53 protein-coding genes and 5 pseudogenes are annotated in these 57,671 nt (G+C 63.7%); 25 read left to right on the top strand and 33 right to left on the bottom strand.

The features are described from left to right. Window positions 1-163 precede the first annotated feature (163 nt). Both AWC17_RS05880 and AWC17_RS05875 read left to right on the top strand, forming a co-directional pair. Window positions 164-601, top strand: coding sequence for a WhiB family transcriptional regulator (locus AWC17_RS05880; protein ID WP_052955344.1), 438 nt, complete (start codon window positions 164-166; stop codon window positions 599-601). A 10-nt stretch (window positions 602-611) separates the two neighbouring features. Continuing rightward, window positions 612-896: a hypothetical protein gene (locus AWC17_RS05875; RefSeq protein ID WP_047323878.1), complete on the top strand. Its 285-nt coding sequence runs from the start codon at window positions 612-614 to the stop codon at window positions 894-896. Between the two features lie 328 nt (window positions 897-1,224). Here AWC17_RS05875 and AWC17_RS05870 read toward each other — a convergent pair whose 3' ends face one another. From AWC17_RS05870 to AWC17_RS05845, 6 genes are all read right to left on the bottom strand, one after another. Further along, a complete protein-coding gene (locus AWC17_RS05870; RefSeq protein ID WP_047323879.1) occupies window positions 1,225-1,566 on the bottom strand; it encodes a hypothetical protein in 342 nt (113 codons plus the stop codon). Continuing rightward, entirely contained in the window at window positions 1,563-3,269 is a 1,707-nt protein-coding gene (locus AWC17_RS05865) for a PE family protein (protein WP_047323880.1), read from the bottom strand. Before AWC17_RS05865 ends, AWC17_RS05870 begins: the two co-directional genes overlap by 4 nt. A gap of 15 nt (window positions 3,270-3,284) precedes the next feature. After that, window positions 3,285-3,590: a type VII secretion target gene (locus tag AWC17_RS05860; RefSeq protein WP_047323881.1), complete on the bottom strand. Its 306-nt coding sequence runs from the start codon at window positions 3,588-3,590 to the stop codon at window positions 3,285-3,287. Between the two features lie 73 nt (window positions 3,591-3,663). After that, window positions 3,664-3,996: a hypothetical protein gene (locus tag AWC17_RS05855; protein ID WP_047323882.1), complete on the bottom strand. Its 333-nt coding sequence runs from the start codon at window positions 3,994-3,996 to the stop codon at window positions 3,664-3,666. Further along, window positions 3,997-5,574: a DUF4226 domain-containing protein gene (locus AWC17_RS05850; protein ID WP_052955345.1), complete on the bottom strand. Its 1,578-nt coding sequence runs from the start codon at window positions 5,572-5,574 to the stop codon at window positions 3,997-3,999. It abuts the gene before it with no gap. Between the two features lie 136 nt (window positions 5,575-5,710). Continuing rightward, entirely contained in the window at window positions 5,711-6,613 is a 903-nt protein-coding gene (locus AWC17_RS05845; RefSeq protein ID WP_052955346.1) for a DUF2637 domain-containing protein, read from the bottom strand. A 540-nt stretch (window positions 6,614-7,153) separates the two neighbouring features. Here AWC17_RS05845 and AWC17_RS05840 point away from each other — a divergent pair. Both AWC17_RS05840 and AWC17_RS05835 read left to right on the top strand, forming a co-directional pair. Next, the gene (locus AWC17_RS05840) at window positions 7,154-7,867 is read left to right on the top strand and encodes a WhiB family transcriptional regulator (protein WP_047323883.1); all 714 of its coding nucleotides are present in this window, start codon (window positions 7,154-7,156) and stop codon (window positions 7,865-7,867) included. Window positions 7,868-7,871: 4 nt separating this feature from the next. Continuing rightward, window positions 7,872-9,770 (top strand): hypothetical protein, encoded by a 1,899-nt coding sequence (locus AWC17_RS05835; RefSeq protein WP_047323884.1) that lies wholly within the window; start codon window positions 7,872-7,874, stop codon window positions 9,768-9,770. A 7-nt stretch (window positions 9,771-9,777) separates the two neighbouring features. On the opposite strand, the gene AWC17_RS05830 is transcribed toward AWC17_RS05835, so the two are convergent. The 3 genes from AWC17_RS05830 to AWC17_RS05820 all read right to left on the bottom strand — a co-directional run bounded on the left by AWC17_RS05830 (window position 9,778) and on the right by AWC17_RS05820 (window position 13,238). Next, window positions 9,778-10,401, bottom strand: a complete 624-nt coding sequence (locus tag AWC17_RS05830) for a hypothetical protein (RefSeq protein WP_231614260.1) — start codon at window positions 10,399-10,401, stop codon at window positions 9,778-9,780. Further along, window positions 10,392-11,360: a ParA family protein gene (locus AWC17_RS05825; RefSeq protein ID WP_047323885.1), complete on the bottom strand. Its 969-nt coding sequence runs from the start codon at window positions 11,358-11,360 to the stop codon at window positions 10,392-10,394. The genes AWC17_RS05830 and AWC17_RS05825 overlap by 10 nt, the downstream gene beginning before the upstream one ends. Window positions 11,361-12,647: 1,287 nt before the next feature. After that, the gene (locus AWC17_RS05820; protein ID WP_047323886.1) at window positions 12,648-13,238 is read right to left on the bottom strand and encodes a helix-turn-helix domain-containing protein; all 591 of its coding nucleotides are present in this window, start codon (window positions 13,236-13,238) and stop codon (window positions 12,648-12,650) included. Between the two features lie 320 nt (window positions 13,239-13,558). On the opposite strand from AWC17_RS05820, the gene AWC17_RS33785 reads away from it, so the two are divergent. Beyond that, window positions 13,559-13,681, top strand: coding sequence for a hypothetical protein (locus AWC17_RS33785; protein WP_257790680.1), 123 nt, complete (start codon window positions 13,559-13,561; stop codon window positions 13,679-13,681). A 66-nt stretch (window positions 13,682-13,747) separates the two neighbouring features. Here AWC17_RS33785 and AWC17_RS33040 read toward each other — a convergent pair whose 3' ends face one another. Then, window positions 13,748-14,944: a hypothetical protein gene (locus AWC17_RS33040; protein ID WP_192579515.1), complete on the bottom strand. Its 1,197-nt coding sequence runs from the start codon at window positions 14,942-14,944 to the stop codon at window positions 13,748-13,750. 354 nt (window positions 14,945-15,298) lie between these two features. On the opposite strand from AWC17_RS33040, the gene AWC17_RS05810 reads away from it, so the two are divergent. From AWC17_RS05810 to AWC17_RS05795, 4 genes are all read left to right on the top strand, one after another. Next, window positions 15,299-17,071: a hypothetical protein gene (locus AWC17_RS05810; RefSeq protein WP_156181224.1), complete on the top strand. Its 1,773-nt coding sequence runs from the start codon at window positions 15,299-15,301 to the stop codon at window positions 17,069-17,071. 467 nt (window positions 17,072-17,538) lie between these two features. Then, window positions 17,539-17,781 carry a hypothetical protein gene (locus AWC17_RS05805; RefSeq protein ID WP_052955347.1) on the top strand — a complete coding sequence of 81 codons (243 nt, stop codon included), beginning with the start codon at window positions 17,539-17,541 and terminating at the stop codon, window positions 17,779-17,781. 217 nt (window positions 17,782-17,998) lie between these two features. Beyond that, the gene (locus AWC17_RS05800; protein ID WP_141224518.1) at window positions 17,999-18,634 is read left to right on the top strand and encodes a hypothetical protein; all 636 of its coding nucleotides are present in this window, start codon (window positions 17,999-18,001) and stop codon (window positions 18,632-18,634) included. 115 nt (window positions 18,635-18,749) lie between these two features. After that, the gene (locus AWC17_RS05795) at window positions 18,750-18,986 is read left to right on the top strand and encodes a hypothetical protein (RefSeq protein WP_083179442.1); all 237 of its coding nucleotides are present in this window, start codon (window positions 18,750-18,752) and stop codon (window positions 18,984-18,986) included. Window positions 18,987-19,599: 613 nt separating this feature from the next. On the opposite strand, the gene AWC17_RS05790 is transcribed toward AWC17_RS05795, so the two are convergent. Beyond that, window positions 19,600-20,628 carry a hypothetical protein gene (locus AWC17_RS05790; RefSeq protein WP_047323891.1) on the bottom strand — a complete coding sequence of 343 codons (1,029 nt, stop codon included), beginning with the start codon at window positions 20,626-20,628 and terminating at the stop codon, window positions 19,600-19,602. Window positions 20,629-20,751: 123 nt separating this feature from the next. On the opposite strand from AWC17_RS05790, the gene AWC17_RS05785 reads away from it, so the two are divergent. Then, window positions 20,752-21,381: a uracil-DNA glycosylase gene (locus AWC17_RS05785; protein ID WP_047323892.1), complete on the top strand. Its 630-nt coding sequence runs from the start codon at window positions 20,752-20,754 to the stop codon at window positions 21,379-21,381. 55 nt (window positions 21,382-21,436) lie between these two features. Here AWC17_RS05785 and AWC17_RS05780 read toward each other — a convergent pair whose 3' ends face one another. The 3 genes from AWC17_RS05780 to AWC17_RS31935 all read right to left on the bottom strand — a co-directional run bounded on the left by AWC17_RS05780 (window position 21,437) and on the right by AWC17_RS31935 (window position 23,377). After that, window positions 21,437-22,336: a hypothetical protein gene (locus AWC17_RS05780; RefSeq protein ID WP_141224517.1), complete on the bottom strand. Its 900-nt coding sequence runs from the start codon at window positions 22,334-22,336 to the stop codon at window positions 21,437-21,439. Window positions 22,337-22,580: 244 nt separating this feature from the next. Then, the gene (locus AWC17_RS05775; protein WP_231614261.1) at window positions 22,581-23,069 is read right to left on the bottom strand and encodes a hypothetical protein; all 489 of its coding nucleotides are present in this window, start codon (window positions 23,067-23,069) and stop codon (window positions 22,581-22,583) included. Window positions 23,070-23,239: 170 nt separating this feature from the next. Beyond that, entirely contained in the window at window positions 23,240-23,377 is a 138-nt protein-coding gene (locus tag AWC17_RS31935; RefSeq protein WP_167380249.1) for a hypothetical protein, read from the bottom strand. A 198-nt stretch (window positions 23,378-23,575) separates the two neighbouring features. Here AWC17_RS31935 and AWC17_RS05770 point away from each other — a divergent pair, with 198 nt between their 5' ends. Continuing rightward, window positions 23,576-24,112, top strand: coding sequence for a hypothetical protein (locus AWC17_RS05770; protein ID WP_047323913.1), 537 nt, complete (start codon window positions 23,576-23,578; stop codon window positions 24,110-24,112). A gap of 197 nt (window positions 24,113-24,309) precedes the next feature. Here AWC17_RS05770 and AWC17_RS05765 read toward each other — a convergent pair whose 3' ends face one another. From AWC17_RS05765 to AWC17_RS05730, 7 genes are all read right to left on the bottom strand, one after another. After that, window positions 24,310-25,089: an SseB family protein gene (locus AWC17_RS05765; RefSeq protein ID WP_047323895.1), complete on the bottom strand. Its 780-nt coding sequence runs from the start codon at window positions 25,087-25,089 to the stop codon at window positions 24,310-24,312. 226 nt (window positions 25,090-25,315) lie between these two features. Beyond that, window positions 25,316-25,555 (bottom strand): hypothetical protein, encoded by a 240-nt coding sequence (locus tag AWC17_RS05760; protein WP_047323896.1) that lies wholly within the window; start codon window positions 25,553-25,555, stop codon window positions 25,316-25,318. 187 nt (window positions 25,556-25,742) lie between these two features. Next, entirely contained in the window at window positions 25,743-27,299 is a 1,557-nt protein-coding gene (locus AWC17_RS05755) for an AlbA family DNA-binding domain-containing protein (RefSeq protein ID WP_047323897.1), read from the bottom strand. Between the two features lie 255 nt (window positions 27,300-27,554). Continuing rightward, window positions 27,555-29,507, bottom strand: coding sequence for a hypothetical protein (locus AWC17_RS05750; protein ID WP_047323898.1), 1,953 nt, complete (start codon window positions 29,505-29,507; stop codon window positions 27,555-27,557). Window positions 29,508-29,953: 446 nt separating this feature from the next. Beyond that, on the bottom strand, window positions 29,954-30,466 hold the full coding sequence (locus tag AWC17_RS05745; RefSeq protein ID WP_047323914.1) for a hypothetical protein: 513 nt from the start codon (window positions 30,464-30,466) through the stop codon (window positions 29,954-29,956). Window positions 30,467-30,940: 474 nt separating this feature from the next. Continuing rightward, window positions 30,941-31,522 (bottom strand): hypothetical protein, encoded by a 582-nt coding sequence (locus tag AWC17_RS31930; protein ID WP_141224516.1) that lies wholly within the window; start codon window positions 31,520-31,522, stop codon window positions 30,941-30,943. A gap of 157 nt (window positions 31,523-31,679) precedes the next feature. Then, a complete protein-coding gene (locus AWC17_RS05730) occupies window positions 31,680-32,714 on the bottom strand; it encodes a tyrosine-type recombinase/integrase (protein WP_047323901.1) in 1,035 nt (344 codons plus the stop codon). Window positions 32,715-33,069: 355 nt separating this feature from the next. Between AWC17_RS05730 and AWC17_RS05725 the strand changes: the two genes are divergently transcribed. Beyond that, window positions 33,070-33,696: a TetR/AcrR family transcriptional regulator gene (locus tag AWC17_RS05725; protein ID WP_089150880.1), complete on the top strand. Its 627-nt coding sequence runs from the start codon at window positions 33,070-33,072 to the stop codon at window positions 33,694-33,696. A gap of 184 nt (window positions 33,697-33,880) precedes the next feature. After that, complete coding sequence (locus tag AWC17_RS05720) at window positions 33,881-34,090, top strand: hypothetical protein (RefSeq protein WP_047323903.1); 210 nt, start codon at window positions 33,881-33,883, stop codon at window positions 34,088-34,090. Between the two features lie 2 nt (window positions 34,091-34,092). Here the strand turns inward: AWC17_RS05720 and AWC17_RS32560 are convergent, their stop codons facing one another. The 3 genes from AWC17_RS32560 to AWC17_RS05710 form a co-directional block, all read right to left on the bottom strand. Further along, window positions 34,093-34,269: a hypothetical protein gene (locus tag AWC17_RS32560; protein ID WP_156181225.1), complete on the bottom strand. Its 177-nt coding sequence runs from the start codon at window positions 34,267-34,269 to the stop codon at window positions 34,093-34,095. Between the two features lie 397 nt (window positions 34,270-34,666). Next, window positions 34,667-35,401: a TetR/AcrR family transcriptional regulator gene (locus AWC17_RS05715; protein WP_047323904.1), complete on the bottom strand. Its 735-nt coding sequence runs from the start codon at window positions 35,399-35,401 to the stop codon at window positions 34,667-34,669. 14 nt (window positions 35,402-35,415) lie between these two features. Further along, the gene (locus tag AWC17_RS05710) at window positions 35,416-36,483 is read right to left on the bottom strand and encodes an IS110 family RNA-guided transposase (protein WP_192579516.1); all 1,068 of its coding nucleotides are present in this window, start codon (window positions 36,481-36,483) and stop codon (window positions 35,416-35,418) included. Window positions 36,484-37,369: 886 nt separating this feature from the next. On the opposite strand from AWC17_RS05710, the gene AWC17_RS05705 reads away from it, so the two are divergent. The 5 genes and pseudogenes from AWC17_RS05705 to AWC17_RS05680 all read left to right on the top strand — a co-directional run. Continuing rightward, a complete protein-coding gene (locus AWC17_RS05705) occupies window positions 37,370-38,671 on the top strand; it encodes an MCE family protein (RefSeq protein ID WP_047323916.1) in 1,302 nt (433 codons plus the stop codon). Window positions 38,672-39,048: 377 nt separating this feature from the next. After that, complete coding sequence (locus AWC17_RS05695; protein ID WP_083179448.1) at window positions 39,049-39,687, top strand: TetR/AcrR family transcriptional regulator; 639 nt, start codon at window positions 39,049-39,051, stop codon at window positions 39,685-39,687. Window positions 39,688-39,981: 294 nt separating this feature from the next. Continuing rightward, window positions 39,982-41,151 (top strand): IS3 family transposase, encoded by a 1,170-nt coding sequence (locus AWC17_RS05690; protein WP_082147712.1) that lies wholly within the window; start codon window positions 39,982-39,984, stop codon window positions 41,149-41,151. 83 nt (window positions 41,152-41,234) lie between these two features. Next, window positions 41,235-42,379 (top strand): IS3 family transposase gene (locus AWC17_RS05685; RefSeq protein ID WP_089152512.1). Its coding sequence is split into 2 segments (ribosomal slippage): window positions 41,235-41,502 and window positions 41,502-42,379, totalling 1,146 coding nucleotides; the frame shifts between segments, so codons are not numbered across the junction. A gap of 63 nt (window positions 42,380-42,442) precedes the next feature. Next, window positions 42,443-42,775, top strand: a pseudogene (locus tag AWC17_RS05680) (transposase); the annotation flags it as partial. Between the two features lie 190 nt (window positions 42,776-42,965). On the opposite strand, the gene AWC17_RS05675 reads toward AWC17_RS05680, so the two are convergent. After that, window positions 42,966-43,673, bottom strand: a complete 708-nt coding sequence (locus AWC17_RS05675) for an enoyl-CoA hydratase/isomerase family protein (protein ID WP_047324124.1) — start codon at window positions 43,671-43,673, stop codon at window positions 42,966-42,968. Between the two features lie 49 nt (window positions 43,674-43,722). Then, a complete protein-coding gene (locus AWC17_RS05670) occupies window positions 43,723-44,925 on the bottom strand; it encodes a cytochrome P450 (RefSeq protein ID WP_082147678.1) in 1,203 nt (400 codons plus the stop codon). Window positions 44,926-45,142: 217 nt separating this feature from the next. On the opposite strand from AWC17_RS05670, the gene AWC17_RS33350 reads away from it, so the two are divergent. Together AWC17_RS33350 and AWC17_RS05665 are read left to right on the top strand one after the other, a co-directional pair. Then, complete coding sequence (locus AWC17_RS33350) at window positions 45,143-45,550, top strand: Zn-ribbon domain-containing OB-fold protein (protein WP_047324137.1); 408 nt, start codon at window positions 45,143-45,145, stop codon at window positions 45,548-45,550. Next, the gene (locus AWC17_RS05665) at window positions 45,547-46,731 is read left to right on the top strand and encodes a thiolase family protein (protein WP_047324125.1); all 1,185 of its coding nucleotides are present in this window, start codon (window positions 45,547-45,549) and stop codon (window positions 46,729-46,731) included. Before AWC17_RS33350 ends, AWC17_RS05665 begins: the two co-directional genes overlap by 4 nt. Here AWC17_RS05665 and AWC17_RS05660 read toward each other — a convergent pair. Beyond that, window positions 46,699-47,391, bottom strand: coding sequence for a TetR/AcrR family transcriptional regulator (locus AWC17_RS05660; protein ID WP_052955363.1), 693 nt, complete (start codon window positions 47,389-47,391; stop codon window positions 46,699-46,701). The genes AWC17_RS05665 and AWC17_RS05660 overlap by 33 nt on opposite strands. 338 nt (window positions 47,392-47,729) lie before the next feature. Beyond that, window positions 47,730-48,935, bottom strand: a complete 1,206-nt coding sequence (locus tag AWC17_RS05655; protein WP_047324126.1) for a cytochrome P450 — start codon at window positions 48,933-48,935, stop codon at window positions 47,730-47,732. Between the two features lie 202 nt (window positions 48,936-49,137). Between AWC17_RS05655 and AWC17_RS05650 the strand changes: the two genes are divergently transcribed. Then, window positions 49,138-49,512 (top strand): limonene-1,2-epoxide hydrolase family protein, encoded by a 375-nt coding sequence (locus AWC17_RS05650; RefSeq protein WP_047324127.1) that lies wholly within the window; start codon window positions 49,138-49,140, stop codon window positions 49,510-49,512. 3 nt (window positions 49,513-49,515) lie between these two features. Here AWC17_RS05650 and AWC17_RS05645 read toward each other — a convergent pair whose 3' ends face one another. Further along, window positions 49,516-52,599, bottom strand: coding sequence for an MMPL/RND family transporter (locus AWC17_RS05645; RefSeq protein ID WP_082147679.1), 3,084 nt, complete (start codon window positions 52,597-52,599; stop codon window positions 49,516-49,518). Window positions 52,600-52,958: 359 nt separating this feature from the next. On the opposite strand from AWC17_RS05645, the pseudogene AWC17_RS34130 reads away from it, so the two are divergent. Together AWC17_RS34130 and AWC17_RS05640 are read left to right on the top strand one after the other, a co-directional pair. Then, a pseudogene (locus tag AWC17_RS34130) lies at window positions 52,959-53,174 on the top strand (TetR/AcrR family transcriptional regulator); the annotation flags it as partial. A 6-nt stretch (window positions 53,175-53,180) separates the two neighbouring features. Next, window positions 53,181-53,657 carry a hypothetical protein gene (locus tag AWC17_RS05640; RefSeq protein WP_231614275.1) on the top strand — a complete coding sequence of 159 codons (477 nt, stop codon included), beginning with the start codon at window positions 53,181-53,183 and terminating at the stop codon, window positions 53,655-53,657. A gap of 342 nt (window positions 53,658-53,999) precedes the next feature. Here the strand turns inward: AWC17_RS05640 and AWC17_RS33345 are convergent. Further along, window positions 54,000-54,380 (bottom strand): annotated as a pseudogene (locus AWC17_RS33345) (transposase); the annotation flags it as partial. Continuing rightward, window positions 54,381-54,936, bottom strand: a pseudogene (locus tag AWC17_RS05630) (transposase); the annotation flags it as partial. 138 nt (window positions 54,937-55,074) lie between these two features. On the opposite strand from AWC17_RS05630, the gene AWC17_RS05625 reads away from it, so the two are divergent. Beyond that, complete coding sequence (locus AWC17_RS05625; protein WP_082147681.1) at window positions 55,075-55,680, top strand: TetR/AcrR family transcriptional regulator; 606 nt, start codon at window positions 55,075-55,077, stop codon at window positions 55,678-55,680. Window positions 55,681-55,948: 268 nt separating this feature from the next. Further along, entirely contained in the window at window positions 55,949-56,131 is a 183-nt protein-coding gene (locus AWC17_RS05620) for a hypothetical protein (protein ID WP_047324130.1), read from the top strand. 15 nt (window positions 56,132-56,146) lie between these two features. On the opposite strand, the pseudogene AWC17_RS33340 reads toward AWC17_RS05620, so the two are convergent. Further along, window positions 56,147-56,478, bottom strand: a pseudogene (locus AWC17_RS33340) (IS481 family transposase); the annotation flags it as partial. Between the two features lie 558 nt (window positions 56,479-57,036). Continuing rightward, window positions 57,037-57,363: a hypothetical protein gene (locus AWC17_RS32555; protein WP_047324131.1), complete on the bottom strand. Its 327-nt coding sequence runs from the start codon at window positions 57,361-57,363 to the stop codon at window positions 57,037-57,039. Window positions 57,364-57,671: the final 308 nt, after the last annotated feature.

Genomic DNA, 57,671 nt, shown 5'->3' with positions numbered 1-57,671 from the left:
CCGTGTGCTGGTGCTCGCTGCGAGCGCACGTGCGGGTACCCATCCCAGAATTTTAGCGGTTAAACCGCTAAAACCGCTAAAAACTCTGTTAGATTATCGGTAATTCACGGGCGTACCGCCTCAGTGAAGAAGCCCAGCACCTACCAAGGGAAGGACGCCTCCAATGACGATCAACCTCGCCCCCGCCGCCGACACCCGCGCCAACGCCAGACCGTTTGCGTCCTTCCAGATGCGCGCTGATGTGCGCCTCTTCCAGACCAGCCAGCACGTGGCCTGCCAAGAAGACCCCGAGCTCTTCTTTGACCCGCGCGCCAAACACCGCGCCATCAAGCGCTGCGCCGAATGCCCCTTCCGCGGCCGTTGCGGCTACAACGCCGTGGCCACCGGAGCCACTCACGGAATCTGGGGCGGCATCATGCTGCCCGGCGCCCAACCCAAGGAACTCAAGCCGGTCTATGCGCGGCTGGCCGCCCAGTTCGAGCAGCGCCGCCAAGCCGAACTCGGTGACCTGCGAGTCGCCCCGCTGCCAGACCTCGACGACACCGACGACACCGACGATGTCGACGACGAACCGCTGATCTTTCACGCCGGCGCGGCATAGGAGGCATGTCATGAGCTCCGTCGTTGCAGAGCACCCCGTAGTCACCAGCGTCGATGACAACGGCACCGAACGCATCACAGTGTTGGACCACGACACGTCGGTGATTTGCGGAGCCTTCAAACCCGCCGGCCATCTCTATTGGCGGCTGTACCTGACCACGGCGGTGGCCAGCTCCGGGTGCACCGCCACCCAACTGCCGCCCGCGCATGTACTGGCAGCACGTCGCGAGGACGCCTGTCGATGGGTCGAACTGATCGCCCACCTCTACACCCACCCCGCCGCGGTCGACAGATAAACCCCGTAGCGACCGCGCCCGCGGCCCGCCGCTGCCCTTGCCCTAAGGACTACTAACTATGACTATTCGCGAAATTGCCTGCGAGACAGATGTGTTCGACGCCGACGGCACACCGCTATCCGGGCGCGTCGACAGACCACCTGAGAACACATTCGATTGCCTCGGCAGTGCCCCCATGATTCCAAGCTGTTTTCTCAGACGGCTGCCCGTCACCTAAGCCTGAAGACGTTGTGGCGTTGATACATCGGCTTTTTCGCATTGCCGGTATCGCCTGCTCGGCGCCCTCATTCACCAATTCTTCTGCGCGCCATGGTTTTTCCAACCGGAATCACCATTCGTCGCGCAGCACCTTGAGTTCATGCCAGGACGATTCCGGCCCCCAGTACCGGTCAATCGCGGCCTGAGCCACCTCACGCAGTCTTTGCGTGCCCTCGCTGAGCACTTCGGTGATCAAATCTTCCAGGCCCGTGTAGGTGTAATCGGCCAGCGCGGTCGGCGCGATGAACAGATCGCACAGATACCCGTCCCCGTCGAACGTCGGCATCACTACGTCGCTGATCGGGTCCTGTTCTCGCATGTTGTGCGCGGCGGCGTTGAGTTCGGCCACCAGCGCCCGCGTTACGCGCAGCCCCTGGTCGACGGCGGCGATTCGTTCCTGCGGTGTGCTCACGGGTTCTTCCGATCAGTGGGTTTAGCGCGGCCTTCTCGACGGTTCTTCACCGGCTCACTGTTGGCCGGCGCCACCACTTTCAACTTGCGTTCCTGGTAGAGCTGCTTGTTGTTCGGGCCGGCGCCCTCCCCGGTTCCCCGCATGGGCGGCATCATCGGACCCACTGCGCCCATCGCCGGTGCAGGCGCCTCCGCCGGTGTCGGCGCCGAGGGCGCAGAGGCGGGTGCGGCCGCCGGCGGTGCGGACGCCACCTCGGTAGGCGCGGCCAGTGGCATGTCTCCCCCACCCGCCGGCTCTGTGTCGCCTCCGCCGCCACCGGCGCCGAGATCCCCGGGAGAAGGTAGATCACCTGCCGGAGGCTCTGGGGATTGCGGCGACTGCTCCCCGCCGTGCTGCGGCTCACCGCCTTGCGGATGCTGACCCAAGCCACTCATCATCGGCCCGGCCGCCTGCTCCAAACCCTGCAGCGCCTTTTGCGGCGCTGCGGCCAGGCCACCGAGCAAGCCACCCAAGCCGCCGACCACGCCACCGATGATGCCGGGAACGACTTCCGAGGGCAGGCCCCCGGCCGTCTGCGGCAGCGCATCCGCCAGCGGATTAGCCGGGCCGCTGGGATCAACGGCCCCAGGCGGCCACGTCGGCCCGGCAGTCAGATTCTCACCGACACCTGGACCGCCCTGCACCGGCTGCAAGGGCGCGCCTTTGGGCGAGTGCTGCGGCTGCGGCGGCCCCACCGGGCCATCGCCGGGACCAGCAGGTGGAACAGCAGGGGGCACAGTCGAAGTGGGAGCATCCGGCGGCGGCACAGGCATCTTCGGGTTACTCGGTGCCGCTTCGGCAAAGGTATAGGTGCTAAACCCCGTCGTCGAAGCCTGATAGAGCTTGCTGACCTTGACCTGCGCCTTGACGACGGCCACCCGTTGGGCGCCACCGGTGCGCGCATTGGACTGCAGCGCCGCCTTGAGCTCGCGCTCCGCGTCAAGCACGTGGCGATACGGCGGGACATCGGTGAGCGCTTTGGAGAAGTTCTGCACATGAGCCTTGGCCTGATCAGCCAGGCCCTGCACATACTTGGCGTGACCCTGATACCAGGTTTGCAACGCGCGCATCCGGGTCGTGGCCGCATCGGCGGACTGGGCCTGCCAGCCGTTACCGGTGGTGCCGATCGCTTGGCCGAGTTTATCGGCGGCGTCGTCGAGCTGCTTAGCCTCCGAGCGCAGGCTGGTCTCCACGGCCTCCCACGTCTTTTTGCCCGTGCCGGCGCGACCGGTCTCGATCAAACGAGCGACGTCACGCGGGCTCGCCGGCACCTCACCGGCGGGCAGATCCGTGCCCAGCCCGCCCGTCACGAGATCCGCCGGCACCACATGACCCGGCGCGCCGGTGTACCCGGCCGGCACGGCCGCGGCCGCACCACCGCCGCGTCCCAGCGTCGCGGCCGAGCGCACTTCCTGCTCGTCGTAGGCCGAGGCGCTGGCATCCAGCTTCACCCCGAACTGGCGCGCCAACACATTGGCCATTGCCGTGTATTTGCGCGCCAAACTCACCTGGGCGGTGAAACGCGTGCTCGCGCCCACCGACACCATGTCGGCAGCGCTGGGCTGTACATGATTCGAGCCCGGCGTTGCGGCGCCACCAGCGGCCTCGGCCTGCCGGCCTGCCGCCCGCACGACCTCGGTATCGACGCGTACTGAATCCGCCACCAAGTAGCCTTCGAGTTACGTCTTCAAAATTTGCTGGCTGGCCTCTTCGGTCTGCTGGTAAGAAGAAATGCTCGACCGAATATGGCCAGCCACACCCTCGCAATACTGCCCCAGCGACCGGCCCGCCGCTGACCGCGCCTGCAGCGTCTCGTTCAACGCCTCACGAACTTCCCACCCAATGTCGCCGAAGCGTTGACCCATGCTTTCGGCGGTGCCGGGATCGACGGTCAGGCGCTCGCGCACCCGCGGCGCCTCTTGATCCCACCACTGCGCGTGCTGGTCCCACTCATCGAAATCCAGCTTCACGTCGTCGCCGGCCACCGCACACCTCCCATAGAACTTGGCTATTTGCTAAGCCTAACAACGGCTCAACGGCCTGCGCATCGGTCACGAATTAAAAATCGATGGTTCGCCGATATTCTTCGACGTCGGTCAAACTCGGCCAGCCCGGCGTGGTCGGCAGGGCAGCACCGCTGTCCTCAATGATGCGCATGCGCTGTTCGGCGCGTGCTCGCATCAACGCCAGCCGGTGCAGCCGCACAATCCGATCCGCCAGCATGTCAGCGGTCCACGATCGCATCACCTCGGGCTCGAGCTGGACCCGCAACCCCTGACCCTGCCAATCCAGCTCGACCATCAACGCGCCATCGGCGGACCATTCAGCGACAGTGGGAAGTACTTCCTGCTGCTCGTCGGTCACCGCGACTCCCGCATCGTTGGCCCACATCTAGCTACCGCTGGTGTTCGTGATCCCCGGCTGACCGGCCGGTGCTGGCGCACCCGGCACGGTCGGGACCGGTGTCGTCCCGGTGAGCTGAGGCGGATCGACCCAGCCCAGAAAATCTCCCGTAGGCAGTGCGCTTTGCGGTTGCAGCTGCCCATCAAGCCAGATTTTGCCATTACCCATGTACATCACCGGGTCGCGACTCGTGAATTGGGCGATTTGACCGGGTACCAAATGGCTCGGATCTGCCGGCGCGGTCACCGGGGTCCCCGGCGGAGGCAACTCCACATGGGCCTGCTTCCACCCATCGGCGACCGTCGCCCCGTTCAACACCGCCCGCACTGCGGCGGCGTGCTGGACAGTGGAAGCCGTCACCGGGGAACCGTCGGGCATCTGGACTACCCGGCTCGGCTCGCCACCGACGCTGGCGGGCACCGCCGCGGGCGGGGCGGGCTGGCCGCTGGGCTGCGGCGCAGTCGTGCCCGCTGGCTGGGTCGTGCCGTTCTTCTCGCCCTTGTCGCTGGTGTCGTCCTTGCCCGACGTCGCGTCAGAGTTCTTGCCGCCGTCGCCGTCCCCTTTGCCATGCGAGGCGTCTTGGAAGTCGTCTGACTTGCCGTGGTCGTGGGCGTCAGTGTCTTTGAACCCGTCACCGCCGCCCTGGCCGGCCAACTGACTTGCCAGCGGGCCCATCGCGCCCAGCGCATCCATCGGCAACGACCCCGCGGCCCCGCCCAGCGCGCCAGGAATACCCCCCAGCCCCGCCATCGCCGGGCCCAGCATCGACAGCGGATCACCCATCCCCGCGCCACCGAGTCCAGCCAGCGGATCAGTCAACCCCCCACCAGCACCGCCACCTGTAGTGGTTCCGCCAGCCCCGGCTCCCCCATCGCCGTCACCGCCACCGCCGCCGCCGCCGTCACCGTCGCCGCCGTCACTACCGCCGCTGGTATCGCCTCCACCATCACCGCCGCCGGCGCCGTTACTGTCGCCCTTGCCCTTCTTCTTCGGGTCGCCCCCAGCGGTACCGCGGTACTCCTCACCCAGGGCGGCAAGCAACTCGGCTTGCTTTTTGCTGTCCACCTTCGAACTGTCAAGAATCTGTTGAATCTGGGCGAGCTGGCCGTCCAAGAACTGGTTAAACAAGGCCATCGCATGTGGGTCACCGGCGGTTTGCGGGTTGGACGTCAGCGCCTTGCGCGCTGTCTCGATGCTGGCGATGATGCCGCTAATCCGTGAGCGATTGTCGTCGTTGGCCGCGAATATCTGCTTGAGCAAATCGGCTAGCTTCTCATCGGTCTGGTTGACCGCGCCGCTGGCCTGCTGGTAGGTCGTTCCCGCTTGCCCGGCACCCTGCTGCAGCCCGCTGGGCCCACCCGGGGGTTGAGGAGCAGGCCCCCACCCCGGCGCGCCCGGCGCCTGAGGAGCAGGCCCCCACCCTGGCGCGCCCGGCGGAAACGTCGCGGGTACCGGCTGCTGGGCGGGCCAGTCGCTCTCACCGTCGCCACCACCGTCGTCATCGCCGCCGAAGATCCCCGAAAGGTCATCAAACAGGTCATCCAAGACGTCATCAAGAAAGCCCATGGCTTGCCCAAATCCCCTCTAACCGCAGGTTGTTGGAAAAACGCTACCGCCGTGTGCTGGCACTATGCGACGGTCGCGCCTCACCGATTTCCCTGGCCCGACGAGCATCAGCATGTCGGCGGTGTTCGTTGCGGTCTTACTGGTCGCCGACCGTCATGCCCAGCGCGCTTGCAGCGGCATCGCGAATCTTGCTGACCGTGTCGTGATGTAAACCCACCTCCGGCTTGGCCCCGATCGCGCGCAGCGATAACGCAGGCCGAGATTCGTACAAGTACCGCAGCACCTGCGCCAACTTGTCGGTAGGCACGCTCGGGCAATAACCTTCTTCATGCAGCTTGCCCGCAGCAGCTTCCCAGCGGTCCATTCGCTCCACCGCCAGCGCCAGCGCGCGCTCGCGCAACTGCGAGCGCGCATCGGGCGGCGGTGCGGGATGAAATCGCCACAAGGTCCCCAAGATATGCGTCGTGACCATCAGCGCTACCGGTGGCACACACGCCAAACCCGCGGCACCCCAACGCATCCACGGCGCCAGCTGCCCGGTGAATAACCACGCGTGCAAAGCATTGCCGCCCACACTCACCAAAGCCGCTACCCCGAGCACCGCCCACAGAAAAACACGGTTCCAAAACTGCTCACGGTAGGGCGCAAACGACACAATCCCCAGCGTCGCAAGGATGATCAGGCCATCAAGGATCAACGGCCACAGCCACGACGGCCACCCGGGCCACGCCGACATCGCCGCTAAATTCCGCAACGAGGTGAACGACAAGACGAAGCTGATGGTCGCGATACCCACCGTCAGCCACACCGCTGCGGTGCGGCTACGGCGAACCAACCGCAACGTGCGCATCTCGTCTTCACCGGCCGCATCCCACTGCGCAGGTGGTGCGTTCAGTGTTTCGGACCCGAGTGAGTCTGACTCGACAGCGGGCATCGACAGCGCGCCCTGGCCGCCGAAGTGCTCGTCGACGGGATGAACCTTGACGTCGGATCGCTGCGCAAGCCCTGCGCCATTGCGGCGCGTGTTCAGTGTCGTCACTCGCGGAATCCCTTCGCAGGCAAAGAATAACGGCACACAACTGGGCTGTGCCGCACGCCAGAACAGCAGCGCTGCAGTCCCGTTGAGACCCCGACCAGGTGGGCTCAAGCCGAACTTACAACCCCGCTCGCCCTTACGCGTCGGTCGGCGGTCACCGATTTGCGAGCGCCAAAAGCCCCGGCGTGGAGATTGGCAAAAAAACTTCCCGCGGGTGCGGCGTAAGGGTGCTGAAGCTGCTTACTGTGGTGCCTGCGCGGAAAACCGCGCGGCGTGTCGGCCGAACATCGATGCCGACTCGTGTCACTCTGGTCCCACCAGAAGCCCCAACCACCCAGATGAACGAGGAGACCGCGCCCCACACCTTCACCCAAACGCGTTGACGGACACCACAGGTCAACACACAACTTGATACGGCCCTTAACGCAGAAGTCCCCGCCGAAGCGGGGACAACTGCGACCGGAGACACCAACTCCGGTCAATGGCCTCTGAAACCAGAAACCAAGCCTTCACCGGGCTGGTTTCACGATAGAGGACACCCTCGTGAACCACAAGCATGACGACACCGCCAGCACCGGACGAGTCGCGTCCTGCCTGCAACACCCTGGCGACTGGTTTGACGCCAAGCGGCGCACCTATACCCGCCAGCAATGCCTCAACTGCCCAACCCTGCAGCCCTGCACCGAATCTGCACTGCACCGTCAACCCTCCTACGGCATGTGGGCCGGAGTCTGGATTGACGGCGACTTTCCCGCCAAAAGGCACCTGCTGGGCCTGCCCGCCCAGCCCCCGCCCGACACGAAATCGCTTGACCTCCAACCGGTCACACCACCGGCCGCCGTGCCGGCCGCCACCCGCGCAGCGCGCCCGGGCCGACGTGTCCGAGTCAGAAAACTGCTCATCGCCGCACCGGCGCCGGCCATCGCCCAACAAATCACCGCCCGCGCCAGCGGCCACTGCGAAATTATGGCTCCCGCATGCACATACGAACAGGCCGCGATCTTCTCCCGGCGCCGCCGCGCACACCCACACACCCTAGGAAGTCCCGCCGACGCGATCGCAGCCTGCCGCAACTGCATCGACCTCATCGAACACACCGACATACCCACCGCGCTCGACCTGGGATACCTCGTCGACCCACGCAGCACCACCAGCACGACACCCATGTTGTGGCGCCAGCACCGGTGGGTCTTCCTCGACACCCACGGCCACCTGCACGACACCACTGACCTCACCGTGACCCACCACGCCTCCTAACGCCATGTCCCCCAACCCGGCCACGTCGCTTCCCGCCAGCCCCGCCGCCACCTGGAAAGCACTGGCCCCCCTCATCGCCGCCCGACCCACAATCCGCGTCTGGGACCCCACCACCAACAAATTCGACCGCACCAAAAACCTCACCAGCCGCCTGCCCACCGTGCCGGCCGCGGTCCTGCTCTACTCACACCACCGCACCCAGGTCCTCGCACTGGACTTCGACACCAAACACCACAGCCAACAGGTCGTCGACGCAGACTTCGCTCGCGCCCTGAGCTGGATCACCGATGCCGGCGGGGTCGCTATCACCGACCGCTCAACTAGCGGCGGCCGCCACATCATCGTGCCGCTGGCCATCGGCACCGCCGCCACCACCGCCGAAGTCAACCCCCTCATGCGGCTCCTGCAAGCCCGACTACCCAGCCTGGACAAAACCCCGATGGCCAACACCCGCACCGGGTGCATCACCGTCCCCGGCTCCCCCTGCCGCGAAGGCGGCCACCGCATCCTCGACGGCCCCTTAGCCACCGCGATCGACGCATTCACCACACGCTCTGACCCCGCCCTGCTCCCCCGTCTCAACGTTCTGCTCGGCGCCCTTAGCCCATCGCCCACCACCAAACCGATCTCGACACCCAGCGACGCCACCACCGGCAGCGGCGCCCGCGAACGACTACGCCCCGAATACACCCGCGACACCGCACTGCCCACCCGCATCACCACCTACGCCACCACCGGCCAACTACCCGCCGACCGGACGTGGCGAAGCCACTCCGAAGCGCGCCAATCCGTCCTGGCCCACGCCGCATTACACGGCCACACCCTGGCCGCTGTACAGGCCCTCATGGCCCCAGGACGCCCCTGGCACACCGGACTGGCCACCGCCTACACCCGCTATGGCGCCGGAGCCGAGAAAGCCCTGCAACGCGACTGGCGCAAAGCCCTGACCTGGGCCGCCACCAACAGCAGCTTTTTCCGACCAGTCCGCGCACAAGAACAAGTACACACAGGGGGGACCACAGCGGGACCACAGCTGCATCGCGAGTGGCTGGCCAACGCAGTGGCTTGGGTGGAAGCGCAATTCCCCGGCCACCGCTACCGGTGGATCGGTGCGGCCGTCTACCAAGCCCTGGCGATACATGCTGTGCGGGCCGGAGAGGTGATCAACGGAGTCCCCGTGGTAGGCGTGGGCGGACGAGCGCTATCGCTAGCCACAGGACTGCTCAGTGAGACGACGGTTTGGGAGTTCCTCCGAAAAACCCGTGACTTGCCGGGCTCACCGCTGGTGCGCACGCGCATCGCACAAGGACATGAACCCGACTACTACGCGCTGACCCAGCAGAACCAGATGGGCGTCGCCCGCGAGACGGTCGCGGCGATCCGAGTCGAAGGTGTCCACCTGGCCTGGAAGGTCATCGGGCACCGTCACCGGCGCATCTACGAGCTGATCGTGCACCAGCACATCCAACGCCCCCGCGACGTGTTCGCCGCGGCACACACGGCCATCACCACGGGCTATGAGACTCTCGCAGCCCTACGAATCGCCGGTCTGATTACCCAGCATCGTGGCCGCCTTAGCGCCGGCCCGACAACGTTGGACGACGTCGCCGCCGCCCACCACCTCGAGGACCAACAAAACCAGCGCGCCCGCCGACACCAGCAAGAACGCGCCAGCTGGCACACCTGGTTACTCAGCCGCGAGCAGCTACACGACCAGTCCAGCACCCAACATCGCCTGGCTGGCCCCGACCTCACGCTGGCCCAGGCGTTCGATAGGCACCACGAGGAATACCTCAGCGCCGTGCTGGCCACAGGACCGCCCCCGATCGACGAGGAAACTCGGGCAATCGAATTGCTCGTCGATTTGGTCGGCGCCCGGGTACTGACCGCCTGCGGTGGTTAGAGTCCCATCAGCCGCGGTCGGGCGCACCGTCTTTGCGACCCGGCAAAAACGCGTTGAGCACCGGAGCAATCCAGGTGCTTCGGGTCTCGAAACCCAACTCCGCGCCGATACGGTCAAGTACCTGTTCTTGCTCAGGTGTAGCGCTGAAACCAATCTGCACGCTGCCTCCCCCGACATAGCGCACCGCCGACGGATCGGCCGGAAACAAAGGATTCACCGGTGCAGTACTGAACGCCGACTGCTTGATGATGTCGGCCAGCTCATGGTGCTTGCTACTGATGGCTTCCAAAACCACCTGAAGATTCGTCGCCTTCTGCTTGTGCCGATAGGCCTCAAAGCGCTGTTTGACACCCGGACTGACATACACCGCAGTAACAGGCTTGGTGCGCGTACGCGGCCGCCCGGGCCGGCGGGGCCGGCGGGGGGCGGCCACCGCAGTCGCACCGGCATCCACCGCATCGTGTTCGGCATCGGGCTCCCACGCGCGTCGTGGCTGAGGGGCTGCGGCGGGCGCCTCGCCCGCGCTCTGCGAGAGCAGCCCAGACAACCCCGATCCCCGAGCCGCCGGCGCACCGAGGTCAGAAAGGTCCTCTGCCGGAAGATCCTGCTGTCTTAGGTTGCTCACGGCCACACTCCTTCTTCGATCATCTGTTCCCGCTTACGGGCAGCACGGCTGAGTATCTCGGCCGCAAGTTTGGCGAAATCTTCAGCCACCGGCCGAGCGGTACTACTAACGACGGTAGCCCCCCTGGCTGTCCCTCGACGTAACTCCCAATGCTTGGGATTGTTGGGTATCTCCTGCTCGAGCTCGTGGGCAAGGCGGCCGAACTTGATGATGTCGCGAGCGACGGCCTCGGCCTGGCGGACAAAGCTTTTCAACATCAAATCGCTATTGGCGCCCAGATCCTGGGCGACCTGCTCGGTGAGCTCACGCCGAATATTGGTCGCCTTGGTGCCCGAAGCGAACACGAACACGGCAAGCAGGACGAGGAAGGGATTGTGGTCACGTATCGCACGAATGTCGCTGGCCAATTCACGCAACCCCGCTCGCGAGGTGCCATCAGTCTTCATCGGCACGATGACCCAGCGAGCCGCACACAACGCAAGCTGAAGAAGAAGCGGGTTTTCCGGTGGCGAGTCAATGATGATGAGTTGGTACTGGGAAGCCACGCTCTGCAACGCATCGGCCAACGCCAACAGCACCCCGTTATCGCGCGAAGTACCCATCTCGGCAGCCAACGTCGTCGAGATACGCCGGACGAAACTCCCCCCGGGAACCACGTCCAGGTTCGGCCTGACATCCGGTATCGGCGCCAGCCGCACACCTGCGGTCACCGCCGAAAAAAGGTTCCGTCCCTTATCGTCGACGCTCGTGTTCGCAAACCCCAATACCTGAGCGATGTTGCCCTGCCCATTGAGGTCGACGAGCAACACACGAGCACCATCTGAGGCAACCAACGCAGCCAAATGCGCGGCCGTCGTCGTCTTACCCACCCCGCCTTTACCGTTCCCCACGACGTAAACATGCCCGAGACGCGCCCAGTTGATCGTCACCTTCGGCTCGTCCACGGTCAGTATGCTGTCGGTCATGACAGCGCAGCTTGCAGCTGAATTCGCGGCGCACCGGCGCCCGCGGCGACACCTGGCGCCGACCGCCGCAACGTGTGACTGGTCATGGTTCACGAAGTGTAGTGGCAACAACCCGGCGCGCCGATGCGCGACGCGCCCAGCCACAAAGAAGGCTCGCCGCAAGGCCTTGCACCTGCCGGTATGCCGACGTCGCCACAACACGCCCGACGCCGCATGCAGGCGCACATCACGTCACGGCCACCCTGGGGCACTTCGCGTCGAGCGACAGGGCGAGCACCAGTCGCATGGCAGTAGTCCTGCATACAGAAAGAGTGTCGGTTCAGCTCACCCCCGCCTCCGCACCCAGTGCACCACCGCCCCCATTGGCGCTAGGCCTGCCCTTTCAAACGTCCGTAAAGACCCATCACACAGGGCGTATCGGACCTGCGCCGCATACCTAGAAGAAGGTTGTCACCAATACCTAGACGCATACCTAGGGCAATACCATGCCCACCGCCCACGGGCAGATGGCGCAATGACTGTGCACCTACGCGTCTCGCCATACACGCGCGACCGCTGTGGCCGCTGTCGGGCCCAGGATTCCTACCCGCGCCTTGCAGCTTGGTTGCATCCGCTGAGGCCTATGCATAAGGCCACCGCTCGTACGTACATTGCGCTACACATGGGTGCCGAAGCGGTGCCGAAGGTATCCCACAACGCCAGGAAGGCGGCGCCTATGCTTACCTGAGCACGAACTGCCTAGACGATCCAGACCGCAATTGCGGCCACCAGCGTCAGCTCAACCCTGGACGCCGAATACGGGCAATTGTTTAGCACACCCGCGCCGAAGTGGTCGCGCAGGCACTCATTCCCACGGAGGGCGAGGCAGAACACTCAGTGAAGAAACGAACGGTGCTCGTCACCTGAACGCGGGTGCCTCGCCATACTGGGACTGAGATGCGAACGCAGACAGTCGACGCGACGTGGCGCCGCGGCCTGATCCCAGCGGCTGAGCAGACCAGCTCCGGTACTGCGCAGCGGGTGGCGTGCTCTGGCGCGAACGCTGCGCCGGGCCACGAGTGTCGCCACCTGCGGAAGGATACCGAGAAGACAGCCCGACACGATATTGAAAGCAGTACGGAGATGGGCGTCGCAGGACGCCCACCCGAACGCGTCACAGTGACGAAATGACGAGCGCCCGTTTTGCCGTTGGACGCAGGAACGAGGCGCTAATCGGCCACGGGACGCCAACAACGATCGCCAATGGGGGAGGGGCCCTGCATTCTTGTCAGCGCGGCACAACGTGGCTTAGGTGTTCAAAGCGCCTGCATGGCCGGGGGTGATGTGCTGAGAGATTGTGTCGCTATAGCTCTCAAGAACGTTTTCCAACATCCCGATTGTGGCCTGTGCCTGCTTGACCACCTCGACGTACCCGGCAGCGCCCTGGCGGAATTCATCGGCCGCACCGCGGTAACCATCCGCTGCCATCCGATAACCGTCGGCCCCGCGAAGCATGTTCTCATTAGCGGCCATCACAGCAGCCAGCGTGGACTGACTTTGCCTCAACGCATCCCGCAAAGTCGCTTGCCCAGCAAGCAGAAGTCGCTCGCCCTCTTCGGCTGCCATCGCCCGGGCACGTAGGTCGGCGTTTTCGGCTCGCAGGGCCGCAATTTCGCCGTGCTCTGGTCTTGCGGCCGGCGCTCGCCCCTGCGTCTGGAGTAGAGGTTGGTCTGTGTAGACGAACCACTGGCGGCGCTTATGAGCGAGCGAGGCGCCGCCCTCAAGCTCGCCCGACTCAATCATCCGCCGCACGGTGCGAACATCGCGGCCCAGCATCCGGGCCGCTTGCGGGACGCCGGTGATGGGCCTGCCGCGCTGCGGATGACCTCCCATCACCATGAAGCGAGTCCTTCCAGCGACGCACCTGCAACGGCCTTAGTGTACTCCCGTGCACGTCGCCACACATTGCCGTTAATCTGCTGGAATGTCCTTATCAAGTACATGCCGATAGCCCGACACTCGTTGCGCGGAATACCGCGCAACGGCGCATGAGGGCATACAATGGCACTAATGCACTTAATAGATGCAAAAGAGCACGTCACAGCCTCAGGAGGGCGGGTCAGGTGGCAGAGCAGGCAAGCGCAAGCGATTTGACGCCACGGCGCAAGAGCCGCAGGGGCTCAGAAAACCGCAGGATGTCTGCCCAATTCACAATGCGAATGACTGCACAGGCGCGAGCCAAGCTGGACGAGGCGGCCCGCAGCCAGGGCTTCAAGGACGCCAAAGCGTTGGTGATGTTCCGGTTGCGCGAAGACCTCGGCACTCGAGAACTCGTTTCCTGACATCCGGTGTGACAGGCTAGGGCAGAGCCTCGAGATCCCGGGCCGCCGGCCGAGTCAGCTCGGGCATCAGCCGGGCGGACCAGCGATGATGCTCGGGGTGATCGGACCCGGCGCGTTTCCCCCGGTAGCTGTCCCGTTGACGAATGTGAATTGTTGCCCGCACGGATCGGGCATGTAGTACTTAACCGTCGGGTTAGCCGCCGACAGGGTCGCGATCTGCGCCGGGGTAATGGGCTGCCACGGCCCAATCTTGGGCGGGATGGAGATCCCTCCGATGCCGCCGGTGCTGACGCCGCCCAACCCTCCCGTGCTCGCGTCTGGCGGCGTCTTGACCCAGATGTCCCCGTTGAGCTTCACGTTCTGGAACTCCTGCGCCTCATAGGTGTAGGCCACCCAGCGCTGCATCTGACCACCCGGACCCACCTGGGTGTAGGACGTCAGGTCCTCACCAGCGATGCGGAACTTGTACTGCTGCTCATAGGCGGCGAACGGCGCATCATTGTCGCCGATCCAGGTCCTACCAGGTGTGTAAAAGCCGGTCGGGCCGCCCTCGGGACCGTCCACCCAGGGCACGTGCTGCTTGGCCGGCGGAGGCGGCGTCGAACCCGTGTACGGCGGTGGCACATAGTCGGTCCAGTATCCGAAACGAGGATCGCCCACGAACGGGTTACGCGGGTCCGTTGCCACCGGCGGCAACCCCGGCGGGGCCGGCTCGGCCGGCAACGGGTCCCCCGGCTTCCAGCCCGCGGCGCGAATCGTCGGGTCAGCGGGGGAGTCCTTGGCGCCATCGGACAGCGTTTGGTATCCCGCCGCGGTCTGCCGCAAGGTCGCCGATACTGCCTGGTTTTGGGTCTTCGTCGTTTGCAGCTGGCCCTGCATCGCGGTGAGGTGCTGGTCCATCGCGGCCATCACCAGGCGGGCACCGGCCGGTGACTGGGCCATCGGACCGGCGGCCGCGGCCACAGCGCGGGCCTGGTCGCGAATCACCCCGGACCCGAGTCGGCCCTGCGCGCCGATCGTGCCGCCCTGCTCGGCCGCCTGCTGCACCTCCTGGTCGAGGCCCGCAGCGCTGGTCCGCGCCTGCTGATAGGAGCCGGCGGCCCGCGTCACACCGGTTCGCAACCCGCCAACACCGGCCGGTGACGCAGGAGCCGAGCCACCACCCGAGGCCGGAAACGGGCCGCCCTGCCCACCAGCGGGATACAGGTTATGCGCGCGCGTCAGGATACGGTCGACCCCCGCCAGAAATGCCGCGATACTCACCCACCAAAGTTAGCCTGACTTAATGGGCCAATGCCACAGCTACGCCTTCCCAACTTCGAAATATCCCGTGACAGCATCAAATCGGCGATTCTCAGCAACCTCTAGTCGCGGCCGCCCGAATTCGCCACGCGTCTAAGAAAGCCAAGCAGCGCGAGACGACCATCAGATGCGGTCGTGCGTGGCGGTCGGGCCGCGGCGCCTTCGTGTGCGACTACGTGGCGGCATCAGCCGTGCCTCAGCGCGCGACGCTCATTGTGCAACGATATGTGGGTGGCCTCCGACGGAGAGTTAGAGGCGGCAGAGCGGGCCGCCAATGTCGAGGTTGGAGACTCGACGCGGATCACAGTTCACACCATGGGTGTGCATTACCGGTGGCAGCTGCCCGACATCCTGCGCCAACAACTGCGGCTAGCACACGATCTGCGTGAGGACCTCGTCAGCCTGCAGCTCGCCTACGACGAAGACATAAAGGAGATTTGGTCGTCGTATCCCTCAGTAGCCGCCGCTGAAGTGCAGGTGGCCGCCGCCGAGGAACGCGTTGAATCTGCCGCGGCGGCACTGAAAGCAGCTCGGATCGCCGCGCGAGACAAGCTTGTTGATTCGCCCCTCGCGCAGCAGTTGTGTGATGCTAGAGCCGCGCTCAGGTCTGCGCGCCAGCTCCGACGCGACGCCATCGCTGAAGTCAAAGACGCTGCCGCACAACGGCGTCGGGACCGAGGGGCGCAGCTTGCCGCCGACCAGAAAAGTCTCTATCGCCGCTACTGTCAGTCACCGACGGGCGACCAGTTGTTTTGGGCGACATTCAATTACATCGTGGACCAACATAAAGTCGCGGTGCGACGCATCCAACAGCAGCGCGCACAACACAAGCCCGCGACGCTACGCCACCACCGCTTCGACGGCACCGGCACCATCGCGGTGCAATTACAGCGGACCGCCGGCCGACCGCCTCGCACTCCGCTGGTGGTTGCCGATCCCGCCGGCCGCTACCACAACGTCCTGCACATGCCATGGATCAGACCGCAACAGTGGGCAGAAATGACGCGCGCCGAGAAGCGGCGCGCCGGACGAGTCACCGTCCGACTGCGCTGCGGATCCATTGGCCGCCAACCACAATGGATCGATGTGCCCGTTCAGGCTCATCGATGGCTTCCTGCCGAAGCCGACATCGTCGGCGCGCAACTGACAGTCACTCGAGTCGGGGCCGACCTACGGGCACGGTTATCTATCACCGCGCGCATACCCCATGCGGTTGCCACCGAACGGAGCGAGCGTCCCGTCGTGGCAATACATTTGGGTTGGCAAGCCAGCGAGGGCGGCACCGTGGTCGCCCATTGGCGTGCCACCGAACCGATAACGATTCCGCGCCGACTTGCACACGTCATTGTGCCCGTCACCGAGGGCGTCTCGGGTCGCATCATCGCGCCGGCGGTGATCGCAGCCAGACTGCAGCGCCACAGCCATACGGCATCGACGCGAGACCTGGCCCTAGACAGCATCCGCAGCAAGCTCACCGACTGGCTTGATGAGCATGGGCCCATACCCCATCCCGGCCGCCCGGATGAACAGCTCACCGCCGCCGCGGTGGCACAGTGGCGCTCACCGGCGCGATTCGCCGCGCTCGCCCTGCACTGGCGTGACAGCGGAACCGAGATGGCCACCCAGTTAGAAGCCTGGCGGCGCAGCGATCGACTGCGGTGGCAACAGCAGGGCCACGGGCGCTCGCGAGCCCGCGGCTACCGCGATGATCTATGGCGCCAAGTCGCCCACACCCTCGTCAGCCAGTGTGGACGAGTCGTCGTCGACGACACGAACGTCGCCGACGTGACCAGAGGGGCATTGGAGCGCAGCGCATTACCTACCGACCGGCAGCGTGAGATCGACCGTCGTCGCGAGCACGCCGCCCCCGGCCTGTTGCGCCAGGCCATCATCGCCGCTGCGACGCGCGACGCGGTCCCCATCACGGTGGTGCCCGCCGCCGGGCTAAGCCGTATTCACGCCGGCTGCGGACACGAGAACCCCGCCGAGACGCAAAAACGCAACGGTGTTCTCACCTGCCGCGCCTGCGGGCGCACCTATGACCCGGATTTGTCTGCGACGGTATTAATGCTCGAGCGGGCACGCTAACATCAGTCATGCCCAGCGATCCGGGCCAAAAGGATCGATTCCTTCTCCGGTTGGCAGACACTCACCAACGAATTCGATTCGACTGGATCGCCCGTTGGCGAAGTCGCTTGACACCCACACGCTATCCGCGCATGAAACACGTTGTAACCGTGCACTGTATCGCATTGCAGATGCGCGCACTCATCGTGGCCGCGCGGACAGCGCCTACCGGCACGACCACACCGACACGCTCTCTTCAGATCAGCTCGGGAACCGCCCGACTGAAACCAACGACAACAGCGCGCGGAGCCTTCGGGCCGGATTGTCTGGGAACGCGCGTCTGTCCCGGGACAGGTCATTAGTCCACCCCTTGGAATGACCCGTCGACCCTTTCGGCCCGGATCGCTGGGCATGACTGATGTTAGCGTGCCCGATCGAGGTGAGGGGCGAAGCGGTCGAAGAGTGCGCACAGGGCCGATAATGACGCAATGAGCGATGATGGCGCCGATCTGCACGTTCGACAGAACCCAAGCAAGCGGACTGGCGACGTGCAGATCGCTGACTTCACTCTGCTGGTACGGGTACCCAGCCAGCCCGCCGCCGTGCGCGCTTACACCGACGCCGAGTCCGATGAAGCCGCTCACTATGCGGCCGACGTCGGGGGAGTGGTTGTACCGCTTCCACTTCCACCGCCCGACGGCGGCTTTGTTGACTCGCCGCTAAGGCAGTAACTGAAGGGAATCTCAGTGCTTAGCCCGGCTCGCACCCTTCCTCCCGCCTGGATGGTTATGTCAGGTCGGTGCGCCGGGAGGAGGGCCGCGTCTGCCCAGCACATGATGCACGACATCTGCGTCGAGCTGGCACGGAGCTTGGTGGGTTTGGGCGTGGCATTGTCGACAGAGCTCCGGCTAATTTTGAGGGGTGAGTGTTGCGGCGTTTGTGGCTGGTGTGGACCGGCTGCTGACCCGTGCGCATGACTTGTATCCGGCCGGCGGTGAGGGCGGCAAGTTGCCTGCTTCTGCTGATGGCGGGTCGGTGCCTGCATCGCCGAAGGGTGTGAGCGGGCTGCGCGGTGGTGTGACCCGGGTGGCTGGCGCATATCAGCGAGCCCGAACCGCTGCTGCAGGCTTGGATGAGGAGTTGACGCAGACCGCTGCGCAGGGTGGTGTGATCGGCGAGCAGGGCCGAGTGGCCTCGGGGTTGATTCGTGATCAGGCCCGCGCGGTAGGGGCTCAGGCCGCTACGTTAGGTCGGTCGCCGGCGGGGGCCCAGCTGATCATGGCGGCGATGAACCAGCATCTGTCGGCGATGCAGGGCCAACTGCAGGCGACGAAAACCCAATATCAGGGGGTGTCGGCGACGCTGCGTCAGCTCGCCGCTGGGTATCAGACCCTATCGAGCGATGCACCGAAGTCACATGATGACGCGAGTGGCGACGACGGTACCGGCCCAACACCACCAACCGGCATCGTGTGGTGCCTACCTCGGCCGAGCGGCGGCTTCACCTGCCGCGAACTGCTCCCCGATGGAACCATTGCCATCTTCTCGTCCCCGACCGATATCAGCGGCCACTGGCCAGACTGATTGGAGAAACCCCATGGATAGCGGCACGCCAGAGTATGTAGTGGTCGTTCGGCCGCGAGTTGAGCGGCAAAACGATCAGTCGTGGAAGGCCTGGTATCCGAAGTCGGATTGGCACGTGATAGCCGACACTGAAGATGGCGCCAGGCTGAAACTTCGCGATGAATTCGAGCGTCGGCTCAATGCCGGTGAGCTGGACACCGAGCCCAACGAGTCGCTGCTGGCACACCACCTGGCGGATCCGATTCCTGGGGTCTATGCCATCGACCGCGACGTCTACATGCGTATGCGCACCGGGCCCAACTTTCGCCGCGACCTTGATGCACTTATCGGCCAGATCGAGACGGAGCGCTAGCTGAATGCGACGGCCCACGACCGGGACGTCCATGCCGAGGCAACCACTTCGACACTGAACGCTCACTCATGTCGGCGTTGTGGGCCGTTTGCCAGTTCGCTCCGGAAAGCGGGGAAGTTTTCTCTCACCTTTCGCTGTGGGCAAGGGCTGGTGGTGGGCCCACCGAAAAGTTGGGCGTCTAGGGCCGCGACCAGCCCGGGCCCCGTGGTCTGGCGTCCTCGTTTGCTGTGTCTCGGCGCGCGAGGTTGAAGGCCCCACAACAGTCGGTATAAGCGCGGTGGACTGAGCCGGGAGGCCGCCAGAATCCGGTCAAACAGGATCCACCAGGGGCCTAACGGCGGAAGTTCCGATCCGATCGGTCCGAGGCGGCGCTCTTTCTGACCCTCCACATTTCTGATTGTAGGTGGCTTAGGGCCATGAAACCCGTGGCAAAATTGCTCCCAGTACGCCCCGGGCGCCGAGCCCGGAGGAACTCGTCGCCAAACGCTGCCATCGCTTGAACTTTCATCAACCGAATGCACACGGACGCAAGGATTTCGACGTCCTCGTACGGACGTCGCTCGAATGCCACGCGCATACTCGGTGCGTTCGCCTTGCCCGCGGCGTCAAGAGCTCAGCGCGGCCGGCATGCAGCGGTCAAGGAACGTTCTTGGTCGATGATGGCGAGCATGTCCTGCCCGTAGGCGCTCTGTAAGTCGATAACCGGGCGCGGCGGCGGGGAGGTACGGGCTTGGGCGACAAGGGAAACCGCATCGCTGGCGCGATCGGCCATCGCACGCAGGTGAGGCTCGATGTCGGGAGCTGAGACCTGGGCGGCGAAGTGGGAGAGCTGCTCGGCCCAATGTTGGTAGGCGCGTAAATCGGGGCCGCCGGTCACTATGAGCTGCAGATTGGTCAGATCGGAATTGTCGGCTAAGAAGCTGACCGCGGCGTCGGCGGCGCGGCAGTCTCGGCGTGGATGATTCGCCAATCGGGTGAAGCCGATGCCCGCCACGCCCACTACGACGACGAACAAAACGATTTGCCAGCTGGTGCGCCGCGGTAGGGGTGGGGGCGCGATGTCGTCGGCGTTGATTTCGGGGGAGCGGTCGGCGGCCGCGAGTAGCTGCGCCAGGTGGGTGTTGAGCTTTGTGCGCACACGCTCGCGGCGCACCGTCTGCGCGGCGAACAGCGCGGCCATCAACAGCCACAGGGTGCCGCGGCGCGGGTCACTGAGGAAGACGGAAACGATCCCGACAACAGCAAGGAGGGCCGCCGAGATCAGTTGCGTGGTTCGGCCGCGGCTGGCCCGCTGGTAATAGGCTTCAACGACAGCGCCGCAGCGGATCGCGCCGGCCAACACCCGATGACGGGCCGGCAGAGCACCTTCACGTAATGCCCGAACCGCCTCGGCACGCTCGGCCTGATTCAGTCCCCGCAGCGCTTCGGTGTACGCCGCACGGGCGGGACGCTGGCCCAGGGCTGACGCCGCTCCGGCCGCCGCGCTGAAGCCCACCAGGGCCAGGGCAAGCACGATTGGTGCGGCTCGCTCGAAAGGGTGTGTGACATACACACACCAGAACACAAGCAGCATGGCCCCGATGAAAACCGAGTCGGCCAGCCAGCGGATCCACCAGGGCTGCTGGAAAAAACGTACCCGCACGGCGGACCAGTCTGCCGCACCCGGTCAGCGTCGGTCGGTGAACATTCCGATTTCCTGCCTGGGAGGGTGCGCGGTGGGTAGCGTCGCGCCAGTGGTGGTTGCGATTGAGGTTGATGGGGACCGGTGGGTGAGGTGACAGCGGATGCCCGGCAGCGGCAGAAGGCCGCACTCGATCGAAGGATCAAGGCGTGCCGCAAATGCGTTGACCCGGACCGTTTGAATGAGCCAGGCGTGACCGAATCGGCACCGGGTTTTGGCTCGGTCGATTCGCCGGTGGCGATCGTGGGGGAGGCACTGTGCCGGGGCTGCATGAAGGCGCAAGAGCCGTTCCTCGGAGGTAGTGGTCGCATCCTGGATCGCTGTTATCAGCGCGCAGGCATCGCCAAGGCCGATTTGTTCATTACGAACTCACTGCATTGTCATCCGCCCGGGAATCGCGATCCGCGTCCGCACGAGAGCGCGAACTGCTTGCCGTTCTTGCAGAGCGAGCTGCGAGATATTGTGCGTCCGCGGCTGGTGATCGGCGTCGGCAAGTTCGCGAAAGCGGCGCTGGTGCAGGTATATCCGGAGGCGCGGGAGCTGAATTGGCCTTTCCGGGTGCCGCGGGCCCGCCGTGACGATCACCCTGGGGAGCCGTGTCTGTTGTTTCCTCCGCACCCGTATCACATCATGACCCGCGACCGTCTCGTTCGCGAGCAGTATGTGCATTCGCTGGCGCGTGCGATCGCGTGGGGATTCGACTCGGCGCCATAACTCCGGCGAGGCTCAGCCGAAACAGCCACAGGCGCGGGGGCGGGGCAGGGCAGTATCAACAGGCGGTGAAGGCGCTTTGCAGTTGCCGCTGCAGTGCGGCTGCCTCCGCGGTCTGATTGCCCTGAGGGGCTTGGGATTTGGGGGCCCCTTTGTCTTGGGGGCAGCTCGGCACCGTCAGCGAGCCGGTGAACTGGTGAAAATTGTCAGGCTCGACCATGAGGTGCCACTCCAGTTGCAACGGTTGCTGTTTGGTTGGCGCCACCGTGGAGATTACTGATTTGAGGTCACCGTAGGCCCGGGCAGTGTCGGTGATGTATGCCGATAGTTCGGTGATCTTCGCGCTGTCGATGCGAACGTAATAGACCGGCAGCACCAGCCGCGACAGCAACGCATCGATCGCTGCGCGCTGCTCGCCGCTGATCGGAACGCCGACTTCCCAAGTCGGGTACTTCGTCGGTTCGGCGGAACGGATATAGACGGTCATCGGTTCGGGCTTGACGGCCGCCAACGCTGCGGTCAAGACGTCGCTGGTGTGTTCGACATCCCATACCTCGAGCCGCGAACTAGTACCGTCACGCGACCATTGGATTGCCGAGCGCGGGACGCGGGTCCTCAGTTCGCGCAAGCGGTGTGTGTCGTCGACGATCTGGGCGGGGTCGAGCTGCGCGCCGCGTATCACCTCAAGTTCATCGCCGACGACGAAATCACAGGACTGACGGTAGCCGTCGAAATCGCTGCCTTTGATGCTGGTGATGCGCGAGGCGACCGCGGCGATCTGGTCCTCGCTTGCCTTAGGCATCGTGACCACCAATTTCAGTTCCGCGCCGTTCTCAAAATCGTTGATATAGCCGGGGTTAACGCTGTCGACCCCAGGCATCTTCGCTATCTCAGCCTGAAGGTGGCGGGCCTCGGAGCTACGATCCAGGGCAGCGCACGCACCAGTCGCCGCCACCACACACGCCACAGCCGGCAGGCACAACCGCCACAGCCGGCGCCGGCTCATCAGCCGTAGCGCGGCGCTACTCGAACAGCCCGTCACCCTCACCATTATCGGCGACGAGCGGAGCTCCTTGCGTCGTCGCGCGCTCGCGCCCAGCAGGGGTAGGGGAGCGGGGTGTCGGCCTCCCGCCGGCCGCTTCACACATCGCATCGCCTCGTCACTCGGCGCAGTAGAGAGGCGCGAGTGGCTGGCGGCGCGCTCAGGTCGGGCAGGCGCGTGCCAGCGTGGCCAATTCGTCGCCGAACTCGCGGTTAACCTGGCCTGCCGCCTTCGCCGATGGTGGCAGTTGCGGTTTCAAGGGATCTTGTTTGTCCAGTTCGGCGTTCATCTGGTTGGCATCTTTCATGAATTCGCGCGCCAGCGCCGCGGCTCGTTGCGCGTGCGCCGACAGCTCGGGTGCGGTCACCTGGCCGGCGTGCTGCTGCAGACCGTCGAGCCAGGCCTGGTAGTCGCCGGCAGCCGGTACCACGTCTGGTTCGTACGAGCCGGGCGGCGCGAACCGCGTCTTGGCTTTCAGCGAGGCCTGCGTATCGCGGTTGAACTCGATGAATTGCCGCACACTCCAACACGGTTGTGCCCGCTCATCGATGCGCCACGCGACGACCCCGCCTGCGGCCGCCGCAGCCACGCACACCAGCGCCAGCAACCCTCGAGCGATCCTGCGGCTACGGACACTGTTGGCGACCACGCGACCAACGTACTTGCTGATCACGCACAAGTCGGTGCGGTTAGCGCGTGTAGCTCGCGTGAACGACACCACGCAGTGCGTTTTGGCAGGGGAAATGTCCTAAGGTCGCCCGCGAGTCCGGGTCAGCACCACGTGCTTGCCTGCTTTAGCAGCGGTGTTGCGTTGTAGGTCTATTGCTGGTTGGTGCGGCGCCTGCCGGACCACGCCCGGTAACCCATCAACACCGCGAGGCCTCCGGTACTGATCAAGCCCAGCCACGTGCCGTGGATGACGTTTACCACGAACAGGATCAGGCATAGCGCAGCCATCACGGCGAAGAACACTGGGCTATATAGGCGGGTCCTTTTCACGCGCGTTCTCCCCTTCAGTGGCCTGCCTGGCGGTTGAGCATGCCAGTTCATTCATCCAGTCTGTGCTGTAGGCGTATATCACGGTAGGCATTTGTTGGCGTCCCCACCCATCAAAAAGCGTCCGTTCACCACCGGGGCGCAGGGATAATGGATGTCATGAATCGGATCGGCCAGGCGGTCGCGGGCTTGCTGGCCATGCTGGCCACGGTCCCGGCGGTCGCCGCGCAGGCTGCGCCGGCCGCCCCAGACTTCTCCTCCTACCCAAAGGCATCTGAGAGCGACTACACGGTGCGCCCCGGCCTGGCCTACTCAGTGCGCGGCTTCCGCACACCCAGCGGCCTGTACTGCACGTCATCCAATCACCGCATGATGTATGCGATGAACTGCACCGGGCCGTTCGCTAGCGCCCCTGGAGGAGCGAACACAGTGAGCCTGTTCGAATCAGGCACCGTCGTCAGCCCAATCAAGTTCACCAGCGTTGAAAACCCAAGCCCTGGCAGTAAGCCCGAGTTCGAAGGCCACCCGCTCAACCTGCTACCCAAGAACACCGCATACGCATTCGACGACGCAATCTGCGTATGGACCGACACGATTGCACTGGCCTGCCGAATCGGCTCAGGACAGACCTACACCGGGTTCATCGCCACATCTGATACCACGACCACCATCGGCAATCTGACAGACGGTGGATGACTGGCTGCGGTCGGTGCGCTACTTGTCGTCGATGACGTCGGCCAGGCACGGTAGCTGACCACAAGCATGGGCACCTTTGCAAACAACGTCGGGTCGCTCTTCCGGCCAGCTTTGGCGCCTACGCCCAGGTGTTTAACAGCCGTATCTCCGTAGCCCTGATTGCATTGGAGCACAGCTGATTTCACTCCCAACCGCGTTTATTCGCCGAGGAGCTCGGCCAACGAAACCCACAGGAACGGGCCGGCGGGGTTGATGACGATCCCGGTGTGCCCCTGTTCGCGGGCCATGTGCACCACCTGCTCGATCGTCAGCGATATGGCCGCGTCGGCAGGGTTGAAGGCCAGGACTTCCGGGGCGCTGGTGAAGGCGAAGATGCTCGTCGTGCCGTTCGGATGTGTGGTGATGCGAACACCCACTCCGCCGCGCGAATCATCGCCGGCCAGCACCATAGGGCCGTTGTCGCGCAGCACCTGCACCACGGCCTGCCTGTCGGCTTTCCCGTCGGTGTGGTCGGCTAGGGCCTGCTTGAGCCGCTCGTTGTTGCCGTTGCGCAACGCGAAATCAATCTCGGGGGCTGACAGGGCACATGTGGGCCCGGCCGGATCAATGTAGAGCCATGCGTTGCCCTGGCTTCGGGCCAGCTCCAGCGCCCCGATGGCCGGCTGAACCAGTGACGCGGTGGTCGCACCGGGCGGGTGCAGGCGGGCGATTTCCTCGTTGCGGGTGTAGCAGAACAGCGCCGAACCGCCATTGGGGCCAGTGCCGCCCCGGAATTGCAAGTGCGAGCCCGTGGCGAACGGTTCACCGGTCAATGCGTCAGAGCCGGTGATGTCCAACAGCACCTCCCCGTACATGCACAACCGCAGCACCTCAACCGCGCCGCGTTGGTTGGGCTGGGCGGCGAACGCTGCCACGGCTCGCCGCAGCACCACGTTGTCCACCAGTCTGGCGCGATCGGGGTAGCCTGCAGGTGTCATGTCGTGTGAAAGCCCCTGACCTATCTCGGATAACGACCAGCGATGGTTCCCCCGCCTCAGACGATATCGCCCCGCCGCCCGGCTTTCGGAGTTTTACCGCGCCGCCTCGAGGTAGTGACGAGCGCGGCGGTCTACACGTACGCCAGAAGCCGCAGTGAGCGGACTGGCGATGTGCAGATCGTTTACCTGACCGTGCTGGGGCGAGTGCCCAGCCCGCTCAGGTGTGTCACCAACCCATATCGCGGACCACTTCGGCCTGGGCTGCCGCGATCTCTTCGGCAGTTGCCGCGGTCACGTCCTCGTCGGCAGCCCATTCAAATCGGCTCAAAAGATCTGCCAGCGCCTGCTTTTGCGCCGGATGGGTGACCGGTACCGTGTTCAGATCAGTATGGGCCAGCCAGTCGGCCAAGACGATCGCGTCGGCACGCCACAACCGCACGCTGACAGTGGGCACCTTCTCATCCATGACTGTTATCGTGCCACCGCCACGTCAGCGGTTGTGGCCAGCCGATGGGGACCGCGGAATCCGGAACAGTCTCAGCGCAGTTCGCGTATTCGGTCTGCGTCGCATGACTCAGGACGACTGGCCGTTTCGCCATCGAGCCAGCACGGGGCAGTCAGTGTCTATCGAAGGCATCCTCGCGACTAGCTGGTCAGAAAGGTCCGCGGCGGAGCTGCGCCACAGTAGCCGTCCACACGGTGTCTGCGGCTTCCTGTAGCCGTTTCTTTGATCCCCCGAACAGACCGGCTTCTAGGGGTGGCCATTGGTCGCCCGCGCTTCGCGCGTCCATCAACATGTGCGCCACCTCGGTCTCCTCGAAGGGGTAGCTCTCGGCCGCGTGCTTGACGAACAGCCCCAGCCAGGGTTGGTCGAGGAGGCCTGGGTTACGTTGAGCCGCCAGATCGCTGACAACAAGGGCGAAAAGGAGCTCGGCGGCATCGAACAGCCGGATGTACTGGGAATCGGTGCGGTCGGGAAAGTACGACCGCAGCGCATCGAACAAGAAATCCGAGACTGGGTAGACCGGTCGGCGCGGAAGTCGACCCGCTGCGAGGTCCTCCAGCAGCTGTTTGGTGAGTGCGCCTGTCTGGGCGGCACGTAGGGCAAGTCCGAGATGCCGCTCGTGGCCGACAATCTCCCAGGGGCCAGCCTTATCGAGGACCGCCACCTTGCGGTTCGTGAAAAGGGACCAATCGACGGTGGCATCGACGGTCAGAGTGCGGACGGCGCGATAGTTCTCGTGTTCAACTGCCGCGATCGTGCCGGCGTACATCGTGAGCGTGGCTGGCAGCATTGCCAACGCTTCCAGCTGTTGGTTTCGGACACTCGTGATGAGCGAACCGCTCTGTTGGGCAAGCGGTCTCGGCTCGGCGAGCGCCGTGATGAGCTGTCGATATTCGACTTCAAGGAAAGCGCTTTCGACGCGACAGCCTTCGATGACGAGAGGAAGCAAAGGCGCTGCGGCCGTGCGGTAGCCATCAGCGATCTCGACGTATTGGATGATCTGCTCCGTCGGCACACGACTAGCGAAGCCGGGTGGGAATCGTTCAGGGTCGCTGCATGCGTCGATCACACCACGGGCGGCGCTGCGGAGCAGCCGGCCGGTCAAACGGTAGTTGCCGCTGCTGATTGCCTCGTCGAACGCGTCGCTGTCAGAGACCGGGGGGTCTTGCAGGAGCCGGTTCTGCAGTTCGTTGAGCTCTCGATGGGTTGCCGGCTCGGAGCCGGAAATGCCGCGGCGGAACACAGTTCCGGACTTGTAGCTCTCGTAGTCCTTGACCAGGGAGTGGATCCGGTCGCCGGGCTGCGGTGGTGCGACCGTGATGATCAGGACGTGTTGCCCGCGGAACTCGACGTAGTCGACGTCCCAGTGTGGTCCGTCGACGTAGGTTCGCAGCATCGCGGCGAGGTCGGCCGCGTCGTGTACCGCGACGCCGTCGAGCACGCCGACAGGTGAAACGCCCACGACGAGGTACGCTTCGCCCCCGCACTCGCGGGCCGCGTTCACCGGGTCGCGATTGGCGAAAGCGATGATCGCTTTGGCGGCGCTGACCTTGTCCTTGGCCTTGGAGAAATCCAGGGTGCTTTTCCACTCGACCCAATGGGTCTCGGGTGTGGTGGTCGAGGAGGCGTGAAAAATCGCCTCGACGAGTTTGTCCAAGCGGTGGCTGCGTCGAAACGACGCCCTCGTATCTAGGTTGAGACCCATAGCGGTCGAGCATATTCCCGCCACCACGGTGCGTCGCGCAGTTGCGGTCGGTCGAAAAGTCAAACCAGATCTCTGGAACCGAACATCGCCCAGCGATACGGTCGCGCCGCGCGAGAGATGCCCGCATGTGTGATCGATTCTCAGGCGCCGGCGCCGACCGTTGTTCAACAATGAGCATCGAGATACCGACGAACGTCGAGTCCCATATTGTTCCACTAGCGCTTAGTGCACCGTCGCCAGCGATCTGCGCCCGGCCTAGTTGCCGTTGAGCAGGTTGATCACCATTCCGCTGTTCTTCAGGATGTGGTCGCTCAGCGGCAGTGTCGGCGCGCCATAGCTGAGGAGGTACAGCTGCAAAGACGCCATGCCGTATTTCGAAGCTGCGGTGCGCCATTTCGCGATCAGATCCATCATGTTGGGGTTCTTGCCGCCCTTCGCCCCGATGTTTGCCATACCCTCCAGCAGTTGGAGGTCTGAGAGCGGAACGATGCCGGGTGCGTACACCTGCGGCTGAAGATGCTTGAACGCCCTCACGCTTCGGATATTGATGTCGAACTGAGCCAACAGTCCGTTGGTAACGCCGGCGTCGGGCACGATGACCAGCGGGGCGTACATCGTTTTGTTGTCGACCTTGTGGCCTTCCCAGCCGCGGTGCTTCTGGACGAGGTCGATGGTGGATAGCAGCTGACTGTACTTGCCGTGGTCGGTATCCATGAATATCTTCTCGACGTCGGCGCTGTAGGCTTCCCACGTCGCTAGCCCTTGCGCCGCATCCTCTTTCACCGCGTGATTTGTCGCGTCGATCACCACGCAGTGATCCTTGCCGAGAATCAACCAGTCGCACACCGACGGCTCTACGCCCTTCTTCTGCGTCCATGCGGCCTGCATGTCGGGCTCGTCGGCAATCGCGAGTAGATGAGGGCACTTGTCGACGATGCGGTGGAGAATGCCCGCGACGAACTGTTCGAAGGCGTCGTTCATCGCGGTCTTGAACCGATGTCGGGCCGATCCGGGGAGGCTGGCCCACGCTTCGAAGTAGAGCTGGCCGCCGCAGAGGCGGTCGAGGGCCCACTGGTGGCGGATGGTGACGAATGCGTTGTCGTTGATGGCGAGGAACGGGTACCGCGTGAGGGTGTATCGCTGGTGGCCGATTTCCCCGGCGTTGCGATCCTCCTGCAGCTTCGTCTTGAAATCGTCCAGCTTCAGCGCCATGTTAGTGAAGAGGTAGTCGATCGCCGCCTCGGAGGCGCCGTCGGCGAGCAGTTCATCGCGGCTGAACCGAACCTGTTGATTCTTGGTGCTGCGCTTGATGATACGGAGCCCCAGCCGCATGATGTCGATCAGTTCGACCTCGGTGGCGATCTTGAAGGCCTCGGCGGGCGTCGCGCCCAATCCCGTGGTCTTAGATCTCGGTGCCCACTTGGTGAACCACAGATCGTAGGTGTTTGAAAGTACGATCTCGAGCCTCAGCGGTGCGTTGAAGAGTGCCGACGCGATTTCGCCCTGGATAAGGGGTTTCGCGTATTCATGCAGCTCTTCGAGGCCCATCTTCGGCAGCTTGTGCTGAAGCTTCGCGATTTCATCCGTGGTGGGCACGTCGCCCGCGAACTCAGAGTTGAGATTTTGCTCCGTCGTGATCGACAGCAGCAGCTGCGTCAGGGTATTGCGATCGATCGCCGGCGCGGCGTGATCCGTCGACGCGTATTCGATGATTTCGCGCTGCAGCTGTGCTGTCGCGCGGGGCGAGATGAGCATGTCGCCATAGATGATGATTCGTTTGAGGACCTTCTCGGACAGGCCACCCTCGCCCCCGCCGGCGAGGAAGTCGCCCTCAACGTCACGCACGCCCCGGGTGGTCGAGTAGGCCACGTCCCACTGCGCCTGCACGCAGGCGACGGTCTCGAGGGAGTGGTAAAGGCTGACCCCGCCAAGCAGTTCGCGACGTTCGTCGTATGTAATTGGGTCCAGCCCAAAGAGGCCGCACACGATCAGCTGCGGCTGTGAGCTCACGAACGACATGACCTTTGAGATCGGATCTTCGGACGGCCAGCCCCCAGCCAGCCCGAACGGCGGCATCTTTCCCGACGGCGGCCATGGCGGCGGCTGATTTCCCGTCGGCTTTGGGTTGGACTTCCCGCCCTTCAACTGCGCAGGTTCGTGGTCGCGCTTCTCGGCGCGCTCCTTTCGGATTCGGGCGCCTTTACCCATCGGCGGCAAATCCTCTCTCGTTCTAGCAGCTCTTCGATCTGGCGGGTCGACGGATCACCGCCCTGGTCGCGGATCGATCGGCGCACAGCGACGAGCCACGTCAGCGCGGCGTCGATGTCTGGCGAGTGCGCAAGCATCAAGGGTAGAAGTGCCGCCCGACAAGTCGTGGCGGAATCGAGCGGCGGCCGGCGGGGAGCGTGGTGACGACCGCCGACGACATATGTAGTTGATCAGCGGAGCTGACCACGGGGCATGGTCTTGGGCCGTGAAGCAGGATCAGGACTCAGCACTGACGGTGTGTTCTGAACCGTCAGTGGCTTTAGGACCGTTCGGGCCGCCCAATGGGTCGAGCCCGGCGATCCATTGGCGGCGAGACTGATGAAGAAGGCGGCTTCGACTAGGCCCACGGTCAAAGAGACAGCCATCGAAGACTGAACCAACCTGGTCTAGTTCATTTCAGGTACCGCAGCAGTTCGCGCACGGATGGCGTCACGCCTTAACGTGTTTGCCAGTTCGGGTTGATCGGTGAGGTCAGCCACCGTGGTGAAGATGCGTGCGATGCGGAGAAACATAGCCGGGGGAGCAGACACATCGCCCTGCGAGCTCTCGGACTGCATAAGCCCAGCAACGGACAGCAGCTCGGTGATCTCGAGTCGGCGAGCCGCGCGTTCGTCGTCTTCAAGCGCCGCGGTGCGCTCACACGCGAGCAGACTTTCGGCCAGACCGGCAATAAGCCGGCCGAGCCCGGAAACGCTGATCTGTGCGGTGCGGGGAAGGGAAAACAGGTCACCGCCAGGTTCCTCAGTAGCGAACGTTGCCACTAACCGGTCGGCAAAAGCGTCTAGGGCGGATACGTCGAAACTGCGCTGCGCCTGGTGCCAGCTGATGCCAAGACGGTCCGCGATGCGCGAAAGCCTCTCTCGTAAAAGGGATTCCGCAGCGGCGACAGAGATCGTCATCCCGCGATCGTCCGCGAGCGCCGCCAACCTGGTCGCAGCCTGCCGAAGCCACCCGCCGGGCTCACCTTCGCCTCGATCGCGGGCCTTACCCACCGCGTCGTGCACCGGTTGGGTAGATGTGCGCGGCCAGATCCGGATCACTCACCACCGTGATCCATTCCCTCACGCCGACGTAACGCTTCCGCTCGGAGTGCGATGCCGACATTGTTAAGTCGGAACTCGTACTCACCGGAGGCCACGAGAAACCAGTCACCAGTGCCGAAGTCACCCCGGTCCATCACCAAGCGCATGGCGCTTCTGATGGCGTCAGTGCTATCACCTCTGAAGCTCGCCAGATGCCCGGCATGGTCGTCGTACATGTGCCATTCGGGCTGCCCACTCAGCCGCTGCCGCAATGGGCCATCCTCGAAACTGGCTCTGAACCCTTGCAGCAGCCGGTACGTCGTGGGGCAACTGCTGCCTGTAGGGCTATGGTCACTCATGAGATGCCTCTCGCACACGTTGTGCCCATCTCTCATGAGCGGATTGCGCCGACATGCCAGCTGCTGCACCAATTCTCGCCCACGACATCTGTCGACCGCGTGCGTGCAGGACGGCCCGATCCAATTGTCGTTCGCCAGAACGAATCACCGCGAGTGCGGCTGCGATCTCAGCTTCGGCGTCGATGTCGCTGATGTGCTCGTTCCACCACACGGCGTGGCCCGCCTCATCCGCATCACCGCCACTGACTACATCCAGGACGTCGTCGTCTGCTGCGAAAATACGAAAGGCAGCGGGATCGTGTCGCACCGGGGAGGGAACGCGCGTCCAAAGCTCTTGACTGACCCAGCGTTTCCTGGGCATTACGTCACCAGGCGCGTAGCAGTTGCAGATAACGCGCCAGCCAACGACGTCGCCGGCGGGCCTGGTCACAAACGCGGCGTCACCGCCGTGTCGGCGCACCGCCTCCTGGCCCCATGTACCGTCGCCATACTGGTCGACGGCAAGGTGTCCTGGTGGGATTCCGGTGCCGAGAATTCCCAGCGCGCCGCGGCCATCGTCGAACTCGGCGGCCATGAACCCCTCGTGCCATTCGCTGCCACGGTCGCCAAGCGAATGCTCCCATCCCATGGATGGGAGTCTAGTCGGTGCGTCAAGATATCCTGATGCAACTGAGCTGGTTCATCAGGACTACCTGACGTAACGTAGAATCTTGCAGAAAGACTGGGGAGCTTTATGGTTCCCGAGCGGTTTCGATCAGCCCATACAGCGGGTTTTGCGCAGCGGCTGCACGGTTCTCCACGCCGGCTCCGTCAACGTAGCGTTGCGAGGTCACCATCGAGTCGTGTCCAAGAAGCTTCATCAGCGCGTACACGCTGACGTTCCCGTTGGCGAGTTCGGTGGCGAAGGTGTGGCGGAAACCGTGTACCAAGACTCCGGCGGCGCGTTGACTGTTCAGCCCCGCTTTCTTGAACGCGCGTAGTACCCGGTACTGGAGCGTGCCCCGTGTCATCCGCTTACCGTCGCTGCCGACGAATAGTGGAGCGGTGGCCGCCCAGGCGGCAAGCCCGGTTTCGGCGGACCGCCGCTTTGTCGTGCCTGGAAAGCGAGCTGCTCGGGATCCCAGATACGCCTCGAGTTCGCGAATGAGGGCGTGTTCTATCGGTATTCGGCGATCTTTGTTTCCCTTGCCGTGGACGTGGATGACGCCTCCCCCATCGGTGGGTCGAATATCGCCGACGTCGGCACGCACCAGTTCGTCTGCCCGCAGTCCGGCGAGCACAGCCGTCAGGACGATAGCCCGGTCCCGCTCGGACCAGTCGGAACGGCGCCTTGAACCTTGGTCCAGATCGATCGCCGCCAGCAGCCCGGAAACCGTCTCGGCGCCAAGGCCTTTCGGGAGCGTCTTAGCGACTTTGGGTCGGCCGATCAGTGACATCGGATTAGCTGCGATAACGTCGCGGCTATAGAGGTAGTCGCACAACGTGTTCCAGTTCGACCAGCATCGCCGAATCGATGCGGCCGAGTGGGTCTGCGCGTAAGTGGCGAAGGCGGTCCGCAGCGCGTCCTTGATCAGGACATCGGGCCTCAAATCAACGACCTGCTCGGGGATGTCGGCAAGCAGAGTGGCGATGGCGTCGAAATCTTGGCGGTATGCCCTCATCGTATGGGGTGACGGCTTGCGTATCGCACGATCGGCGAGGAATTCCAAAAACCATGGCGGGTAACTGGATTCCCTATTATTGTGGCCGGGACGCGGCGGTGCCATGAAGCAATGGTCGCACGATTTGATGGATAACGGCAATTATCCATGATTGACGCGTGTTGCCCGATACCAGCGGGGATTGCGCATAGGCAACGCCGCCATGGAGTTCTTCTGTGCCCGGATACGGGTCGAGCTGCTCAACACCCGGGCTGGGAGACCAGCATGGAATTGGCCGGTGCGATAGCCGACTACTTCGACAACTTCTATAACGTTGAACGCCGCCACAGCTATCTTGGCAACATCAGTCCGGCAGCCGTATGAGACGCTCTGGGTATCCACCAATTGTGCACCCAACGCGCATGACCACGGCTCCAACCGATGGGGACAGTCACTGGGAAACAAAACCTGCGACGGTTCTATCGTGGGCACTGTGTCCCAGATCGCCGATCGTCCCGCGGACTCCTCACAGTGGTCGCCGCGGGAGGCCGAGGTGCTTGCGGTGACGTTAAGCCTGCTGCAGCAACACGGGTATGACCGGTTGACGGTGGACGCGGTGGCGGCCGCCGCCCGCGCCAGCAAGGCGACGGTGTACCGGCGATGGCCGTCGAAAGCCGAATTGGTGCTGACCGCGTTCATCGAGGGGATCCGCCAGGTCGTGGTCCCGCCCGATACCGGCACACTGCGGGGAGATTTGCTGGAACTTGGGGAGTTGGTGAGCCAACAGGCCCGCCAGCACGCCAGCACCATCCGCGCGGTGCTTGTCGAGGTGTCGCGTAACGCCGCGCTCAACGAAGCGATACGGCATCAGTTCCTCGAGCAGTGGAAAGCCTCGGTCCAGCACATCCTGAGGCAGGCCGTCGACCGCGGTGATATCGCCGGCGCCGCCATTAACGACGAACTTTGGGACCTACTGCCCGGCTACCTAATATTCCGGTCCATCATCCCTAGCCGACCCCCCACCGGTCGCACCGTGCAAGCGCTCGTCGTTGAGTTCATCATTCCCAGCCTCACCCGACCCACTGGGCAAGGCGGTTCAGCCCCCTGATTGCCTTCGGCGACGCCTCGCAGGCGTGAAAATGTGGTCGGGTTGCCCACCGACGCCATTTCACTCTGGTTTGTGAGCCTGTGGTTTAGCCTGGCGCCGGGCCCGACCTGGGAGGGTCACGCACTGGCGCTTCGAGCAGGCTGGTCAACGTCCGCGACGTGAAGCACGACAAGTTGGACGCGGTGTGGCTGGCAAGTTCACCGAGAACGGCATGCTGCGGCCATCGTTCGTGCCGCCGGCACCGGGGCGGCGGCTGCACGATTACACACGGCTGCGGGTCGACCTGACCGGCGGACGCGCCCGCTACTGGCGGCAGCTGGAGAAGCTGCTCGAGGACGCGTTGATTAAGCTGCTCGAGGACGCGTTGATTAAAGTGCCGGCGGTGGCGCGTTGAAACTAGTCACCGTCTCGGTTCGCGACATGCTTGAGGCGTTGATCGCTGGCGAGCGCGACGCCGGACAACTCGCTGACCTGGCCCGCGGCCGGATGCGGGTCAAACACGGCGCCTTGTCGAGGCCTTGACCGGCCGATTTCGACGACCACCACGCGGAGCGAAGCCGGATGCTTGCTCACCTGATTGACACCCTAAGCGCGCGGATCGAACCCTAACCATTCGCATCGACGAGCAACTGAGCGCCCTGACCGACGTGGCAGCCACAGCGGCGACACCAACGCGAGCGCGGCCGGCGGCGGGCCAGGCCAGATCATCGTCGACGACACCATGGCCGCCCGACAGACGCTTCCGGAGATCGAGCGTCTCGACGAGATCGCCGGCGCCGGAACGGCTCGGCGTACAGCTGATCCTGGCCGAGATCGCGCCGATATGACCCCAATTCCCGACCGCCGCGCACCTGGTGCAAACGGCAGTCGCTACCGGATTAGTTCGCGGTCAGCCCGCGTTCAGTACGCGTTTCCGCACAGCGGCGGGACGCAGGTGCGTGGCGGCCACCCGTCCAGGTCGCCTCCGGAACTATCTGTCGTTGCCGATCTCGTGGTCGGCAATTGGCCACACTCGGGTAGCCGGAGCGGCTGCTGCGGGAAGCTGGTTTGCGGAGGGGGCCTGCGTTGCGGGCTCATCGGCGTGGCGGCGGTGCGCGGCAAGGAAGTCATCGACGATGCGCTCACAGTCTTGACGATCGATGGCACGCATGCCGGTGAGTCGAGCGAACGCGAGTGGCCCCACAAGTTGACACAGGATCAGCTGCGGGTCGAATTCATCGAGGTCGGCGCGGGCTTTGGGGCTTTGCAAAAGGCGATCGAACGGCTGGCGATATTGGTCGACGATTCGTGTCCGCAGCGCGTGCCGATCGTAGGTTTCCTGGGCGCTGCTATTTGATGCTGGGCCAAGCGCGACCCAAGCCAGTGTGGTGACGTGTAGCGGTGCCTCCTGGAACAGCGTGGCTTGTCGGCTCAACAGTTCGATGAGTTGGTCGCGCAACGGACCCGTCCCCGGCGGTGGATGGACCTGCGGCAGCAGCCGTTCAAACGTGGCGGCCAGCAGCTGAGTGGAGCTGCTGAAGTGGCGATACAGGGTCGTGCGCGCGACTTTGGAGACTTTGGTGACCGCGTCAACGGTGACGGCTTCGATGCCGCCGGCGCTGAGGAGCGTGGTGGCAGCATCCAATAGCCGGGTCCTTGAGCGTAGCCGGCGTGGGTCGACGTCGTCATCGTCGTCAACGGGGAATTCAAGGGCGTCGCGCTCCATGTGTTTCTCCTATGTCAAGCCGCTGCCGTTTGGCAAGGCTGGGTCCGGTTGTGGTGATCGGTGTGGAGACGGCTGAACACGATGCGGGATAGGCGTCGTTTGATGCAGCGCAAGGCTTCGTGTTTGGAGTCGCCGGTGGCGACGCGTTTGCGGTAGTAGGCCTGCCCGCAGCCTTGGAGGCGGATCTGGGTGACCGCGATGCGGTGCACGGCCGCGTTGAGTTGCCGGTTTCCAGAGCGAGTCATGCGGACCCTGCCCGCGCTGTTACCTGACCACACCGGGATCGGCGCCACCCCGGCATGGCGAGCGAAGGCGGCCTCGCTCTTGAAACGAGTCACTCCGGCGGTTTCCCCAACGAGTTTGGCCGCGGTCAAGTCCCCACAGCCCGGTATTGCCAGCAGGGTAGGCGCCACGGCGCGAACGCGTTCGCCGATGCGCTTGGCCAACGCATCGATCTGCTCGGTGAGCCGGGTGATGTCGGCCAACTCCTCACAAGCCAGTTCGGCAACCAGGCCCGGGACTGTGATCAGCCACGCGCCCAGGATCTGGCGGTGTTTGGCTCGGTCCAGCGATGCAGCCTTGGGGGCCCGTTCGGGATCGAGTTCATGGACTCGCCAACGCAGCCGGCTAATCGTCGCCGTGCGTTGTGCCACAAGGACTTCGCGGCGGTCAACTAACAACTTCAGCTCGCGCGATATCTCATCATGAGAAGCAATCGGCAGATCAGGTTCACGCAGAAACCCGCGCGCGACCGCCAGTGCATCGATGGGGTCAGACTTACCGCGCGTGCGTGCTGAGGCACGGGTCTGAGCCATCAGCTTCGGTGGGATGCGCACGACCTGCTGCCCTGCGGTGAGAAGGTCGCGTTCTAACCGGGCTGATAGGTGCCGGCAATCCTCGATCGCCCACACCAGCTGGGCACCGAAACATTCCCGGGCCCACATCACCGCTCCAGCATGCCCGGCGGTGGTCGCTTCGACGACCTTCTCCCCGAGCTTGCGCCCAACCTCGTCGACCGCGACAAAGGTGTGCGTGCGCTTGTGTACATCGGCTCCAACAACAACCATGGTGGTTGCCTCCATTCACTGTGAGGTGACGGTTGGGCCGGTCGGCGGACACATCTCAGTCGGGGGGGATGCCACGCTCCTATCAAGTCACGCCGGCCGGTCCTTCACACCTGATGCCGACAAAACGCATGCACGCCAACCCGAAGGCAGCACCGAGCCTATGAGCCAGACACCAGGTGATCAGGATCCAACCACCGCAACACGCGGCGACCTCACCCTGACACTGAAATCACCGTAAGCCCCGCGGGTACCTGGCACGCACCGAATCGTGCCTGCATCGGACGATTGACCCGTCCCAACGCAACTAACACTACTGGTAGTGGTGTAGCGCTACTAGTAGTAGTGTAGCGCTACTAGTAGTCCTTTATCCATATCCGCCTTTACGCCGGAGGAGGATTCATGTCAGGCAAACGGTCGAACGATCCCTGGCTCACAAGCTCCTCGATGCTGCCACTACATGCCATGTCGTCTGGCTGTCGAACGAGCTTTCCGAGTTGTGCGAGCGAAATCGCGCAGACGGAGAGCGATGGTCTGCAATGAATATGCTGCTTGCGCCAACCAAGCCTCACGTGTGGACACGTGCGGTTCGGGATTTCAGGCTCACCGGCCGCGCGATTACCAGTGGCATGCACCGACCGCCGCCGGCCGACCAAGGCCGCGTGCGTCCACGTCATTACCCGCCTCGCTGCTGCTCATACCTCGACGACGGCCTAATGACCCGGGAAATGCATGACCACTTGCGCGAGGAGCCGATCAGACTAACCTCCCGGCTGGCATTTCGCTTACGCCGCTCATGAAACTGACAAGGTTTCGGCGATGGTGCATCGCCATCGTCAAATCACCTGCGCGCCAAGGAGGGTACGTGCTGTCCTGCGCGAGGTACCGAAACGCTGACTGGACGTTGGTCAGGACTCAGACCAACGCCCCGCGGACCCCGCCGTATAAGTGGATCGCCGTGGCCGTGTTGCTCGTTTTCGCGCTGATTTTGGCCTTGGTGTACGGGCAGTTCCGGGGTGCCTTCACCGAAAAGACGCAGCTGACCATGATCGCCACCCGCGCCGGGTCACTGATGGATCCGGGTTCGAAGGTGACCTATAACGGGGTGCAGATCGGCCGGGTGGGCAAGATCGCGGAGACGGTGCGTGATGGGAAGCCGGCGGCGAAGTTCACCTTGGAGGTGTATCCGCGGTATTTGGCGTTGATTCCGTCGAATGTGAATGCCGATATCAAGGCGACGACGGTGTTCGGTGGTAAGTATGTGGCGTTGACGACCCCGGCTCATCCGTCGCCGCAGAAGATTTCGTCGCACACGGTGATCGATGCGCGGTCGGTGACCACCGAGATCAATACCTTGTTTCAGACGATCACCTCGATTGCGCAGAAGGTGGATCCGGTCAAGCTGAATTTGACGTTGAGCGCGGCGGCGCAGTCGTTGACGGGGTTGGGGGAGAAGTTCGGTCAGTCGGTGACCAACGCTAACGCCTTGCTTGATGACGTGAATCCGCAGCTGCCGCAGGCGCGCAAGGATATTGCGCGGTTGGCGGCGCTGGGGGACACGTATGCGGATGCGTCGCCGGATCTGTTCGACTTCTTGAACAACGCGGTGATCACCTCGCGCACCATCAATGCGCAGCAGAAGGATTTGGATCAGGCGTTGTTGGCGGCGGCCGGGTTCGGTAACACCGGTGCCGAGCTGTTCAACAAGGGCGGGCCGTATCTGGCGCGAGGCGCCGCCGACCTGGTGCCCACGGCCCAGCTACTGGACACCTACAGCCCCGAACTGTTCTGCGCCCTGCGCAACTACCACGACATCGTGCCCATCACGGGTGCCTCCGAAGGAGGCTTCAACGGCTACTCGTTAAACATGGACACCGAGGTGCTCTCCGGGCTGGGACTGATCGCGAACCCGGTGTCCGCGGCGCCCGTCATCGCTTCGCTGGTGGGCGGTGTCGCCGGGGTGGTCGGTGGGGCGCCCAACCCCTACATCTACCCCGAGAACCTGCCGCGGGTGAACGCCCGCGGTGGGCCCGGGGGAGCCCCGGGGTGCTGGCAGCCGATCACCCACGACTTGTGGCCCGCACCGGAGTTGGTGATGGACTCCGGCAACAGCCTTGCACCGTACAACCACCTGGACACTGGATCGCCGTATGCGATCGAATACGTCTGGGGCCGCCAGGTAGGGGATAACACAATCAACCCATAAATGGGCATTCCCGCATAGAGTGGGCGATGAGCTTTTGTGGTGGGAGGGTTTTCGCGTGCGAGCACAGTCAGCATCCGGGACAGCTCTCGACGCAATCCTGCGCCGACGCGGATCTGGTCATCAAGCAGATCCCGGTGATGCAGCATCACGTGGCGCAGATCCCAGTCAGGCTCATCCAGGGCGCAAGCAATATCGGCCAGTGGTGATTGCCTTCGCGGGGCGCAGCCGATTCGCGAGCCGGTATTCCACTGCGGCTTTTGTTGAACACCCGCGTGGAATCGATGAGCATTCGCATGGAATGATCGAGGCGACGACCCGCACTTGGCATCATGCCGCCAAAACCGCTAATGCCGCACCGCGGCAAATGACACACTGAAATGGCGCCGCAAAAGGGTAATCGCAGACCGGGCCGCCCGCCTGCCGCGACGGCCGGCGACGCGCGTCAGCGAATTGTCCAAGCTGCTCGTTTGGTGTTTAGCGAACGCGGCTACGACGGCGCGACGCTCCAAAACATCGCCGCGCGCGCCGAACTGAGCCGGCCGGCGATCAACCACTACTTCTCGAGCAAGCGAGCGTTGTATCAGGAAGTGCTGGTTGAGACCAACGAATGCGTCATCGGAGCCGGTGTTAAACATGCGGACATCGAGAATTCGCTGGTGGCTCGCCTGATGGCGTTCATCTCCGCGGCGATGAGAGCCGGTTCGGAAACTTCCGCCGGGTCTGCGTTTTTAGTCACTGGCGTAATCGAATCGCAGCGCCATCCCGAATTGGTTGGCACCGAAAACGATCCCCTTTGGATCATTCGGAAAGTATTGACACGCTTCGTCAACGATGCGATTGAGCGCGGCGAACTCGCTGCGGATATTGATGCATCGGCAATGGTCGAACCGCTGCTCGTCGTGGGTTGCGGCGTGGGGGTGTACGCGGGCTACGTCCGGAGTTACCCGGAGATGGTGGCCATGACCCGAATGCTGCGCCAACTCGTGGAAGGGGCGCTTTGCCCACCCGAGGATTAGCGGGACGGCCGTTATGATGGTGACCCGTTGGGCTCAGCTGTGCTGAAGCCGACCATCCCCCGTCGAAGATCGCCAAAAACTCACCCGACGCCACCACGGTGATGGACGGCACCGCCCCCAACGACGCCGTCCCGCTCATCCGCTTCCTGGTCAGCGATCCTGATTCGGTACATGCGGCCGCGCCTAGGCAGGCTGACCTGGCGTGTTCCCTGTGAATGAGTCCAACAGATCTGTACCCGTGTTGTTGGTCCAGGGTTGTGAGAGTCGAGGGCAGAGTGATCATCGGGAGGTCACATGCCCCGTCAGTATTCGTCTTCGGTGCGCCGGCAAATCGTTGCACGGCTGCGATCAGGGGAACCCGTTGCCGCCTTGGCTGCCGAGACCTGCATCTGTCAGGCCACACTGTTCCGATGGAAACGTCAGGCACTCATCGACGCCGGGCTCATCGAGGGCATTCCGAGCGTGGAAGCCGACGAGCTGGCGGCCGCCTACAAGCGCATCGCGCAGCTCGAGGCCGAGCTGGCCCTCACCCGCGATGCGTGCGAATTGTTCGACGAGCAGGCGGTGGTGCCCCCAAAACGCCGACGCGCGATCACTGAAGGACTGATCGCGCGAGGACATTCCGGCCGATCCGCCTGTCGGATAACAGGATTAACGCGGTCCTTGCTGCAGTACCACCGGCGACGACCCGTCCCGGATCGCGAAGTGCGACGACTGATCGTGGCCGACACGATCACCGAGATCCACCAACGATCACGCGGCACCTACGGCCGCCGACGGATCCGCGCCGCGCTGCTGGCCGACTACGAGATGAACGTCAACCACAAGCTGGTCAACTCGATCATGTCCGAATACGGCCTGCACGGGCTGCCGCGTCCGGGGCGACGAAAGCCCAACCTGATCGGTGTCGACACCCCAGTCGACCTGGTCAATCGGCGATTCACCGCCACAGGGCCCAACCAACTGTGGTGCACCGACATCACCGAACACCCCGCCCGCGACGGCAAGGTGTACTGCTGCGCGATCCTGGACTGCTTCTCACGGATGATCGTGGCCCGCACCTTCTCCACCACCGCCGACACCGCACTGGTCAACAACGCGGTCAACATGGCTGTCGACAACAGAACCCTAAGTAGCCCAACCATTCTGCACGCCGACCACGGCACGCAATTTACGTCCTGGAGCTTCGGGGAGAACATGAGACGTTGGGGCCTGCTCGGCTCATTCGGCACCGTGGGCGACTGCTTCGACAACGCCGCCATGGAGTCGTTCTGGGCCCGCATGCAAGTCGAGCTGCTCAACACCCGCAAATGGGCCACCACCATCGAATTGGCCGCCGCCATGGCCGATTACATCGACAACTTCTACAACGTCGAACGCCGTCACAGCTACCTCGGTAACATCAGCCCCACAGAGTTCGAAACACTCTGGACGTCCACCTATTCGATCCCTCAACTCGCATAACCACGGCCCGAAACGGCGGGAACAGATCAAACCAGTTTTAGAGTCCTGTGGCCCGATGTCGGGCTGGAAGGGACGATGAATAGATGGCTGGTCGGAAGCGGCATTCCGCTGAGGACATCGTGCGCAAACTGCGCCGCGCGGATGAGCTGTCCGCTGCCGGAAAGACCGGCGAGGAGATTGCCGCCGAACTGGATGTGTCGGCGGCGACGCTGTACAACTGGCGGCGCACTTACGGCGGGATGGACACCGATGCCGCCAAGGAGCTCAAGGAGCTGCGCGAGCAGAACGGCCGATTGAAGCGCTTGCTGGCCGACGCCGAGCTGGAGAAGGACGCGCTGCGTGAGGTGGCTAAGGGAAAATTCTGAGCCCGGCTGCCAAGCGCCGCGCCGTGGACATGCTCAAGGAGACGTTGAGCATGTCGGAGCGGTTGGCGTGCAAGGCCGTTGGGCTGGCCCGCTCCACCTACCGCCGCCTGCCGTTGGGGCAGACCCCTGCTGATCCTGACGCCGAAATGAGGGGCTGGCTGCGCGCCTACGCCGCCAAACACCCGTGCCATGGGTTCCGGCGTGCGTGGGCGGCGTTGCGCTTCGACGAGCGCCGTGAGGTCAACAAGAAGAAGATCCACCGGCTGTGGCGCGAGGAAGGGCTGCAGGTGAAGGTGAATTCGCCGCGTAAGCGGGCGGGGGTGTCCTCCATCCCGCCGGTCGACGCCGATGCGCCGAACGTGGTGTGGGCGATCGATTTCCAGTTCGACTCCACCATCGACGGCAAGGCCATCAAGATCGCCTCGATGATAGACGAGCACACCCGTGAATCGCTGTTGCATGTGGTGGAGCGATCGATCACCGCCGAACGGTTGGTGGTCGAGCTCGAGGATGCGTTCGCCGCCGCGGGTGGGCCGCCGAAGGTGCTGCGGATGGACAACGGCCCGGAGTTGGTTTCTCAAGCGCTGCAACGGTTCTGCGAGAACAAGGTCGGGCTGCTCTACATTCCACCGGGAATGCCGTGGAACAACGGATACATCGAATCGTTCAACAACCGACTGAGGAAGGAGTGCCTCAACCGTAACCACTGGAACACCCTGTTCGAGGCCCGCGTGGTCATCGGGGACTTCAAGCTCGAGCACAACCACCGACACCGTCACTCGGCCCTGGGCTACCAAACGCCGGCCCAGTACGCTGCGTCGTGCAGGTGCACCCACACCCCGGTGGCCTGCGTGATCAACTGAATCCGGAACGAAACAACCCGACTCTAGATCGGGGTGGACTCAGTAACGGGGACTCGCCACGCCGACCTGGACTGCCACGTCGTTCTCGACAACGCCTCCACGCATAAGACCCCAGCGGTAAAGCGTTGGCTGACAGCACATCCCCGCTTCGTGTTGCACTTCACTCCCACCAGCTCAAGCTGGCTCAACCTCGTGGAACGCTGGTTCGCCGAACTGACCACCAAAAAACTACGCCGCGGCACCCACACCTCGGTCCGTCAACTCAACGCCGACATCCGCGCCTGGATCCAAACCTGGAACAACAATCCACGCCCCTACGTCTGGACCAAGACCGCCGATCAAATCCTGGCCAGCATCGCAAACTACTGCACCCAAATTAATGACTCAGGACACTAGACCTCGCAGTCCTATGCCGGCGGGTCGCAACACTTAACCCTGTGACCCGGCAGGGCCAGATGATGCCCCGGGGCAATTGGATTGATCCCGCGGCGCCGCGGTAACCGTCTTGGCCACTGCGAGAAATTGTTTCGCGCAATAGTTGTGCGCTCGTCCTGCCTTCCACATCCTGCTGCCTCCCGACGCTTCGTCAAGGACGCCGGAGTGCTTGCATTTCCGTGAGCTCACGGCTGATCGCGTCGAGCGCCGCGTTGCGCCGCCCGCTGGTCATGAGTCGTTTAGTAGCTGCCACGGCATTCGGATCGTGCGTGCTAATTAATGTTGCCGCGGACGAAACCTGTTCGACGAGTTCGGCATCGGGAACCACTCGCCAGGCCAGACCAGTTCGGAAGGCGGCCGCTGCGTCGATCCATTCGCTGGAAAGCATCGCCCACATTGCATCCGCCCATCGCATTCTCGTGGACAGAAGTGCTGAACTGCCTGCCTCTGGCGCGATGCCCAACGCGGTGAACGGAAATCTCAGCCGGGCGGTTTCGGCGAGGAGCACCAGGTCGCAGTACAGCAGCAGCGTGCAGCCGAACCCCACCGCGACCCCGTTGACGGCGCCGAGCAAGGGTTTTTCGAATCCGCCGAGGACGTCGAGAAGTAGGAGGAATTCGTCACCGGCGTGCTGTCGCACGGTATCTGGCGCCGCGGCGTCGAGCAGTGATCGATCGGCGCCAGCAGAGAAAGCTCGTCCACGGCCGGTCAGCACCACGGCCCGTGCCGCGTCATCACGGGCGAGGCGCTGCAGCGTGACCCGCAGCTCCTGATAACCGGCGGCGGTGAACGCGTTAAGACGTTCTGGACGATCGAATGTCAGCCAGGCCACTGCGCCGTCGCGCCGCTCGTGAAGCATGTAAGCCACCCGGACGCCTAGGCGCCGGTCGGTGCGGCGAGCTTGCCCATTATTCGGCTCCGGTGTGCATGACCATCGGGAATGTCTGCGCGGCGCGAACGCCTGGGGTGAAGTCGAGTTCGACTCCGGGTTTGATGTGGTATTCGGGGATACGTTCGTGCCAGACGCGCAAGGCGGTTCGCAGCTCGACGCGAGCGAGGTGAGAGCCCAGGCAGCGGTGTACCCCGCCGCCGAAACCCAAGTGCCGGTTCAGTTTGCGGTCGAATCGCACGGATTCCGGGTCGATGATAGACGTTTCGTCGGTGTTGGCCGAACCGAGCATGACCAGCACCTGTTCGCCGGCGTGGATGGGGCATCCACCGAGTTCCGTGTCGTGCGTGGCCTCACGTGCGACGGCCATGACGGGTGTTTCCCACCGCAGAAGTTCCTCGACGATGAAGGGAATGTTTTTCGGGTCGTCGGCGATCGCCTGGCGAACCTCTGGATGCTGTGCGAGGTAGCTGAAAAAGCAGTCTAGCGACGCCGACACGGTGTCGAGCCCGGCGATGAGAAACAGGAAGCAGATGTCGAGGATTTCGTTACTGCTGAGTCGATCTCCGTCGATTTCTGCTTCAAGGAACCAGCTCAGCAGATCGTCGTGGTGCTCGCGCTTGCGCTGCTCCATCGTGGCGGCGAAGTAGGCGTAGATCGACTGCGCCGTGGCCGCCTGATAGGCGTCAGTATCGGGGTGGCCCAACGGCTTTCCGGCCAACTCGTGTGGCCTGATGATCCCATCTTTCATCAGAAGCAGCGTGGGCAGCTCGTCAAGCGGCAGGCCCAGCATGGTCAAAAAGACCTGGGTGGGGAAAGGGACGGAGAACTCCTCGACGAAGTCGATCTCGTCTCGGCCGATGAAGCCGTCGATGAGTTGGTTGACCAGTGCCGAGATCGACACCTCAAGTGCTTTCATCCGTTTTGGCGCGAACAGCGGGTCGAGGATCTTGCGAAACTTTCCGTGCTCTGGCGGATCGATCTGAAGGGGGATGAGCGGTCGGTCGTTTTTCAGCACGCCTGAAGTCAGCGCCGAGGAGTACAGGTGCGGGTTGTGCAACACCTCGTCCACGAGTTCCCAGGTGCTGACCAGCACTCCGATACCGTCCACGCGCATCACCGGAGCAGAGTCGCGCAACATCTTGTATGTCGGCTGAGGATGCCGGGTCAGCTCGGGAGCCGCGAGTAGGCCCAGCCCCGACACGTCGTCTTCCTGCGTCATCCAGCTCCCTTATCGTCCAGTGCCGCTGGGCAATACCTAACGGCAGTTGGTAGTTGCCTAAGGCGGCCTGCGTCAGCTCACAGTCCGTGTTTCCGCGCCGCCGACCGCACAAGCCTGGTCGACAGATTCGACGATCCAACCACCGCGTTGTTTACAAATGCTATTTTTATAGTCTCTCGAGCACAAGTGCACAGTCAACACCGACAGGATGGAGACCATGCTCCGACCACCCCGCGTGTTGCCTTCCATGGACGACCCCAGCGCGTTCTTTTGGAGATCCGGCGCCGACGGCCGTCTGCGCTTCCTGCGCTGTTCGGCGTGTTGGTATTTCATCCATCCGCCTGCGCCGTACTGCCCGCGGTGCGGCGGCCGAGATACCGCACCGGCCGCCGTCTCTGGGAGGGGAAAGCTGTACTCGTACACCGTGAACCATCAGCCGTGGGACAGCACTAGCGAGGTGTACATCATCGGTGTGGTCGCGATGGATGAGCAGCCCGACCTTCGGTTGCTGACCAATCTGGTCGACGTCGCCGCCGACGACGCCCGCGTCGGCATGCCGGTGGAGGTGGTCTTCGAGGATCACCCACCGGTGCATCTTCCGATGTTTCGCCCGGCGACATCATGACCGAAGCCGAACGCCGAGCGGTCATTTCGGGCATCGGGCAATCCCAGGTGGGCCGGCGGCTGGGGCGCGACGGTCTGGACCTGACCATCGATGCCGCCCTTGCAGCAATTGCGGACGCGCGGCTGACCGTCGACGATATTGACGGGCTGGCCACCTATCCGGGAGGCGTCCACGGATACCCCGGGTTCTCGGGTCCCGGTTCACCCCAGGTGCAGGATGCGCTGCGGTTGTCGCTCAACTGGCACAGCGGCGCCGCCGAGGGACCCGGGCAGTTGCAGGCGGTCATCAGCGCGGTGATGGCGGTGTCGATGGGCCTGGCCCGTCATATCCTGGTGTATCGCACCGTTACCGAATCGACCGCACAGGGCAGCGGGCATCGCCCGGGCATCGGCGTCGGCGGCAGCGAAGTGGGCGGCCCGCTGCAGTGGCTGATCCCTTTTCGAGCGTATTCGGCGGCGAATTGGCTCGCGCTCTACGCACAGCGGCACTTTCATGAGTTCGGAACGACTCACGAGCAGATGGCGCAGATCGCGTTGAATGGGCGCCGCAATGCCGCGCGTAATCCGAAGGCGGTGTTCCGCGATCCGTTGACGCTCGAGGACTATCTGGCATCGAGGATGGTGTCGTCCCCGTTTCGGCTCTATGACTGCGATGTTCCCGTCGACGGATCCACCGCGCTTGTGGTGTCTGTCGTCGAACACGCGTCGGCCGTCGACCACCCGGTTGCGCGCGTCGAAGCTGTGGGGACCGCGCTGCGGGGACGACCGTCGTGGGAGCAGTGGGAGGACTTGACCACCATGCCGGCGCGCACTTCCGCCGAACACATGTGGTCGCGCACCGATTTGCGACCCGCCGATGTCGACGTCGCGCAGCTCTACGACGGATTCAGTTGGTTGACGATGTCGTGGTTGGAGGCCCTCGGGTTCTGCGGTCACGGCGAAAGCGGCCCGTTCATCCAGGACGGCACGCGCATCGCGCTCGATGGCGAACTGCCGTTGAACACCAACGGCGGGCAGCTATCGGGAGGCCGCCTGCACGGCTACGGCTATCTACATGAGGCGGTGCTGCAGCTGCGCGGGGAAGCCGGGACACGGCAGGTCGCGGGCGGGCCTGAAGTAGCGGTGGTGTCTAACGGTGGGGGACCGATTTCAGGCTGTGTGCTGCTGACGCGGCTTGCGTGACCGCTGACTCCGATTACCGGTGCCCGCCGCAGCTTCGGTGATGCTCAATGCGGGCCAGATGAACCGTATCGCTTGTGCCCGTGCGGCTTTACGGTTGTGGGGGTGCCCGTGCGGGGAGGTCGCTGCGCTGCTGACGATGGCGAAAATGCTCACGGCGTCCGGTTCCGGCTTCGGTGAGCGCAGCACCCCGGCGCGGTGGCCGGCGCGCAGCACCCCGACAAGCGGCTGGGAAAGCAACCAGCGCATCTCCATGATCTCGGCCACCTGAGTGGCGCTGTGAACCTCCGACGTGGTGAAAAGCGCTGTGCGCGAGGCTTTCCTGGGTTCGAAGAATTGGCCCAGCAGCCCGTCGAGCCAGGCCTCGAGCGCCGCCACAGGATCAGGGGCCGCTGCGATCGCGCGCTCCAACGCCCGCCGCGCCGACTCGCCGTCCCGCTGGATGATCGCGGCCAGCAATGCGTGCTTGGACTGAAAGTGGCGGTAGAAACTGGTGGTCGACAGTTCGGCCTCGGCCAAGACATCAGCGACGGACATGCCGGCGAAGCCGTTGCGCGCCATCACCCGCACTGCGGCGTCCATCAGCAAGCGACACTCGGTGTCGTCGTCGAAGTGGCGTGGACGCCCAAGCTTCTCGGACTCTCGTGCCGGTGACTTGCTCACCGCACTTCCTCCCTCGATCTGTTCTCGCGCCGTCCATCGTGCTGGTCTCGGTCTATCGTCCCTCAACCACTGACGTGTGGTTAGGACGCTACCGGACCATAGATTCAGAAGCGTTGAGATCAGGCCCTGCCAGGTTTTGCGCACCGCCGGTGCAACGAGATCCGACTGCCGATACACGTAGCCGTCCGCGGATCCTGCGTGGCGGTGCTCGCCATCCGCGGGGTACTGCGCTCGGTCAAGCCCTGGGGACGGATGCTGGGGCCGGTCGCCGTGCAACGGAAGAAGTCGTCACCGTGGACCTGCGGGTGCCGGCTTGCTGTGACCAACCAGAGGCGCGGTCACGGCGACGTGAAGGTGACGTGCAGAGCATCCGGTCCGCGCAGCGTGGTGCCGACTTGGCTGGTGACGGTTGACGAACGGGCGTTCGCGGGATCCAATGCGAGATGGGGCAAACGCCGCGTCAGCAACGTCACTGCGGCAACGAGTTCGGCGTTGGCCAGCCAATTGCCGATACAGCTGTGCGGGCCCTGCCCGAATGACACCGTCGGCATGACGTTTCGGGTGATATCGAATTCGTCGGGCCGGTCGTAGACAGCCGGGTCTCGATGCGCCGCATTGATCGCGAAGATCATCGGCGTTAACGCTGGGATCTCGATCCCGTGCCACGTGGTCGCCTCGGGACATGCCCGGGGGAGCATTCCGACCGCGGGCTCCCAGCGCAATCCTTCCCAGACCGCCGGTTGGGTGTGCCTTTCGAGATCGGATCGCAGTAGGTCGAGCTGCTCGGGGTGGTTGAGCAGCGCGGACAAGATATTGCCCAGGGCGAGCATGGTGGTATCGGCTCCCAGGGGGAACAACATCCGCAAGAACGTAAGAATCTCTTCGTCGGTCAGGGTTTGGCCGTCGTCGGTGCTGGCCGTGACCAGCATCGAGATCATGTCATCGCTCGGCTCGCGCCGGCGCTCGGCGATCAACGGGGCCACATATTCGGTGAACTCCCGGGCCGACCGGGTGGCCCAGTCGGGATCGAACGGATAGTGGATCATCGCTTGCGCCCAGCGATGAATTTTGGCTTCGTCGTCTACGGGAATGCCGAGCAGGCGGCTGATGATCAGCAGTGAATATCGGTGGGTGAAGTCAGCGACCAGGTCGACCCTTCCTCGGTCGATGAATCGGTCGATCAACTCATTGATGACCGGTTCGATCACCGGCTGTATGTACCCCTGGACACGATTACGCCGCAACGGCGCGGAGACCATCATCCGGTTGGCGCGGTGTTCTGCGCCGGACATGCTTAAGACCGTTCTGCCGAATACCGGTTCGGTGGTCATTGCATAGACAGGTGCAGCGGGAAACGCGGCCTCGTCCCTGAAGGCAGCCCGGACCAGCTCGTCGGTCAACAGCAAAACCGCCGGCACTCCGGCAAACCGGACGATCGCGTAGGGCTTGCGTTCCCGCAGCCGCGCGAGCACGGCGTGCAGGTCGGGCTGATCATCGAATGCGAAATCGATGTTATCGATGTCTAACGTTTGCGCCGACGGCATGAGTCCACCATAAGCTATGCAACATCCAACGCACAATGTCGTACGTTGCCCACTGCGTCTTGCTCCGATGCCCGACCGTCCGTCAGCGCCGCCCGACCGGCGAGGAAAGAGGCGCCTGTCGTCTGGTGCTTATCCGGCCGAAATCATCAAATAAGCCGCGGCGCAGCTTGATTTACGTTGCCTCAACGGGTTTCATCGAGCTATGACATCATCAGCCGACGACCTGGTCACTGAATTCTGCAACCTCTGGGCAACGCCCGACGCGGAGCAGTTGGCCGGCTATTTCACCGAAGACGCGGTATACCACAACATTCCGATGCAGCCGCTACACGGGCGCACTGCGATCAAGGAGTTCATCGAGGGGTTCACCGCCGCAGTCGACGGCATCGACTTCCGAATTCATCGGCAGCTCAGCAACGGCGAGCTAGTGATGAACGAACGTACGGATGTGCTGCGACGCAAGGACGGCGGTGAAATACATCTTCCGGTCGCGGGAGTCTTCGAGATCCGGGACGGACGGATCGCGGCATGGCGGGATTACTTCGACATGGCCGCGATCACCAGCGGCTTCAGCTGATACTCAGGCGAAGTTTCTTCCCGCCGGGCGAAAGCGGCGCAATCCCAACCGGATAGCTTTCCATCGACCGGTTGCCCTTCGCCGCGACGTCTGCGGGCCGTACCCAGGCCACCAGCTCGCCTCGCGGAGCAACGTGGCGATGGCGGGCACCATGAGAGTCCGGACGACGAACGTATCCAAGAGCAATCCGCATCCGATGATGAAACCCATCTGAACCATCGTCGCAATGGAGCCGACCATCAACCCGAACATGCTCGCCGAAAAGATCAAGCCTGCGGAGGTTATCACCGAGCCGGTGCTGGCCACAGTCCGCAGCACTCCGACCCGAATGTTGTTGGCCGACTCTTCGCGGAGCCGCGAGATGAGCAGCATGTTGTAGTCGGCGCCCACTGCGACGAGGATGATGAACGACAACAGCGGCACCGGCCAGGTGATGTCATGGTGCAGGCCGTACCGGAATATCGCAACGCCCAGGCCCATTGCGGCGGCGTAATTGAGCACAACGGTGACGAGCAGATACAGCGGCGCCAGGATCGCCCGAAGAAGCACAACCAGTATCAATCCCACGATGATCAAGGTGGCGATCGCGAGCCGGACGAAGTCGTCGATGAGTAAGTGCTGGATGTCGGCATTGACCGCGGGAAAACCGACCATCGAAACCTTGGCACCGGCCAGCGACGTGTTCGGCGTCGCCGCGGCCGCGACGTCAGCAACCTTATGAACGAGCGCCATCGCCTCAGCGGAGTAGGGATCATACTGCGACTTGATTTCGAACCGAACGGTCTCGCCGTCCCTTGATACAAACTGGCGAGCAACGTCACCAAATCGCTTGTCCAACAGCGTATTCGGCGGCATATAAAAGCCGGCGGATGAATTCGCTCCCTCGGAGCCGCGGGCCGATTCCTGCAGCTGTGCCGCTATCTGACTCATACCGGTGACTAGCTGGATGTTGCTGTCGGCCAGCGTGTGAACCCCGACAGCCAACGCCCGCGCACCCGAGGCGAGTCGTCCGATGCCGCTTTGCAGCAGCCGGATCTGGCCCGCAAGACCGGCATTTGGGCCCCCGGCGCCTTTCATGCTGCGGCCAAGGGTCTCCGTCGCAGCTTGTATCTGCGCTATCGTCGGCTCGACGGGCATGTCGCCCGTCTGGGTGCTCAGCTGATCACCCAGGTCGGCGATCTGATCGAAGAAGCCACCGTTGCGCAGCGAAACGAGCGTCTGAACGTGTGCACGTAACGTGACGCACTGCGGAGTCTCGGCGCACCATGGTGCGCTGTCCAGCGTCGCGGCCAAAGGTTCGATCGCCGCGATGGTTTCGGCTGCCCGCAACGCCAACGGCCGTAAACTCGCGCGGTCCTGAACAAGGCGATCAATGTTGGGCCCCATCGCGTTCAGCTGGGTGAGCAGAGCGCGATAGCTCTCGATCTGACCACCGGCCCGTTGCACCTGGTCGAGCAGACCCGTCATCGGGCCGAGAGCTGATTGGATGCTGGTATCGAGCTGGGTCAGTCCGTCGGCCAACCGGTCCGCCCCGTCGGTGAGTTGCTTCAGCTGACCTTTGCGGCCCTCAGCGTCGACCGCGGCATCGGTGAGCTTCTCGCCAATTTGGCCATTCTGCCAAGCTAATTCCGCTTGCTCGAGACGTCTGCCGGTTGGCCGGGTAACGCCGACTACCTCCGTGACGCCCGAGATCTGCGAGACACGCGAGGCCATCTCTTCCAGATCGGCGAGACCAGTGCCGGTACGCATATCTTTCGGGGACTCCACAAGTAAAAACTCGGTCATCGTTGTGTCCCTGGGGAAATGCCTGTCCAGCAACCGATAACCTTTGTTGCTGGCGGTGTCGGCCGGTTGCGCCTTGCGGTCGTCATAACTGATCCGCATGGTGAGACAAATCGAGCCCAGCGCCACCAAAATCAGCAAACTGATCGCTAACAATGGCACCGGTCTGCGTACCACAGTCACGGCGATGCGGTTCCAGTAAGCTCGCGTCCGATCCGCGCGGGGTTCGCCAACGCCGCGTTTAGCGGCCAATACCAGCACCGGCGGCAGCAACGTCACCGAGGCGACAAAGCCGACCAGCACGGCAATGGCGCACGCAGGCCCCGATGTGGCGAAGATGTTCAATTTTGCGAATGCCATGGCCACCATGGCCAACGCGACCGTCGCGGCCGAGGCGAGGATCACCCGGCCGATCGTTGCGGTGGCGAGCACGACTGCGAGGTCCACCGCGACGCTTTGTCGTCGTTGCTCGTGATACCGGCTGATCAGAAAGACCGAGTAATCGGTACCGGCACCCAAAAGGATGACGGTCATGAATGCGATCGTGAACTGCGACACCGGCATTCCGATTTCACCGAGGCCCGCCAGAATGCCTCGTCCGACCGCCAAACTCAGACCAATGACAAGTAGCGGAAGCAGTGCGGTGAACACCGAGCGATAAACCAGTAACAGGATCGCGGCGATCAGACCGGCGGTGGCCAGCGAGATAATCAACAGATCGCTGTTGGCGGCGACGATCTGATCGCTCATCGTGGCGGGTGGACCGGTAACTTCGGCGACGGTTCCGGTGCCACGGAAGGCTTCAGTCGCGATATCGCGAACCGACTGCACCGATTCGGCCGCCCGGGGGCTGCCCAGAGTGCCTGCGACCCCGACCGGCAGGTACCAGGCTTTACCGTCATCGCTTGTCGCCTGCCGCGCAGTCGCTGGATCGGCCAGCAGGTCCCGGACCAGTTCCACTTGGCCGGAGTCCGCACGCAACCTCTCAACCATCGCCGAATAGCGCTGTCGCACTGGCGGAGTCAGGCCACCGGAGTTTTCCATCGCGACGACCACCGTCGTCGTCGAGCCAACCTCGCCGAAAGCTCTCCCCATCCGGTCCAGCGACTGAAACGAGGCGACATCCCGAGGAACCGGATCCACCGATTGCTGCCTGACGACGGACTCCAACTGCGGAAACGCCAACGCCAACACAATCGCAAGACCCAGCCACGCGCCGATCACCACGGCCTTATGCGTCAGTGCGAACCGAGCAACCCCAGCCAGGACCGCACTGTGGTGCTCGGCGTCAGTGGATCGCGTCATGGTCGTTCACCATGTCCGGCACGAGCGCCGGATAAAGCCTCTGGCCGGGCCGGCCCGAAATCTTTGGCAGCCACCCAGCCCCTGAAGCAGCGTCGACGGTCCCGCTGCGCGGCGGTCAGCATCACGTACGCAACATACAACATAATTCGCTGTGTGTCGCATACCGGCGATGTCCACGCGGCGGCGCTGCGCGCAATCCTCGCCGGATTAAGCGATCAAACCCGTCGACGACGCGGTGTTCGCTACCGTTAATGCGGGGACACCGGTCCGACTGAGGAGATCCGAAGCCAGATGCCAAACGATGCCCAGCGCCGGCGCTGGAAATACTTGCGCGGCACACCATACGTCCAGGCCGAATTGTGACGCCGAGCCGACTCCGAGTCGTTAAAGGCGGCACGCGCGCCGGCACTTGGGGCGATCGCCCGCCGACTGACGACGACGAGGCTCGCAGCCGCCTGCTCGATGCGGCCGAGGCCTGCTATGAGCGTCACGGCGTCAGCCGCACCACGGTCGACGACATCGCCAGGGAAGCGTCAGTGCATCGTACGACCGTGTACCGCTACTTCGGCTCACGTGACGACGTGCTGGCGTTCGTGATACTGCGCGATTCGGCCGGCGTGATCCAGGGCGCCGAGCGGTCGATGAACGGCAATGGCCCATTCGGCAAGCGGCTACTTGATGCGCTCGACGGTGCGATCGCAGCGGTGGAGAAATCACGCTGGCTGCGTGTGTTGTTTTCGCCGGAAAGCCTCACCATGACAGTGGCCGCCGCGGCATCCACCGCCTTCCGTGACCGCATCCGCGAGGCGCTGCGACCATACGTCGACGCGGCGAAGGCAAACGGCGAACTGCGAGAGCAACTCGACCCCGACGCAGTCGCCGACTGGCTGGTGCGGGTTGCGCAGATGTTGCTGATGGATCATCTCGCCGGAAGCCAGCACCATACCCGCATGGACAGGCGCGCGACGCTGCGCAACTTCGTCATCCCGGGCATCCTCAGCCCCACCGCCGCCGACGCCGCGACAGTACCGACACCAACGAAGAGCGCGAAGCGATAGTTGACCATTCGACACGGACGCCGTAGGCCCCAAGCGATCGCTCCAGCGGGATTCCCAAGCGTCCCGGGACAACCGTCGGTTCTAGGATCCGCAACGAAGATCAGAAAACCCGTCCGCCACCCGTTGGCGGCCGTTGCTCACGACGGTGGTGTCAGGCTGATATGCGCGGGTTGGGTACCGCAGGACGATGATTTGGATGTGAACGGTACTGCTGTCTACAGGCGGCCGTCATAGGCAGTCGTCATTCGAATCGCCTTGTGGCTCATAGGTTCTTTGCAGGTTTGCTCACGCACCGCGCCAACGCCGGGCTACCAGGGCCAGTCAAGTATTTGATGTGGCGACTTATCGCATGGTGGCCAGCGACCAGCACCAGTCGGCAAATTCGCGGTCGATCGCGACGTTGGCCACTAGTGGGTTCATGCCGCGTTCGGTGAACTGCGCCACCGCGTGTTGAGGCGTCGGTTACCGGCGTGGCCGCGAGCCCGCAGGGCCGGATCGACCTTGGCGCCCAGCTGGCCCGCAGGGTGGGCCCGGAGGTGCTGCAGGACTTGCGGTGATGCCAGGCCGATTCGATCAGTAGCCGTCGGACATGCGTGCTGCCCGCTTTGGTGATGACCCCTGGGCACGCGAGCTGCCCGATGACTACTCGCAGGGCACCAGTAGGACGTAGGCGCCGATCGAGGACCCGGTGAACCGCGACCAGTCACCGATCTCAACTGTCAACATCTTTAACGACCCGTACAGTGACTCGGACTTACGCCAGCCGTGCTGGTGGGGCTCGTAATAGCCAGCCAGGATCTCGATGATCGTGGCATCCCACAGGGCTTGTTTCGAAGGCGCTCGCGTGGCCCAAGCGTGAAACGTTCGCGGAGCGATCGGCACGCTGTGCTCAGAGAGCACGAGACAGATCGGAGCAACCCCGAACCGGTCCCGATGGACGGCGATGAACTCGCAGACCGAACCGGTCAGCGGCGGTTGCGCGGGTCGCTCTCCCGCACGAAGAAAGATGTGCAGCCTTGAATATTTCGGCGGTCTGCTCGAGCTCGACGTTACGACGTCGCAAGGCCCGGATCTCTCTCGCTGCCTCGGTGGTCACCCCGGCACGATCACCGCGGCCGACCTAATGCTGAGCGATCCAACTGCGCAACGTCTCAGCGGTCATCCCCAACCGCTTGGATACCGCGGTGATCGCCGCCCACTCACTCGGATAGTCATCACGATGCTCCAGCGCCAGACGGACGGCCTTGGCCCGCGTCTCCGGGTCGTATTTGCTCGCTATGAAATGCACCTTCCCAAGAAGGAGATTGCGCAGCAAACAAGGGGTCACTCCTTCCATCAGCAGCCCAGACTGTCAACAACCTCATTCAGGTTTAGAACTAGAAGGTACGGTACTGGACTGTACTACTACGACGGTTCTATCGTGGGCGCTGTGTCCCGGATCGCCGATGGTCCCGCGGACTCCTCACGGTGGTCGCCGCGGGAGGCCGAGTTGCTTGCGGCGACGATGGGCCTGCTACAGCAGCACGGGTATGACCGGTTGACGGTGGACGCGGTGGCGGCCACCGCCCGCGCCAGCAAAGCGACGGTGTACCGGCGATGGCCGTCGAAAGCCGAATTGGTGCTGACCGCATTCACCGAGGAGACCCGCCAGGTGGTGGTCCCGCCCGATACCGGCACACTGCGGGGAGATTTGCTGGCACTTGGGGAGTTGGTGAGCCAACACACCCGCCAGCACGCCAGCACCATCCGCGCGGTGCTTGTCGAGGTGTCGCGTAACGCCGCGTTCAACGAGGCGATACGGCATCAGTTCCTCGAACAGTGGAAAGCCTTGATCCAGCACATCCTGAAGCAGGCCGTCGACCGCGGTGATATGGCCGGCGCGGCCATTAACGACGAACTTTGGGACCTACTGCCCGGCTACCTAATGTTCCGGTCCATCATCCCTAGCCGACCCCCCACCGGTCGCACCGTGCAACTCCTCGTTGACTTCATCATTCCCAGCCTCACCCGACCCACTGGGTAAGGCGGTTCAGCCCCCTGATTGCCTTCGGCGACGCCTCGCAGGCGTGAAAATGTGGTCGGGGTGCCCACCCGACGCCGTTTCACTCTGGTTTGTGAGCCTGTGGTTTAGCCTGGCGCCGGGCCCGGCCTCGCGCGTCACGTCCTGTTGCTTCGAGCAGCCGGTCAGAATTTTGGTTCCTCGACCGAGGTCCCAGGAAACCTCCAATGAAATATCGGTGGGGAGAGGACCAGCGAAGTGAAATTCGAGCAGGCTGGTCAACATCCGCGACGTGAAGAACGACAAGTTGGACGCGGTGTGGCTGGCCACGTTCAGCGAGAAGGCCACGCTGCGGCCATCGTTCGTGCCGCCCGCGCCGGTGCGGCGGCTGCACGATTACACCCAGCTGCGGGCCGACTTGACCGGTGTTCAGAGGCGGTTGATTCTTGACGTTTCTGTGTCGTTCGATCCTTGACACTCTGTTTGTTGGTTAGGCTGGTGCACTGGTGCGCAGGGTCCGCTTGTATCGTATCTCGCCGTGGCTGATACGCGCCGCGGTTTTGACCAGATCCTTGCCAATCCAAAACCGCAGCAGATCACCATCAACGTGGACATCGCAGCGGGCTCGAGCATAGTGGCGTCCGACGCTAACTTGTTGCCAGGACACGCACACGATGTCGTTGGCGCACACCGGCCGGCTGACCAACCGTCCCCGGTGCTCTCGTCGCCACCCCGTGGCGCTGACACCGTTGCCGGCGAGGTTGGGGCTGCTGGAGTGAACCGTAGCGCCGGTGTGGCCATGTCCAGTGACTGATGCGGCCGGGGCCGTCGCAGCCGTCCGTGAGCAAACTTGAGGTCAGCGAACATGCGGCCAAAACGCCGGTCAAGGCGGTGTCAGGCAAAGACAGCCACGGCTACGTAGCGAGAGCGATGTAGGTTATCAACGAATCCATGACTGCTCAGCTCAGGGAATGGCTGCCAAGTCCTCGGTGCCGGCCGGCAGACACGAGGCCACTGTTGAGGAAGGCAGTTCTCGCGCCTCTCCTGTGGGAGGAGGTTCAGTCGCCAAAACGCAAATTCGTGCGGACATAGAACAACGAATAGGCGCCGTACACCGAGACGAAATATCAGGTGTGCTCGCCGAATCGCTGTCCGAGGGCGTGGTTCTGCAGTCGGCACTGGGACCTGCCTCGGATCGGGGTTATGGATTTGAAACATGTTGTCCACCAAACTGATCGACGTTCCCAGTTCACGTCTATCCTGTTCAGCGAGCGGCTTGCCGAGGCAGGCATCCAGCCATCGTTCAACATTTTGTGCAGGCCGGTTTGCACCGCGTTGCGGACGCCAGTCCAATCGCGATCGGATAGATACGGGCGAAGGCTATGTTGCAGAACCCGCGAGCACGAACGGCCAGGCGATGGCGGCGAACAGCAAAAGCCAAGCGATCGCGGCGAACACAATGCCACCGGTGGTGGTGGGAGATTCCGAGACCTCCAGCAACATGCCTCTGCTCGGCGAGCAACAGGAGTTGCTTCGATAGATTTGCTGCTTGTTGGCCTCGACACGGGCCAGCCGTTCGATGTCCTCCTCGAGTAGCACCGGATTGGGGGCTGGCGCCCAGTTGTTGATGGTTGTCGGCGACCCGAACTCCGGTGGAGTGCACTTCGCCGGGGCTACCACGGCGGGTCGGTCATCGAGCAGGGTCATGGGACTACTCCTTCGCGGCGCCTTCACGTTTCTGGGCCAGTCAAGGAGCTTCCCCTGGGGATTGGAACCAAACCTGGTTGCCCGTTATAAGTTTTCGGCGCAGGCTAGGGCCGGGTCGTTGCTGTCTTCGACGGTGACCTACTGCTGCGCCTATTTCGATGAGAACCCAGACGGGCAGCATTTGACCCAGGCGCTGGAACAAGCCCAATAAGCCAAGCGCAAGCTCTCGTCGGTCGTGTCCCTGCCGCGGTGTAAAAGAATCCGGACGTAGGTTCCCTCGAAGACCGGCAAGTCTGATGGAAGGAGCA

Origin of the sequence: Mycobacterium nebraskense, assembly GCF_002102255.1 — a bacterium.
Lineage (GTDB): Bacteria > Actinomycetota > Actinomycetes > Mycobacteriales > Mycobacteriaceae > Mycobacterium > Mycobacterium nebraskense.
This window is presented reverse-complemented; position numbering and strand designations above follow the sequence as displayed.

What these genes read in the sequence shown, in the direction of transcription:
- AWC17_RS05880 (WP_052955344.1), top strand. Translation starts at nt 164, where the DNA reads ATGACGATCAACCTCGCCCCCGCCGCCGACACCCGCGCCAACGCCAGA.
- AWC17_RS05875 (WP_047323878.1), top strand. Translation starts at nt 612, where the DNA reads ATGAGCTCCGTCGTTGCAGAGCACCCCGTAGTCACCAGCGTCGATGAC.
- AWC17_RS05855 (WP_047323882.1), bottom strand. Translation starts at nt 3,996, where the DNA reads ATGTGGGCCAACGATGCGGGAGTCGCGGTGACCGACGAGCAGCAGGAA.
- AWC17_RS05850 (WP_052955345.1), bottom strand. Translation starts at nt 5,574, where the DNA reads ATGGGCTTTCTTGATGACGTCTTGGATGACCTGTTTGATGACCTTTCG.
- AWC17_RS05835 (WP_047323884.1), top strand. Translation starts at nt 7,872, where the DNA reads ATGTCCCCCAACCCGGCCACGTCGCTTCCCGCCAGCCCCGCCGCCACC.
- AWC17_RS05825 (WP_047323885.1), bottom strand. Translation starts at nt 11,360, where the DNA reads ATGACCGACAGCATACTGACCGTGGACGAGCCGAAGGTGACGATCAAC.
- AWC17_RS05820 (WP_047323886.1), bottom strand. Translation starts at nt 13,238, where the DNA reads ATGGTGATGGGAGGTCATCCGCAGCGCGGCAGGCCCATCACCGGCGTC.
- AWC17_RS33785 (WP_257790680.1), top strand. Translation starts at nt 13,559, where the DNA reads ATGACTGCACAGGCGCGAGCCAAGCTGGACGAGGCGGCCCGCAGCCAG.
- AWC17_RS05810 (WP_156181224.1), top strand. Translation starts at nt 15,299, where the DNA reads ATGGGTGTGCATTACCGGTGGCAGCTGCCCGACATCCTGCGCCAACAA.
- AWC17_RS05805 (WP_052955347.1), top strand. Translation starts at nt 17,539, where the DNA reads ATGAGCGATGATGGCGCCGATCTGCACGTTCGACAGAACCCAAGCAAG.
- AWC17_RS31935 (WP_167380249.1), bottom strand. Translation starts at nt 23,377, where the DNA reads ATGGCTGCGCTATGCCTGATCCTGTTCGTGGTAAACGTCATCCACGGC.
- AWC17_RS05770 (WP_047323913.1), top strand. Translation starts at nt 23,576, where the DNA reads ATGAATCGGATCGGCCAGGCGGTCGCGGGCTTGCTGGCCATGCTGGCC.
- AWC17_RS05765 (WP_047323895.1), bottom strand. Translation starts at nt 25,089, where the DNA reads ATGACACCTGCAGGCTACCCCGATCGCGCCAGACTGGTGGACAACGTG.
- AWC17_RS05760 (WP_047323896.1), bottom strand. Translation starts at nt 25,555, where the DNA reads ATGGATGAGAAGGTGCCCACTGTCAGCGTGCGGTTGTGGCGTGCCGAC.
- AWC17_RS05755 (WP_047323897.1), bottom strand. Translation starts at nt 27,299, where the DNA reads ATGGGTCTCAACCTAGATACGAGGGCGTCGTTTCGACGCAGCCACCGC.
- AWC17_RS05750 (WP_047323898.1), bottom strand. Translation starts at nt 29,507, where the DNA reads ATGGGTAAAGGCGCCCGAATCCGAAAGGAGCGCGCCGAGAAGCGCGAC.
- AWC17_RS05745 (WP_047323914.1), bottom strand. Translation starts at nt 30,466, where the DNA reads ATGACGATCTCTGTCGCCGCTGCGGAATCCCTTTTACGAGAGAGGCTT.
- AWC17_RS31930 (WP_141224516.1), bottom strand. Translation starts at nt 31,522, where the DNA reads ATGGCCGCCGAGTTCGACGATGGCCGCGGCGCGCTGGGAATTCTCGGC.
- AWC17_RS05730 (WP_047323901.1), bottom strand. Translation starts at nt 32,714, where the DNA reads ATGGCACCGCCGCGTCCCGGCCACAATAATAGGGAATCCAGTTACCCG.
- AWC17_RS05715 (WP_047323904.1), bottom strand. Translation starts at nt 35,401, where the DNA reads ATGGAGCGCGACGCCCTTGAATTCCCCGTTGACGACGATGACGACGTC.
- AWC17_RS05710 (WP_192579516.1), bottom strand. Translation starts at nt 36,483, where the DNA reads ATGGAGGCAACCACCATGGTTGTTGTTGGAGCCGATGTACACAAGCGC.
- AWC17_RS05695 (WP_083179448.1), top strand. Translation starts at nt 39,049, where the DNA reads ATGGCGCCGCAAAAGGGTAATCGCAGACCGGGCCGCCCGCCTGCCGCG.
- AWC17_RS05690 (WP_082147712.1), top strand. Translation starts at nt 39,982, where the DNA reads ATGCCCCGTCAGTATTCGTCTTCGGTGCGCCGGCAAATCGTTGCACGG.
- AWC17_RS05675 (WP_047324124.1), bottom strand. Translation starts at nt 43,673, where the DNA reads ATGCTTCACGAGCGGCGCGACGGCGCAGTGGCCTGGCTGACATTCGAT.
- AWC17_RS05670 (WP_082147678.1), bottom strand. Translation starts at nt 44,925, where the DNA reads ATGACGCAGGAAGACGACGTGTCGGGGCTGGGCCTACTCGCGGCTCCC.
- AWC17_RS33350 (WP_047324137.1), top strand. Translation starts at nt 45,143, where the DNA reads ATGCTCCGACCACCCCGCGTGTTGCCTTCCATGGACGACCCCAGCGCG.
- AWC17_RS05665 (WP_047324125.1), top strand. Translation starts at nt 45,547, where the DNA reads ATGACCGAAGCCGAACGCCGAGCGGTCATTTCGGGCATCGGGCAATCC.
- AWC17_RS05655 (WP_047324126.1), bottom strand. Translation starts at nt 48,935, where the DNA reads ATGCCGTCGGCGCAAACGTTAGACATCGATAACATCGATTTCGCATTC.
- AWC17_RS05650 (WP_047324127.1), top strand. Translation starts at nt 49,138, where the DNA reads ATGACATCATCAGCCGACGACCTGGTCACTGAATTCTGCAACCTCTGG.
- AWC17_RS05645 (WP_082147679.1), bottom strand. Translation starts at nt 52,599, where the DNA reads ATGACGCGATCCACTGACGCCGAGCACCACAGTGCGGTCCTGGCTGGG.
- AWC17_RS32555 (WP_047324131.1), bottom strand. Translation starts at nt 57,363, where the DNA reads ATGACCCTGCTCGATGACCGACCCGCCGTGGTAGCCCCGGCGAAGTGC.